Below are 42,943 nucleotides of genomic sequence, written 5' to 3'. Positions count from 1 at the left end.
TATAGCAAGCTTTTGACTTCATTCTCTACTTAAAATTGAGACTTTATCAACTAATTAACCTAAAAATACGCATTTTAAATTTGTTCTTTTTTCAAGGTCTAATTGATGATGAGCTTAAGTTGAATCCTAACAACACACTGTCGTTTTTGCTACAAGGCGATCACCCAGTCAAAACCCAGATTTTGTAAGGCTTCGGGGGTTGGTGATCGTACTTTTTGTGAGAAATGCGGGTTATTTTGTCGGTGTCAATATCTAATCTCAACTTTTTCGTTAAGAAATGTAGTCAATTCTCAGCTTTGTGCTTAAGAAATGCAGTCAATTCTCAGAAAAGGCGGGTCAAGGTCGTCGCTGGTACTCTGTTTTTCTGAGCAGAACTTCCGATTTGGACAGCAGGGCGAGCGCACCTAAAAACAATACAAATAAGTAAGCTATCAGGGTTCGGATTTGAGTTTTCCTGCTAAATCCGGTTATTAAAGACTGATTAACCTGAGTTCGGGATAAGCTAAAATCTTAATTTTCTCGTTCGCTGTAAACCCTATTCTTTTGTGGAATGAGCAAGAAAATAGCCTTAACCCGAACTGAGGTTACTTACAAGAACCTTGTAGGGATAACTGGACTTGCGCCCAAGAAAAATAATGAAACCCTTACCCCAAGATAGTCTTGGCGATTGTTCGACTGGCTTTGACCAGCTACAATCGACTCGGAAGGTTAACTGGAGCCTGTTTTGAGTGATCGCACCTATGCTCTTATTATCAAGCGATCGCTGACTCTAGCCAAGAGCTTACCCGGACACAGAACAAATAAACTAATAGTAAAAGCCTTGCTTTGCAAGGCTTTTATGTGTTGAGATTTCAGTTTTGACGATTGCTATCTTAGCCGTTATTTGTGGGGTTCAGGGGTGGACAGACTGGACACTCTTGCCATCACACAGCTTCCCTTTGTGATGGGAGATTCTCGCCTCACAGAAACCTGCTTTTTAGGTGGATTGACTGGCCAGAAATTGTCTTTGATAGTCTAAAAACTCGCCGTGCCATTCCGCAAAACGCCGCTCCCCATCTTTGACTAAAAATTGCCGGTAGGCTTCCGAGGAAATCCAAGGCTTTGTTGGACGTTGTTGGTTTGTTGGGCGTTGTTGGGCCGAACGAGCTTGGTATTCAGCCGTTGATTGACGGCATTGGTTGTGATAATTTTGGTGCCATTCCTGATAGCGCCGTTCTCCATCCCGCACGAGGGCTTGGCGATAGGCTTCTGAAGATAGACTCATGGTGTTACTCCTTTTCAAATCCCTTGATGGCCTGGCCAGAATTATAACACAATCCCTGAACCACCCATTGCTGACCTCTGGTCAAGGTGCGATATACGTCCTTGCCGTCAGTGACAAGGTTTCTTGGCTATCTTAACTGCTGGATTTTGTCCCGCTTTGCGTTGCTACCCTTTAACCAAATTTTGTAGGACCAGCAAAGAAATTAGTAAAAGCTACAGGTGTCTTAAACCTTGTGGCAAAGGGCCACAGCTAACCCTATTCAAGAAGTCTAGTTCTTCTTGTTTTTTCTCCTCGGTTAACATTGATCGTAACCTATTGTAGGTAGAATATACACTTTAGTCATCAATAGGGTAATTTTTTGGCTCTCTTAGGTTTGGTGGGTAAAATGTATTCTAAGATACAGTCCTGCTGGCGAGTGAGTGGAACGAACCACAGAGGCACAAAGGACACAGAGATCGATCACTACTATATAAGTTAAACTTATGACACAAGGAATAAGAAAGCCATTTTGGTGACCTTGGCCGTCTGATATGGCCAAGAAATGCCATATTTCTATTAGCACTGTTGCCAAAATCTCTGGAGAGTTGGGTTACTAATATGGTTAAAATTATCGTTCGTCAATCCCTGGGAAGGAAACCAGTTTATGATATTGGGGTGGAGAAAGATCATAATTTTTTGCTGGGCAACGGGTTAATTGCCTCCAATTGTTTTAATAAATCTCACTCTACCGCTTATGCTTACGTCACCTATCAAACCGCTTATTTAAAAGCTAATTATCCTGTGGAATATATGACAGCGTTACTAACTGCTAGTAGCGATAATCAGGATAAGGTGGAAAAGTATCGAGAAAACTGTCAGAAAATGAATATCGATGTCGAACCTCCCGACATCAATCGATCGCAAAAACATTTTACACCGATTGGACGCAAAATTCTCTTTGGTTTGTCCGCAGTTAGAAATCTGGGCGAAAATGCGATCGAGGCTATTTTAAAAGCCCGGGAAGCTGCGGGAGGAAAGTTTTCTTCCTTAGGAGATTTTTGCGAGCGTGTTGATTTACGAGTGGTCAACAAAAGAGCTTTAGAAACGCTAATTTATTGTGGTGCTTTTGATAAAATTCAACCCAATCGCCATCAATTAATTGAAGATTTAGAATTAGTAGTTGCTTGGGCGCAAAAACGCACCAAAGAGAAAGAAAGTGGTCAAATGAATATTTTTGATATGCTAGGATGTAGTCCAGAAAATAAACAAGAGTCAGAGTTTGAACAGTCTCCCAGTGCGCGAGCAGTAGAAGATTTTTCCCTACAGGAAAAGTTAAGACTGGAAAAAGAACATTTAGGTTTTTATGTTTCCGAACATCCTTTAAAAGCTTTACAAAGAGCCGCTCAAGTCCTATCTCCTATCAATTTAGCTGACTTAGAAGAACACAAAACCAGAAAAAAAGTCAGTGCCATTGTCTTATTAAATGCCGTCAAGAAAATTATGACTAAAAAAGGGACTCCCATGGCTTTTTTAACCCTAGAAGATGCCTCGGGACAATCGGAAGCAGTGGTTTTTTCCGATAGCTACGAACGTCTGCAAAAATTATTAGTGGAGGAAGCAACTTTAATGGTGTGGGGAAAAGTTGATCGCCGAGATGATCGGGTACAATTAATTGTCGAAGATGCGGAACCGATCGAAACCATTAAAATGGTGATGGTTAATTTATCCCTGCAAGATGTCGTCAACCAAAATCGTCAAAATCTTCTTAAAAGTATTCTGCAATCGGGAGACAAACAAAAGGCAAAAGTTCCCGTTATTGCCACCATTGGTGCGGGAACTCAGCGTCAATTTGTGCGTTTAGGACAAAACTATTGGGTAGAGGATGACAATTCGGTGCTAGAGTCTCTAAAAGTTGCCGGTTTTCTGGCTAATTCTGCACCTCTGATTAATCATTAAATGGTAACTAGCAATTATTGTTACTGTAAAACCTTCTCGACTTCCAGTTTCGATAATAATTCTCTTTCGACCCACAAATCAAGACAAATATGGATTTTGATCACCTCTTTGACACTATTGCCACTCTTGTCCTCCATCATTCTCCTAGTGGGATGGAAACGGAAATCGATCGCTTTTTACTAGAACGCTTTCAAGAGTTAGGATTAGAAACATGGCAAGATCAAGCGGGAAATGTCATCGGCAAAATTAGAGGACGAGATTCGACCCAAAAAATTGCTATTACTGGTCATAAAGACGAAATTGGTGCTATTATCAAAGCAATTAATCCCGATGGTACTCTGCAAATTCGCCAACTTGGGGGAGCTTTTCCTTGGATTTACGGAGAGGGAGTGGTGGATATTATCGGTGATAGGGAAACCAGATCGGGGATTCTCTCCTTTGGTTCCCGTCATATTTCCCATCAATCCCCGCAAAAAGTGCAGCAGGAAAACACTCCCGTCACCTGGGAATCCGCATGGATAGAGACGAAATTGACTCCGGAAGAATTAGACGCTTGTGGGGTGCGCGTCGGTAGTCGAGTCGTGGTGGGAAAACACCGAAAACAACCCTTTCGACTAAAAGACTACATTGCCAGTTATACCCTTGATAATAAAGCTTCCGTGGCGATTCTTTTAGAATTAGCGGCCAGAGTAATTAACCCCGCAGTGGATATATATCTGGTTGCCTCAGCTAAGGAGGAGGTAGGAGCCTTAGGGGCATTATTTTTTACCGCAAATAACCGCTTAGATGCTTTAATTGCCCTAGAAATCTGTCCCCTCGCGCCTGAATATCCGATTAAGGATGGCAGCAGTCCTGTTTTATTGTCTCAGGATGGTTACGGTATCTATGATGAGCAATTAAATCAAGAATTGAGAATAGCGGCCGAAAAGGCGGGAATACCCCTACAATTAGCTATTATTAGTGGTTTTGGTAGCGATGCCTCCATTGCCATGAAATTCGGTCATATAGCTAAGGCCGCTTGCTTAGGTTTTCCCACCCAAAACACCCACGGTTATGAAATCGCCCATTTAGGAGCCATAGCCAACTGCCTTAGCATATTAGAAGTTTATTGTCAAGTAATTTAGCCATTTTTAGCAAAAAACCAGAGCATTAATAGAATAACAGCGATCGCCAGTCCGATAAAAACAGTATTTTTATGCTGCTCTAACTGCATGGGTGCGGGGGGTTCTTCTTTTTTCTGTTTATTTGTTCCCTTTTTAAATTGCGCTGTGCTATCGGGAAGTTTCTCTAAATCGGGAATCTTCGTCATCCACTCATCCGGGCGTTTGAGACGGGGAGCTTCGATAATATAAAGTAGACGCTTGGCCTGTTCGCGAATTTGATAGATAGGATGGGTAATAAGTTGCTTACAGATTTCACTGGCTTTCTCCCCCTCTCCTAACCCCTGATGGGCAGAAATTAACCAAATTTGGATCTCACCCCCTGCTCGGGATCCTAAGGAAATTAAGGCTAAAGCCGCATTTAATTGCTCGATACTAAGACGATATTGTCCACGCTCAAAGGCACTGATGCCAGCTTGATAAAGGTCTTGAAAAGAAAGATTTTCGGCCACGGAGTCAAGATCGAGATCAATAAAACTTTACATAAGTATAGCAAAAGTTAAGAAGCAAGGGGAAACTTTCGGCTATCAGCCTTTTAGCTATCAGCTATCAGCCATCAGGCACCAGCTTTTTTCTCCCTGCTCCCAGCCTCCACGATTTAGGACTCATCGTTCGCCCATTTTTGGGGGCAAGATGGGGTCATCCGTTGCTTCTTTTTCTGCTATTGACCATCCCGTTATTCCTTCTAGGCTTCTTTGATGTTCACAGACCCATTTTTCTAGACAACAGATTTTATGATCTTCTTCACTTACTATAGCGGTAAGCGCTTGAGTGAGATACAGACCAAGCTTTGCTTAGCATGGTTTATAGCTCGTGACACTGTACCTCATACGACTGCACACCGCTATATATAAGTCAATAATAATACCCCTAGTTCCCCATAACTTAATCCTTGACGATTTCCATGAGGGGATGCTAGATTATTGTCTATGATTGACGCAATCCTCATTTGTTTTAGCCAATATATAATTACAGGGATATCATCTATTCTTTCTGACTGTGTTTGTGACGTAATTGAGCGACTCTTTGTTCGCCAACACTTGACTAGACAAAGATTTTAGCCTTTTTTGCACACCTTACCTCTTCAATTTAAGCGAACAGTGAGTTGAGAATCTCGGCAAAAATCTGCTACACTTTCCTTTGAATATTTCCAAGCTGCACGATATGAAAGAGAGGAACTATCTCTTACTAAATATACTAGCGATCTCTACCATAATAATTAGTCTAGTTTTAGGGATTTTACTTGACAAAAAAGCCGCCTTGTTAGGAATTTTGGCGGTTCCCGCCATGGTCGCTTCTTTTATCCATCCCCGTCTGGGATTATTAGCCCTAATCATCTATCTTCCCCTGAGTAGTACCGTCACTTTTGCTGTGGCGAGAGTTTTTCAGGTAAAGGGCAACTTCATTGGTGAAGAGCCATCCTATGCTCTCTACAAAATGGCCAAGGATGCCTTTTATTTCCCAGCTTTAGCGGCAATTTTAATTAAAACCAAAACTTTTAAGCAATTAATCCCGCAAATCAAGCCTTTTCTCCTCACGGCTTCAATTTTACTTGCCACCAGCTTGATAACTTTTCTTTTTGTCAATCTACCCCAAGGAGCAATTGCTGTGGGAGTTGTAGGATTAAAAACCATCCTCGGTTATATTCCCCTAGTTCTCTGTGGCTACTATTTAATCAAGGAAAAACGGGATTTATTCGTGGTTAATCGGCTTTTCATCGTGATGATCTTAGTCTGTTGCGTTTTAGCTCTAATTCAATACTTCTTACTCCTCCAAGGCATCTGTCCCGATAGTGACTTCCTCAATCAACTGGAAGTTATTGCCCCGAAATCTGATACCGAATTTTATCCAGATATTAGCGAAAAAGCCAGCTTGAAAGCTCAATGTTTTGTCGGGGGTTCGGTGTTGTATAATCCCGATCGAGGCTTAATTCGTCTCCCCGGCACATTTTCCGATCCTTGGCAATGGGGTTGGTTTTTAGTATCTAGTAGCGTCATCAGTTACGCGGCCAGTTTTAGTGATCCACAAAAAAGATGGCGTCTCGCTGGTTGGGTAGCAATGGTTTTAGTCTTCCTTGCGACTCTGGTTTCTGGACAAAGATTACCTTTATTGCTAGTACCTTTCTTTTACTTGGTTCTTTTTATTGCTACTAGCAAAAACAAACGAAAGTTACCATTAAAATTCGGAATTGTGGCGATGCTTTCCCTGCTTGCAGTGACGTTAATTCCCTTTATTCGGGAAAGAGGGCTAAATTTTATTGATCGCTGGCTATATTCGTCTCCCATTGACTTTGTAGTCGATCAAATGCAGTGGGTCTTCAAACATTTACAGCTTTTTGGTCTTGGTTTAGGCACAGCCAGCACTGGCGCTCGTCATATAGTGGGGGAAGAGGGAATAAGACTAATTGAAACCTACTACGCTAAACTGATCTACGAAATCGGTATCGTCGGTTTTATCGCTTTTATGGCACTGGTGACAATTCTCTGTATTCTCACCTTTAAAGCCTATTTAAAAGTAAAAAATCCTGCTTTAAAGCATTGGGGTCTCTGTATCTTGATTTTTATACTTTTTATTAGCTATAACCCCTACTATTATCCTCTCTCCGTCGAGCCTGTTTCTGTTTACTATTGGTTATTCGCTGGAATATTGCTAAAACTGCCAGAAATCAGCGATAAATTGGAATATGAAGCGAGATTTCCCGAAAAAAATGAAGTGGAGAATAAAGGAGATTTTTATCGATAATTACATTATCTCTCCACTGATAGGAGTTAACCGTAATGACAGCAGAAGCCGTTACCTATTCCCTCGAATCTGTCCTCAAGGAAATTAAAGATAGTATTCAAAGTGTTGATCGAAAGCTAGAAACCTTAGATAAAGATGTCACCGATGTGAAGATAGGACTAGCAACTTTAACAGAGAAAGTCGATAGTATGGATAATCGACTAATAAAGGTGGAAGGAACCCAAAGCAACCAAATTTGGACATTAATAACTCTTTTGAGTGGTTCCTTGATTGCTGTGGGATTCCGGGCTTTTTTTATGGGCAACAATCCCTAGGCGATCGCTGGAGAGTAACGAGACTTTCTCACTTTCCCCACAGGCGACCTTTTTCCGTTAGATTATAAATGGATACAAAACTTAACATTTTATCCAAAATCTACCGAGAGGGCAGACCGTGCGGCCAGATACCCTAGAAAATAACCAGCATTCAGCCGATAATTCGCTAGTTCCCGAAATTATCGCACTTAAACCCGAAATTGAGCCAGAGGAAACCGAATACTCGCCAAAACCGACAAAAACCAACTCGTGGCTATCGGGAGGAAGGGGTTTATTTATCGGTGTGGGATTGGGGGTTTTATTGACCCTAGGGGCGACTCGTTTCGCTAATCGACCCCAAACAGCCCAAAACCCCAATACTCAGCCCGTAGCAGCAAAAAATGAAGCACCGGCACAAACAGTAACTACCACTAGGGTAGAATCTACTCCTGTGGCCCGCACCCTGAAAGCGACTGGAAGCGTGGCAGCCGATGAATTAATCCCGATTCTTTCCCAAGCGACAGGACTACAAATCAAAGAAATCTTTGTCGATGAGGGTGATATCGTTAGCCAAGGTCAAATTTTGGCTCGTCTCGATGATACCGTCCTACAAGCGCAATTAACCCAAGCACAGGCCAATGTCGCCCAATCCCGGGCGCGTTTGGCAGAATTGCAAGCGGGTAGCCGTAAAGAGGAGATCGCTGGAGCTAAACAAACGATTCAACGCATAAAAGCCGAAATTAGTCAAGCTCGATCGGATTGGGATTTGGCCAAAAAACGCGTCCAGAGAAACCAAAGTTTAGAAGCGGAAGGAGCGATCGCCCGGGATCGTCTCGATGAAGTCCTCAATGAAGAAAGAAAGCAAGCGGCGATCGTACAACAGACCCAATCTCGTTTAGGAGAAGCAGAGCAGCAACTGGCACAATTGCAAGCCGGCAATCGTCCCGAAGTGATCGCCCAAGCTACAGCGCAATTAGCGGAAGCTCAAAGCCGTTTAGCCATTGTTAACGCCCAATTAAACGAGACTCGCCTGATTTCCCCGGTCAGTGGCAAAATTGCCGAAAGAAATGGCCGCATCGGGGACACCACCAACGGTCAAAATGCTCTCTTTAAAATCATCGAAAATGGGCGTTTAGAGCTAAGATTGCGGGTTCCTGAGAATCAATTGCCCTTAATCCGCGTCGGAGCGCCCGTTACTATCACTTCCGATGCTAATACCAGTTTAAAATTATCGGGACAGGTGCGCGAAATTAATCCCATCGTCGATGAGGCATCCCGTCAAGCAACGGTTAAAGTCGATTTAACCGACAATACAGGATTAAAACCGGGGATGTTTTTACGAGGTGCGATCGTAACGAATACTAGCAATAGTTTAACCGTCCCCATGACCGCGGTTTTACCCCAAAAAGATAATCAAGCTCTAGTTTATTTAGTTGAACCTGATAACACTGTCACCGCCAAAACTGTGCAATTAGGTCAAATTATGCCCAATAACCGCGTGGAAATTCTCACCGGTTTACAAGCCGGCGATCGCATTGTGGTCAAAGGGGCAGCCTATCTCGGTGATGGCGACAAAATTACAGCAATCAGTGATAACTGAAATTATGGCTTTTAATATTTCTAATTGGTCTATCAAAAATCCCATTCCGACGATCCTGATCTCCCTGGTTATGGCCCTAATGGGATACATTGCCTTTCTAGGATTAGGGATCGATCGCTCTCCTAATATTGACATTCCGGCCGTGATTATCACCGTTAATCAACCCGGTGCAGGTCCAGAGGAATTGGAAACCCAAGTCACCAAAAAAGTCGAGGATGCGGTGGCTGCTTTGGGTAATATCGATCAAATTACTTCTACCGTTAACGAAGGCAGCAGCACCACCACCGTTAACTTTATCCTCGGCACTAACAGCGATCGCGCTACAAATGATGTACGTAATGCCATAGCGCAAATTCGGCAGGATTTACCCCAAGATACTAATGATCCCATTGTCCAACGTTTAGAATTTGCCGGGGGTGCGGTGATGAACTATACCATCTCCTCCCCGAAAAGATCGATCGCCGAATTAAGTGATCTAGTTGATCGTCAAATTGGCCGCGCTTTAACGGGAGTGCCGGGGGTAGCACGAGTCGATCGCGTTGGGGGAGTCGATCGAGAAGTGCGTGTAGATTTAGATCCCGGTCGTCTGATCGCCTACGGTATCACGGCCACGGCAGTTAATGACCAAATTCGCAGTTTTAATATTAATTTACCCGGAGGGCGATCGGAAATCGCCGGCAGTGAACAAACTGTCCGCACCCTCGGCAGCGCTGAAACGATCGAAGATTTAAGAAATTATCAAATCTCTTTACCTAACGGTGATAGCGTCCCCTTAAGCAATTTAGGGACAGTTAGCGATAGTTCCAGTGATCCTCGACAAATGGCCCTCTTAGATGGGCAGCCAGTGGTGGGTTTTTCGATTCTACGGGGGACTGGCAGCACCTTGGTGACGGTAGAAACAGCAGTGCGCCAAGAAATCGAGAATTTAAAGAAAAAACTCCCCGAAGATATTAAATTTCAATTAATTTTTACCCGTGCTGACTCAATTCGTGCTAGTTACGAAAGCCTTCTTAGCGATCTCCTGATTGGTTGTATGATGACGGTGATCACGGTAGGTCTATTTTTAGGCAATTGGCGCGCCACGATTATCACGGGTTTAGCCCTGCCTTTGTCCATTTTCCCGACTTTTTGGGTGATGCAGTCCCTGAATTATACCCTTAACGGCATGACTCTACTGGCGTTAGCTTTAGCTTTGGGTAATCTGGTGGATGATGCGGTGTGTATGGTGGAGGACATCGATCAACATTTAGCTATGGGTAAAAAACCCCTGCAAGCGGCCTTTGATGCCTCAAAAGAGATTGGATTAGCCGTTTTAGCCAGTGCAGCGGCAATTATGGCGGTATTCCTGCCGGTTGCTTTTATGGGCGGTGTGCCGGGGCAATTCTTTCAACCTTTCGGCGTTACGGTGGCGGTTTCTACCCTATTCTCCAGTTTGATCGCTGTCACCGTCACCCCGATGTTAAGTGCCTATATTTTACAGCCGAAAAAGCTGAAAACCGGTGATAGTAATCCCTCCTCGCGCCCCCGTTTTCGTCCCTACAAAAGTTTGTTAACTTGGGCTTTACGTCATCGAATCCTGACTTTATTGGCGGCTTTGGCCTTTTTTATCGGTAGTTTACAGTTAGTTCCCTTGATTCCAAAAGGGTTATTTAGTTCCGGGGATACTGGATTAAGTACAATCAGCCTAGAATTGCCTCCCGGTGCGACTTTGAATGATACTGTTGCCGTGGCTAATCAGGTGAATAGTTTACTGCAAAAAAATCCCGCCGTCGCTAATGTTTTGGCTATTCCGGGAGATTCGGGACGGGTAAATACGGGGTTAATATATGTTAATTTAGTTCCTAAGGAACAGCGCTCGCTAACTCAACGGCAATTTGAGGAACAAACCCGCCGGGATTTCCAGAAGATACCGGGAGCAAGAGTGACTTTTCGGGCGCAGGGGGGAGCAGGAAGCACTAAGGATGTCGCTATTATTTTAAAAAGTGAAAATGGCGATATTTTAACCCAAACTGCCCAAAAATTAGAGCGAGAAATGCGGGCTTTACCCGGTTTTGTCGAGGTAAGTTCCGGGGTAAGTTTAGTTAAACCGGAGATTATTATTCAACCAGATCCAGTCCGGGCTGCTGATCAGGGAGTCTCGGTCAGAGCGATCGCCCGTACTGCATCTTTAGCTTTAATCGGCGATAATGAGTTTAATTTAGCTAAATTTAACCTTGCTGACCGACAAATTCCCATCCGGGTAAAAATTGCCAATGATGGACGCAGCGAGATAGAAACTCTGCAAAATTTGCGCGTTCCTAGCAGTAATGGGACGTTAGTTCCGCTTAACTCGGTGGCGACAATTAGCTTAGGTAGTGGACCTGCGGAAATTCAACGCTTTAACCGTCAACGTCAGGTTAATATTGGAGCTAATTTAGAGGGAGTTTCTTTGGGAAGTGCGGTGACACAAATTCGCGCTTTACCAATCATGAAAAACTTACCCCCAGAGGTGACAGAAGAACCCTTTGGTGATGCTCGTATTATGCGCGATATCTTTGCTCGTTTTTTGGGGGCGTTAAGTTTAGCAATTATTTCTATCTATGGGATTCTGGTATTGTTGTATAACAATTTTCTCTATCCCCTAGCGATTCTAACTTCCCTTCCTTTATCGATTGGTGGTACTTTAATCGCTCTTTTAATTACCCAAAAAGAGTTAGGTTTATACGCTTTAATTGGCATAGTTTTACTGATGGGGTTAGTCACTAAAAATGCGATTCTGTTAGTAGATTTTGCCCTGAGTGGTATTGAGTCAGGGAAACCGCAATTTAAGGCGATGATTGATTCGGGAGTCTCTCGTTTACGACCAATTATTATGACCTCCGTTTCTACAATTGCCGGGATGTTACCGATTGCTTTAGCTTTGGGTGCAGATGGGGAAATTCGCGCACCGATGGCGATTGCTGTTATTGGTGGTTTTACCACTTCCACCCTATTAACTTTGGTGGTTGTGCCAGTAATCTTTACTTATATCGATAGTTTTTACTATTGGTTGCGGGGATTATTTGTTAAACAAAAACCCAAGTCGATTTAGTAGTAAAATATCTCTCTGAAAGCTTGAGAAAAAACCCAGAGAAACTAACCCATGAATCCCTTGACAGTCACACATCAAACTCTATCCCTTCCCCCCATGGGCTGCGGTACTTGGGCCTGGGGAAATCGTCTTCTCTGGGGTTACGATGAGAGTATGGATAGCCAGTTACAAGCGGTTTTTAATCTCTGCGTCGAGCGGGGTGTCACCCTATTTGATACGGGAGACTCCTACGGCACAGGCAAACTCAACGGACAGAGTGAGAAGCTATTAGGACGCTTTACGGGGGAATATAGCGGTTATAACGCTGATCATATCCGTATTGCTACCAAACTCGCCCCTTATCCTTGGCGTTTAACCCGTCATGCCATGGTGAAAGCTTGTCAAGCTTCGGCAACCAGACTAGGCCGCCCGGTGGATTTAGTGCAAATGCACTGGTCAACGGGCAATTATGCGCCATGGCAGGAGGGAGGATTATTAGACGGATTGGGGGATTGTCTGGAAAAGGGGTTAGTTAAAGGGGTTGGTTTATCTAATTTTGGACCGAAACGATTGAAGTCTGCCTATCAAAAGTTTGCCAGTCGCGGCATTCCTATTACCAGTTTACAGGTACAGTATTCTCTCCTTTCTACCTATCCTCTCACTGACTTAGGATTAAAGGAACTATGTGATCAATTGGGTATTCAAATTATTGCCTATAGTCCCTTAGCTTTGGGGTTATTAACGGGGAAATATCGAGATAATAAAAACTTACCCCCAGGATTACGTCGCTTCCTTTTTGGTCAATTAATTCCCGCTATTTCTCCTCTGATTAGTTGCCTAGAAGTTATCGCCCAAGCTAAAAATAAAACCATTAGCCAAGTTGCCTTAAATTGGTGTATCTGTAAGGGAACAATTCCCATCCCCGGAGCTAAAAATGTTCGACAAGCTGAGGATAATTTAGGGGCTTTAGGATGGAGTTTAGACAGTGGGGAAATAGCAGAATTAGATAAAATTGCCGCAGGTTTGGATAAAAAAATGGTACAAAATATCTTTCAAACTAAGTAGGCTGTTGCAACGTGTTAAGTATTTAAATTGCCTCTTGCCAGCTCTTCTCGACTTTGTGTGATAAGTTTAACTTATATAGTAGTGATCGCTCTCTGTGTCCTTTGTGTCTCTGTGGTTCTTTCCACTCCCTCACCCGCAAGACTGTATCTTAGAATACATTTTACCCACCAAACCGGGGAGAGCCTCTTGCCTATCCTAACCAAGAAGTTAATTTTGCACGACTACTTATCTTGAGAGACCAATTTTAAGCTAGGACGGGGTTGGATTGTTCCCCCGTAAGCGACGGCAGTGTGAGGAGATAGGACAAGATGAGGAGATATACCCAGAGCAATTCGATAGATTTCCTCAGCTTTATCAATTAATTGCTGTTTAATTGGCTCTTTAGGCAAATTTTGCCGCCAAGCTAGGGGAATCCCCTCGATACCGTTGTATAATCCCGCCCAAATTCCCGCTAAAGTGCTGGTTAATTGCCGTTGATAGGGACTAGAATTAGCGCGACGCACGCTCACGGCGAAATCCTCGCTCGTTTGCAGAAAGGTATAGAGAGAAGCTGCAATCGCAATTCCTAAAGGTGAGCTATCTTGCACCCAAGTCGATAAAGTGGACTCTAGGGGACGATTTTGCCCTAAAGCTGACTGAATCTGCTCTAATAGCTTATTCTTGGGGTTAATAGTTAGTAATTGCCCCATTAACTGATTTAAAGGCCTTTTTCCCTGTAATAACAGACCTACCGCCTCTCCCCAAATTATCGCTTCTTGTCGGGTTAACTCGGAAATTAAGCCCTTTTTCAGCCAAAAATTTAATCTAGCTTGCCAACGTTTCCCATGGTCAGGCCAGGTTAAAATCTCCGGCAACAGCACAAATAATAACGCCGATTCCGACTGCCGCCTAGCTGCGATCGCAAGGGAAAAATCCTCCTGAGATTGCAGAGCTTGCAAAAGCAGGGTCGTCCTCGGTGTAGCCTCATAGTTAAAGGCTGGTATTAGGGGTTGATTATGCAAGGATTCCCCGATATATGCCCCTATTAACCCTCCCTGAAGGCGATCGAGGGGTGAAAAGACCTTTTGCATAAATTAGCTCAATTTGCCCGGTAGGTGACTTCCCCGACTTTGCCCGGTTGCCCCAGTTGTTTAGAATTGGCATTATTAACAGCAACGTAAACCCCGCCGGCATTACCCGCTCTCACGGTTAATTCTCGGTTTGCTTGCCAAGTGCGATGGCTTCCCTGGGGCAGTACACCCTCAAATTCTGTCTTGCCATCCACCACCACCCGCAGCCAGCAGTCATCTTCCAGTTTTACCTCCACCACCAGCTGCTGATTATTACTGGTTTTGTTGGCTACCGGTTGAAGGGGGTTGCTTTTCGGTTGGACAATTTGCTGTTGTGGCAAGGAAGGCGGCGGTAAGCGATTCGATTGCAGTACCGATTTTTGCAGGACGTGGGAGAGGGTTTGTACGGAACCAATAACTAAGATTAAATAGAGAAAATAGAGATGAATCGGGCGAATTTGAAGACTCGGCAGCGATAAAGACGGTTTTATTCCCCTAAAAAAGTTATTTACCTTGGTGGGAAAACGCCGGCTAACCGTCTCACCATCCAGGGACAGACTATCGGCAAATTGTTTGATTAACCAACGAATATAAATCGGTTCGGGCAATGACTCCAAATCCCCCGCTTCCAAGGCTTCTAGGCGATGGCGCGGGATCAAGGTTTTCTGGGTAATTTCCTCGAGAGAAAGGGACTGTTCTAGGCGATTTTTTTGCAAATAAACGCCGATTTCCAGTAATTTGGTGCGCTGTTTATGCTGGGGGTCGAGTTGTGATTGGAGAAGGCGAAACATATCGCTATTAGGGGCTGACTTTCAGCTTAGTTAATCGGGTTTTTTAAATATTTCAGTTCATCAAGGGTTAAAAAACGGTAATGACCCAAGGGTAAGGGGGAATTATTACCAGAGTTTAGTTGAATAGGACCGATGGCACTGCGATGAAGTTTCAGGACGTGATAACCTAATTCTTCAGCTACACAGCGAATCTGCCGATTTCTTCCCTCCACTAAAATAACTTCTAATAGGGTTTTTTGGTCGGTTTGCTTGAGAATCTCAACCTGTGCGGGTAAGGTTTTTTTTCCCTCTAAGAGGATACCTTCTCGCCAGCGCTGGAGAGCAAGTCTATCAATCGCACCATCTAGCCAAACCCGATAGGTTTTGGGCAAATGATAACGGGGATGGGTGAGGGTGAGGGTGAGTTGACCGTCGTTGGTGAGGAGTAAAGCCCCACTGGTGTTAATGTCCAACCTGCCTACGGGATGTAACCCAGTCCCGCCAGCGAGGGAGTCGGGCAAAAGGTCAATTACCGTCGGCCGGTTTTGTGGATCCTTACAGGTAGAAACCACGCCAATGGGTTTGTTGATCAGTATATACAATCTTTGGGGACGATTGGCCGGTTCAATTTTTTTTCCGTCTATCTCTAGGTGATCTTTTTCCGGGTCGGCTTTTTCTCCTAACTGCACGATTTTGCCATTGCGTCTCACCCGGCCGGCTACGATTATCTCCTCCGCCCTTCTTCGGGAGGCAATTCCCCACTGGGCAAGGATTTTCTGGACTCTCTCCGCCATTTTTTTTTAGTTTTTAACCCTTTCTATCTCCTATTATAGGCATCCTAAAAGGGTTTTTTCGCCCAAATAGTGAAGAAAAACAGAATATCTCCGGCTGCCTCTTTGATTTTTTTTCTTTGAAAACTTCTCAAAAAAAAGAGGAGTAATCCCTTGACTTGGGCGGCGGCTTCGGTTATACTTTTCTTATAATGGGAATCTGTGCGTTTTTTAGTGAACTCTAACACTCCATTATATATAAAGTCTTATAAAAATATTATGGCAAAAAGCCGTGAAAAAAGCAAGCAAAATTTTGCCGACAATTGTTAAAAAAGTCGGGCTAATTTTTTTTACGGGGGGATATGACTTTAAACGGGTTATTTCTCGGTTATCCAAGCGGTTGAGAGAAGAAAGAGATCGGCAATTGATGGAAGTGCGATCTCCAATCTTGTAGGGTGAGTGTTTGCGGCGATAATCTCTGACAAAAAAACAAATTAATAATCCGCCGTAACGCCCAAATTTATCATCAAATTGGTGCGTTACGTTGTCAAATATCATCTTCAGTTAATCCTGAATCTTTGAGAATACCTTTTAATGTTCCTATCGGTAAATCTCGATTTCCATGGGTTGGTATAACAATAATTGCAGAAACATTTTCTTTCGTATAGATATAATGACTTCCTTTAATTCTTGCCAATTTCCAGCCAAATCTTTCAACGACTTTACATAATTTTTTACCTGAGATTGACTTCATACAGAAATCTCCACTAATTGCTGATTCTCTTTTCGATCAAGTAATTTTTTTTCATGAGAAACTTCTAACCAGCCTTCTATTGCCTCTTTAACCATGACCATCAAATCATCATAATTTTCTGCCCAAGTATGACAACCAGACAAAGCTGGTACAGTTGCACACCAAACATCATCTTCTTGCCAGACAACCACTTTGATATTCATAATAAATATTTTTTATTGACTGAGATTTATTTTAATAATAACATAAACTTGTTTTTTTGTGTAAACCGATCTTTTAGGGTGGGTGTTTGCATCGATAATCTCTGACAAAAAAACAAATTAATAATCCGCAACCCACGCAGCAACTTAATTATTAAATTGCTGCGTTACGCTTTGGCTAACGCACCTACGATTTATGTTTATGTTTGTGGCTAAATTGACAAAAGTGGCTCAAAATATAACCTTAGCAAGATAAATCGGCCTATTCCTAGTTAAGCTGAGTTGAGGATAAGCCGAAACCCTAATTTTACCGTAGCTGGTTAGCTCTATTCTTTCGTGGAAGTCATGGCAAAATCTCCTTAGTCCGATAATTCTTTGTACCAATCCCATCACACAAATGCCTATCTTCCTCCCTGACATCAGAATTAGGATTGTGCAAATAAACCCGCACCCAATCGCAACTACGCCCCATTAAAGCATCTAAATTCAATAAATTCGAGTCTGTTTCTACCTTCCAGAGTTTGATAGTGTTGTCCCAACTACCGCTCACCAAAGTATTGCCGTCGGGACTAAAATTAACGCTTCTGACACGGCTATTATGCCCATGGAGGGTGCGGATTTCTTGGCCTGTTTTTACATCCCAGAGTTTGATAGTTTTGTCATCACTACCGCTCACCAAAGTATTGCCGTCGGGACTAAAATTAACGCTTCTGACAGGTCCATCATGCCCCTCGAAGGTGTGGATTTCTTGGCCTGTTTTTACATCCCAGAGTTTGATAGTTTTGTCATAACTACCGCTCACCAAAGTATTGCCGTCGGGACTAAAATTAACGCTTCTGACAGGGTCATTATGCCCCTTGAAGGTGTGGAGTTTTTGGCGTTTTTCTACATCCCAGAGTATGATAGTATTGTCATTACTACCGCTCACCAAAGTCTTGCCGTTGGGACTAAAATTAACGCTTCTTACACGGTCATTATGCCCCTGGAAGGTGTGGATTTTTTGGCCTGTTTTTACATTCCAGAGTTTGATAGTCCCGTCCCAACTACCGCTCACCAAAGTCTCGCCGTTGGGACTAAAATTAACGCTTCTGACAAGGCCATTATGCCCCTCGAAGGTGTGGAGTTTTTGGCCTGTTTTTACATCCCAGAGTATGATAGTTTTGTCATCACTACCGCTCACCAAAGTCTTGCCGTCGGGACTAAAATTAACGCTTCTGACAGGGTAATCATGCCCCTTGAGGGTGCGGATTTCTTCGCCTGTTTTTACATCCCAGAGCTTGATAGTCCCGTCATCACTACCGCTCACCAAAGTCTTGCCCTCGTCAGGACTAAACTCAACGCTATTGACAAGGTCATCATGCCCCTTGAGGGTTTGGACTATTTCTACATTCCAGAGTTTGATAGTCCCGTCATCACTACCGCTCACCAAAGTCTTGCCCTCGTCAGGACTAAAATTAACGCTCCAGACAGGGCCTTCATGCCCCTTGAGGGTGAGGATTTCTTGGCCTGTTGACTCATTCCAGAGTTTGATAGTGTTGTCCCAACTACCGCTCACAAAAGTCTTGCCGTTGGGACTAAAATTAACGCTTCTGACACGGCTATTATGCCCCTTGAGGGTGTGGATTTCTCGGCGTTTTTCTACATTCCAGAGTTTGATAGTCTTGTCACCACTACCGCTCACCAAAGTATTGCCGTCAGGACTAAAATTAACGCTATAGACAGGGCCATTATGCCCCTTGAGGGTGTGGATTTCTCGGCGTTTTTCTACATTCCAGAGTTTGATAGTCTTGTCACCACTACCGCTCACCAAAGTCTTACCGTCGTGACTAAAATTAACGCTATAGACAGGGCCATTATGCTCCTTGAGGGTGCGGATTTCTTGGCCTGTTTTTACATTCCAGAGCTTGATAGTCCCGTCATCACTACCGCTTACCAAAGTCTTGCCGTCGTGACTAAAATTAACGCTATAGACAGTGCCACCATGCCCCTTGAGGGTACGGATTTCTTGGCCTGTTTCTACATTCCAGATTTTGATAGTTTTGTCATCACTACCGCTCACCAAAGTCTTGCCCTCGTCAGGACTAAAATTAACGCTATAGACAGGGCCACCATGCCCCTCGAAGGTGTGGAGTTTTTGGCCTGTTTCTACATTCCAGAGTTTGATAGTTTTGTCATCACTACCGCTCACCAAAGTCTTGCCGTTAGGACTAAAATTAACGCTATGGACATATCTACCATGCCCTTCTAAGCGATTGCGTTCACTTTTGCGGTTGAGAAGTTCCTGTAAGGCATTCATCACCTTCGTGTCGGATGCCTGCTGCTTTTGTAGGGTTTTTCCTGCTTTAATCGCTTCAACAAAAGCCTCCAATTCTTTTCCTTTATCAAACAAAGACAAGGAAGAAAACCCGCGAGCATTTGCCAGATTGAGTTCCGCTTGTTGTGTTTTTTGCCAAGCCATCAAACCCAATCCCGTACTAATCACCACCGCTACCAACGAACCCGCCGCAATCCCCCAAGCAGTTCTAATTTCGCGCCGCCTGCGGGCTGCTTCGGCTTGTTTTATCCGTTCTCGCTCTTGGAGACTCTGCCTGATAAAATCCTGTTCACTTTGGCTGATATCTTCTGGGCGTTTCTTCAATTGTTCTTCCGCCTCCGCCAACGCCGCCCCGCGCAACAATGAGCCTTCATCCCCTTGCGTCTTTTGCCATTGCCCCATCGCTCCCCGCAAACGCTCTTGCCAAGCGCGAAAAACCCTGTCTGTGTCCATCCAGCCCCGCAATTCCCCCCAATTGCGAATCAGTGCTTCATGCACCACTTCCACCGTCTCCACCTGTGCCTCTTCACTGCGACTGGTGACAACTAAACGCGCATCCGCCAGTTGTTTCACCAGCGCCCAATTTACCGCCCCTAATTCCGCTTTTGTCGCCAGCCGCCGCGTATCTTCTGTGCCTTCTCCTGGGCGCACCAATTGGATGAAAATGCGCCGCACCTGTTCCCGTTGCGCCTCACTCAGCTTGTCATATTCTTCATTGGCATGGCGGGCCAAAGCACCCTGCACTTGGCCAATTTCTGTATATGCCAGATGGGTTAACTGTTGGCCCTGTCGCCGCTGCCACAATTCCGTTAAGGCAAACTCTAGTAATGGCAAATTCCCCGGCTCACTCTCCACATCATCGAGGATGCGCTCCACCAGTCCCGCTTCAAATGTCACCCCCAATTTTTGCGCCGGTTTTTCAATAACTTCTGTGAGTTCTTCTCGGTTCATCGGCCCCAATTTCAAGTCAGTATTTTGTAAGACATCGGCAAAGGTACGATAGGAAAGAGCATTCCCCAAGAAATCGGCCCGCATAGTTAATACCAACACCATTCCTCCCCTTTCAAAGGGGAATGTAGTTAATTTATCGAGAAAATTACGGCGGATTGTTTCATCAGGACAGAGGGTATAAAGTTCCTCAAATTGGTCGGCAATTAGCAGTACCCGTTCACTGGGATAATTGTGTTGGATTTGGGCAAAAACATCAGCTAAAGGAATGTCGCCATCACGCAAATAATTGGCTAACTGACGCGCTTGGGCGAGGCAGTCTGTCTCATTTAAATTAGTTGTATAAAGGGGAACTAATGCCAAAGCTAGGGCATGAAAAGGGTCAGAACCGGGACGAAAATGGGTAAACTGCCAGTGACCTTCTTGTTGCAATTTAGGGACTAATCCCGCAAAAACCACCGAGGATTTACCACTTCCCGACGCACCTAATAGGGGGATAAAATTACGGGTTTGGGTTGCCTGAAATAGGGTTTTAATAAAGCTTTTGCGCCCAAAAAAGTATTCTGCATCTCCTGGCCCAAAATGAAACAAGCCACGATAGGGACAGGGCAGTTTATCATCGGCAACATCGGCAGAATCAGCAGGGGCTATTCTTGCTTCTTCTCGATAATAGTAATTGGTAATCGTGATGGTTGCATTGCCAGTCCCAGAGGTAGCAGCATATTGAGCTTCTGTAATATTTTGTTGAATTTCGCTTGGTTCTGACATATCAACCATCCTGATTAATTAAAATACAGTCTCAGTCATCCTTAGATGTGCCATGCTCGGTGATGCCGCTAATACTAGCATTACCCGTGCCAGAGGTAGCAGCATATTTAACATTACTGATATTTTGGGTGATAATTTGTTGTCCACCGGGTTGTTCTTGGAGCTTGTCTAGTAAATCTTGGGCTAATTTAGTGATTTCATTATCTTTATCAACCCCGGCTTCGACAATTTTATCTTTTAACAAACCTTCAGCTTTCTTGATATCCTCTGGTTTTGCCTCTACCATGGCTTGTGCTAAAGCATCATTAGTAAACTTACGCTTAATCAAGGTTTTCAAACCTTGATATGTATCTTTAACGCCTTTTTCCGCCGTATCCTTAGCCGCAGCAACCGCACCGGCAGTCAAGGCGGTGACAATCAGAGAAATTGGTTCCATTGTTTGATGCTCCCAATAAAATATTGCTAACTCAATTTTAGATCAAATCAGTTTTTAATAGTAAGCCAAACCGCAATCAGCTAGAGAACTGGAATTTCACGGCCAAGGCACTAAACCTTAAAAGTATTGCTATATAAGAATCGTAGCTGAAAAAGCCAAACTACGGTTTTCCCTGTGGATGGGGTTTATCAGTTATCAGATTTGAGTTTTCAATTCACTGTTTACTGAACAATGAAAAAAGCTCCCTGATTATCGCCGATGATACCAACGGGTAAATAATTTTTCTAACTCCACCCAAACGAATAACAAGGTACTAAATCCCAAACAGATTAATAATTCTTCTTTAGTTAAAAATTGAGTGCCGAAAAAATCCCGCAGGGCAGGAACATAGATTAACATCAGTTGAAAAATTGTCGTCAGGGTTACTGCTACCCAGAGATAGGGATTAGTCAAAGGATTCATTTCTATGGTAAGATGATCGCTCGATCGCACAGAAATGGCATGACCCATCTGAGCTAAACAGAGAGTAGTAAAAACCATAGTTTTCCATGAACCGGTATTACCAAAAAGCGGATCCAAGCGCACAGCGATCAACATTTGAGTGATATTAATAATCGAAAAAATAATCCCAATTCTCACGATATAACTGCCCAAACCGCGAGCAAAAATACTTTCTTGGGGACTAAAAGGAGGGCGACGCATAATATTAGGAGAAGCCGGTTCCACTGCCAAAGCTAAAGCAGGTAAACCATCAGTAACTAAATTCATCCAGAGAATTTGTAGGGGAGTTAGGGGAGTAACTAAACCCAAAAGAGGCGAAGCAGCGATAGTAATCACTTCCCCGATATTACTGCCGAGAATATATTTAATAAAACTGCGAATATTGTTATAAACCACTCGCCCTTCTTCCGTGGCAGCGACGATGGTGGCAAAATTATCATCAAGGAGAATCATATCACTAGCCTCTTTGGTGACATCGGTGCCGGCGATTCCCATGGCAATGCCGATATCTGCTTGTTTCAGGGCCGGAGCATCATTCACCCCATCTCCGGTCATAGCAACAAATTTACCCTTTTTTTGCAAGGCGCGGACAATAGTTAATTTATGTTCGGGGGAGACACGGGCATAGATGTTAGTTTTGTCAATGAGGTTTTCTAGCTGAATTGGTGATAATTTATCTAATTCTCGCCCTGAGATGACTAAAGCTCCTGCTTGGACAATACCAAGACTTTTAGCCACCGCTAGAGCGGTTAATTGATGATCACCGGTGATCATAATCGGACGGATTCCCGCTTCTCGACACCTAGCCACGGCGATTTGTGCCTCTGGTCGCGGTGCATCGATCATACCGACCATTCCTAACCAAATTAGCTCATCTTCGCTGATTTCAGTTGATTCTGGCGGATAAATTAGTGTTTTATAGGCTAATCCTAAGACTCGCAAACCCCTGTTAGCCATAGCATTGTTAGCGACTAAGACTTTTTCTTTTTCCCTATCCCCAAAAGGAAGACTTTCTAATCCCGATTGATAGGAGAGACACTGTTCAAGAATTAATTCTGGGGAACCTTTGGTAAATAGTACGGGATTGACTCCTTGACAAATGACCGACATTCGCTTTCTTTGAGAAGAAAAGGGGATTTCAGCGATTCTAGGGAACTCTTGCTTGGTTAGGGATAAATTTAAGCCCGCTTTCGCCCCTAAAACTAATAAGGCTCCTTCCGTGGGATCGCCTAAAATGCTATCGTGACCGTTATCGAGGTCTAAACTGGCATCGTTGCAGAGGATACTGGCAATTAAAAGATGATGTAATTCTAGATCGGTTTTGGGATCGATCGCCCGTTGCTCGGTGTCTAAAAATTGTCCTTTTGGGCTATATCCTTCCCCAGTAACTAAAAAACTGCGATTAACTGTCTCTATCTCCCGTACAATCATTTTATTTTCCGTTAGCGTCCCAGTTTTGTCAGAACAGATCACATTAACAGAACCAAGGGTTTCTACTGCCGGCAGTTTACGAATCAAGGCCTGACGTTTGACCATGCGTTGGGTACCTAGGGCGAGAGTTAGGGTGATAACTGCGGGTAATCCTTCGGGAACGACGGCTACTGCCATACTAAGGGAAACTTCGACTAATTCCTGTAGGGCCGACCAACCGGCATTGATCAGGCCGATGGTAATAGTCAGGGCCACTAGAATGAGAGAACCAGCAACAAGGACATTGCCCAAGTGAGTCATTCTTTTTTGGAGAGGAGTGGGTTCATTGCCGACTGTTGCTAACATTTGAGCGATTTTGCCTAATTCCGTTGTCATCCCCGTATTGGTAACGATGACCTTGGCCCGGCCTTGCAGTACCTCTGTTCCAGTAAAGACAAAATTTAAGCGATCGCCAAGGGGAGTATCCCTGTCTAAGGGGTCAATGGAGGCGGATTTATTAACACTATTTGCCTCTCCTGTCAAGGCCGATTCGCGAATTTGCAGGTTAAAAGCTTCGATAATTTGGCCGTCGGCGCTGATTTGGGTTCCCGCTTCAATCAGCATGATGTCCCCGGGGACGAGATTAACCGCGTCTATTTCCCCGCGTTGACCCTCGCGAATAACATTAACTTGGGGAGAGGAAAGTTTTTTTAAAGCGGCCAGAGCTTTTTCGGCGCGACTTTCTTGCAGATAGCCGAGGATACCATTGAGGATGACAATTGTTAAGATAGCGATCGTATCTTTGAAGGGAACACCAATTTTAGCCAGATGACCGCGCTGCAATTCCAGTAAATCCAGTCCTCCGGAAATTATGGCCACGGCAATTAAGAGGAGGAGCATAATATTGGTAAACTGATCTAGGAGAATTTGCCAATTACTGCGCCTTGGACGTTCTTGTAGTTCATTTTTGCCATAATATTTAATTCTTTGGGCGATTTGCTCCCTATTGAGGCCATTAACAGCCGAACTACCGAGGATAGATAGGGTGGTTTCCACCGGATAGGTATGCCAAGGTTGTTGCAAGTTAAGGCTAGAATGGGCAGAATAGTCAGCATTAGCGGCCATGGCAAGTGAAGATAGTTGATCTAAATAGATCTTAGCCCTTTCTTTCCAGGGTCACAGGAAAAAACAAATGCTCAAACTGCCTCTGCCCTGCTCATAGACAGTCTTAACGAGTAATGTAGATAAGTAGCTGGTTATAATTAAATTGAAGATAGATCCCCCCTGCCCCCCTTGATAAGGGGGGTGCCGATAGGCGGGGGGATCCCCCCTTGATAAGGGGGGTGTCTGAAAGTTTTTAACATCTACCTACTTAGTCAACAGCTTAGTAGGGCAAAGTAAACCAAAATTGTGAACCTTTTTCGTCATTATTCATAATGCCAATTTCCCCTCCGTGAGCATGGATAATTTGACGACATAGATATAAACCTAGTCCTAAACTAATCTGATTGTTATTGTTGCCTCGTTGATAGCGATCAAATAATTTTTTTCTCTGGTTTTCGCTAATTCCCACCCCATTATCGGCAATAGTACACCGGAGATAATTGCCCTCTAGTCTAGCGGATAAAGTGATAATTATTCCTTGGGGATTGTGTTTAAGAGCATTGGCTAATAAATTCTCAAAAACTCGCCAGAGATGGTGAGCATCGGCATTAACTAAGGGTAAATCGGGAGAAAAATCATTAATTAAAGTTGCTTGATTTTCCTTTAATCTTAACTCCCATTCCTGGCCGATCTGTTGACCGATTTCGTAGAGAGATAAAGGCTTTAGTTCTAGGGAAACTCCCCAAAGATCATTTTGTCGGGTTTCGACAAGAGAATCAATTAAAGTTAATTGTCGATCGCAACTGTTGGCCATCTGTTCTAAAATCTTCCGGGATACTTCTTTAGTTTCTCCCTGAGAATTTTTAATTAAATTATTTAAGATCATTAACATCCCGATCACGGGATTGCGGAGATCGTGAGAGACGGCATGAAGATAAATTTCTAAAGTTTCCTCAGTTTTTTGACGTTCTTTAATTTCGTTTTGTAGTTGTTTTTTTTGACGAGAAATAGTTAATTGATTTTCGATGCGTGCCATCACTTCTTCCCCTTGAAAAGGTTTAGAAATATAATCAACACCTCCCACTTGAAAAGCTTTGACTTTATCTAAGACATCATCAAGGGCGCTGATAAAAATCACGGGAATTTCTCTGGTTTTTTGATCAGCTTTTAACTGTTCACAAACTTGATAACCATTGAGATCGGGCATATTAATATCAAGGAGAATCAGATCGGGAATTAGCGATCGCACTGTATTCAGGGCCATCTGTCCATTAATCGCTTTGCGTACCTGATATCCCTTCTCGGTGAGCATAATCGACAATAGCCGCACATTATTGGGCAAATCATCGACAATTAAGACACTAGGGCGCGATGTGAGTTGAGTCATGCCGGTTATTTTATAACTCAAACTATTTAGTAAAAGTGTATAAAAAAACAGACGCGACACTCGCATCTGTTACAAAATTAACTATATTTTGAGGACAAGAACATCTAAGGATTTTCACCACCCACAGCGATACCAGTACCATAAATCTGAGCATTTGTCAAGTTAATTCTCTCCATCGATGCACCCGTCACATCGGCATCATAAATCACGGCACTGGTGAAATTGACTCCATCGAGATCAGCTTGATTCAAACTGGCATTAGTCAGAAAAGCTGCGGTTAAATTTGCGCCTTCTAGGTTAGCATCGGTCAAATCTGCGCCCTCTAAGTTAGCTTCCTCCAGATTAGCTCCCTGTAAATTCGCTTTTCTCAAATCGGCACCGATTAGATGCGCCCCTCTTAAATCTGCACCACGGAGATCACAGCCTGGACATTCCCGCGTATTCAATAACTCTTGTACCTGTTGGGGATTTTCCGCACCGACGGGGTTAATCAGCAGTAAGGAGGCTAGGGAACCTAGAACAATCATTAAAGTCCTTTTCATCTTTTTCGCCTCCTCTTTCGTTTTCCTCTCTACTTTTAGGATAGGAAAAAAGCTGCTAACCAACTTCCCCCGATCGGGCTAATTCTCCTGTTATCTCACTTTTGCTTGCTTTTGCTAGTCGATCTCTCCTTTCATTACCGTTGCGATCGCTACTCGGGCATTTTCCTTAAATTCCTTGACATCGACGCGACTTAATAACCAAACTGCTAGGATCATTCCCAGTGCTTGCACGAGGAAAACTAAGCCATAGGCTAAAACCGGGCTAGAAAAGACAACTTTACCGATATTTAAAATCGTACCGCCTAAAACCGTGGCTAATCCCCGTGCGATCGCTTGGGATAATCCCCAAGCGCCGATAAAAGTTCCTGCGGTTTCGGCGGCGGTTAAATCTAACATTAAACTGGTAGCGCCAGCGGTAATCATTCCCGAAGCTAAACCGAAAAAGAGCAAGCTTGATTTTAATAAACTTTGATTAGCAGAAAAGCCAGCAAAAATCAACAGAATAAAACAAATTGTTGCAAAAATACAGCCATATTTAGTGGTTTTTTGTTTACCGACGCGGGGAATGAGCATAAATCCCGTGGCAGCGATACCAAAAAGGGTTCCGGTTCCCCAAAAAGCGTTTAATTGGGTGGTTTGGGCGATACACATCCCAAAAACCTCGCCACCAAAAGGTTCCATAATTGCATCCTGCATAAATAAACTCAAAGTCATCATCAGCAGAAAGGTGAAAAATAAACCGGTTTGCCGACTAGCGGTGAGAACTTGTAACGCATCCTTGAAGGTAATTTGATCCTCTCTTTGCACAAGAGTGGACCGACTACTAAAACGAGAATATTTTTTTTCTACGCCAAAAGTCGCTAAAATACAGAGACCGAAAACGATAGCGGGCATAATCGCGAACACGGGGTTAATATTCGCCTGTAGCTGCGGAATATTGGCTATAGGGGCTGATTGAGTCGGATCATAGGTCAAAATATTTGTACCGCAGATATTGGGAGTATCCAGCAAACGAGAACTAACGATCGCCCCGACGACAATTCCCACCATCAGCATTGACCAAACTATAGCAACTAATTGCGATCGATTATCTTCATCGGACACATCCACCAAGAGGGCAGCAAAAGGGGTGGAACTGGCGCTTAAAGCGAGTCCGTAGAGGGCGAAAATTAAGGCTAAGAGGGCAATCCAAGCGTAGGAAATGGTATTCCATCCCGAAGTTTGAATACTAAGTCCCAATTGCCAAACTACCTGCAAAGCAATAAAAGCTAAAGCGGTAAAAACTGCCGCCCCAATCCAGACATAACCGCTGCGATGATGACCTAAAATAGTTTTACCGTCGGATCTTTGCCCAAACCAGATGCGTGCTGGACTAACAAACTGGTGCATAGCGATCGCAGCTGCGGCGAGAAAGGGTAAAACTTTTAACTCATCGATCATAATCCGATTGAGAACCCCCAAAGTCAGCAGAGACATAATACCTAGTCCCATCTGAAAGAGTCCTAAGCGAAACATGGTGAAAAGTCCTAGTTTTGGCAGGGGTTTTGGGGATGAGTGAGTAGAATTGGAGATATCGCTGGTAGCCATGGTTAAATCAATACAAAAAAGCCAGTATTTAAAAATTTAACGCAGGACGAGCAGACATCTTCTGGGTATTTAATTTTCTATCTCCAATAACCAAGTGGTCAGATCTGTCAAGCTGGTAAAATCGAGCAGCGCTTCTCCTAAAGTTTCTAATTGTTCTAGAGATAGTTCTTGGATTTGTTGGCCTAAAGTCGAGGATATTTCACCTAAACGACGGTTAAGTAGCCGTAGAATCAAAGAAACCGCTTCTTCTCGTCTTCCTTGTGCTTTTCCACTTTCCCGGATGTCCTGATAAATAACTGATTCGCGCATAATTTCTTCCCTTAATAAACTTCCGATGATTTCCTTACTTAATACTAACCCCGCCAGAATTGCTGTAGCGGCGGCTAAATTGCTTTTTTCAGTTCTACCCCCGATATTATCAATTTTTGCGGCTACTTGTCGTAGAATTTCGGGACGATTAGGGGTTTTTCCTAGATTGGCCAAGGGTAACAATCCTGATAATCCTAACATTTTCTCGGCTGGAATTTCCCAAAGACGAAGCACTTCGTATTCATGACGGGTATTGGGAAGGATAAAAGCGTTTTCCTGTACCAAAGGTGATGAGGTTTCTTTCAGGTAAATTACCACTTGTCGCATGGTTTTTTTGGGGAAGCGACGATAGACTCTAGTGCGATAATCTAACATCCGAAAGGACATTTTTGGGTCAGGATCGGTCTGGAATTCGAGATGAAGAATCATCTGATCTGATTCTAACAAAATCAGGGCATCAGCCCGAATCGGTTCTAGAGACAGTTCCGAGGGACTCAATTGGGTGAAGGAGAGAGGTTCTCCTAATAACCATTGGGCGAAGTCACGACTATAATTTTCGGCGAGAAATTTACAGACATTATCATACATTTCTTGATTCTAATCAATGAGATATTTATAGTGTTTCTCATCAAGATGAAGTCTAACCTAATTTGGTATCAACGAGCGACTCCCCAAAAGAAAAACTTTGTACCTCATCATTAAGATAACTGCTGTAAATTCGATCAAGGAAAGTGTAGATAACAATAAAACTGAGCCTCAAGGAGACTCAGTTTCTAGTTTTTTAAGGACGGGAAGTTAACGAATGTACTCTTTGAGGATACTATTACGGTTAGGGTGACGCAGTTTCCGCAGGGCCTTGGCTTCTATTTGACGAATGCGCTCGCGAGTGACGTTGAAAATCTGGCCGATTTCTTCGAGTGTTTTCATCCGGCCATCATCTAAACCGTAGCGCAGCCGCAGCACATCGCGTTCGCGAGGACTAAGGGTATCGAGGACATTTTCTAAATCCTCGCGTAATAAATTTTTAGAAACTTCATCTTCTGGGGTTTCCCCATCCGCTTCGATAAAGTCTCCTAAACGGGAATCTTCTTCTTTACCGATGGGAGTCTCTAGGGAAATCGGTAATTGAGCAGATTTGGCAATAAAACGCAGTTTTTCAATGGTCATCTCCATCTTGGTGGCGATTTCTTCCTCGGTGGGTTTGCGGCGCATTTCCTGAGAAAGAATCTTGGTGGTTTTTTTGATCCGGGAGATGGTTTCGTAGAGGTGGACGGGGAGACGAATGGTGCGGGATTGATCGGCGATCGCCCGGGTGATGGCTTGACGAATCCACCAAGTGGCATAGGTGGAGAATTTATAACCCTTTTCGTGGTCGAATTTTTCGGCGGCGCGGATCAAACCGAGGGAACCTTCTTGAATTAAATCTTGGAAGGAAAGACCGCGATTCATGTATTTCTTGGCGATCGAAACCACTAAACGCAGGTTCGATTGTACCATTTTTTCCTTAGCGCGACGACCATGGTACAAACGACGCTTAAAGGCCGATAAGTATTCCTTTGATTTCGCCAGCCATTCTTCCACTATGGGAGCCGTTAGCTCCGTCTTACCTAAATAAGCCTTAATATCCGACAATTTCGGCTCTTTTTCCGATTTTTCAACGATAATTTTTTCGATACGCTCGAACAGGAAAACCTGTTTTCCCCATTCAGCATCGCTATAGAGGCAAAAATCTTCGCGAATGCGTTCCAATTTCAGTAGATCGGCGATTTTTCTCGCTAATTCGATCTCCTCCTCCGCTCTCAATAACCGAATTCTGCCGATCTCTTGCAGATAAATCCGAATCGAATCTTCTGTGTAGGGTTTTTTTCTAGCGGCGTCGCGACGACGAGCGCTGGCAAGGCGGCGGGTTTTTTTGCCATCGTTGCTATCGCTGGTTTCTTCTAGCTCTAACTCGATATCCTCATCATCGAAGTCTTCGTCTAGGTCAATCAAATCTAAATCCAATGGCGGCTCGGTAAGGGTTAGTACATCGTGGGCCTGCATCATGCCGTTTTCCTCTTGCTCCTTCTGTGCAAAACTAGAAGATCGAATCTCAATCTAGGTGATACTGAACAAATTTGTGTCTCAAATCCGAGACGGGGAAAGACTTTCCCGATTGTAGCTTTAATTACAACAAATGGGAGAAGATTTTTGCTTAAATTCTCTTGTGTCGATGCGATTTTAGCGACACGGAATGCTATTCTGGCTCGGTCAACTCATAATCTGGCTCCTGCAAGAATTGGGTAAATGGCTGGAGGACTGGAATCCGATCGCCGGTTTGTCTGCGGTGTTGACCAGATAGCTAAGTATCAAGGGAATTATGGGGTGGGTTAACTGTTCCCACTGGCAAGGGGAACATAATCCCTATTGGCCCTTGGCTAATTCCTTTAGTCTTTAGCTATTGTATTTAATTTGATCGGATTCTTACGGATAAATTTCATCCCTCATTGCTTTTACGCGAATCCAATATCAATACAAGCGTACTAAGGTTGTTAGAGCGCAAGCTCATAATATTAACTTAGCAACATTTTAGAAATTTGCGAGACAAATTTAAGATTTTCTCCAATAGCGACGTGGGAATTATGAATTATGAATTATGAATTATGAAGTGGGGGGGTCACTGCGTGCGCGTTGCGGGGGGAAGTGGGGTAGTGGGGTGATGGGGTAGTGGGGTCAACTAAAACCCTAACACCCTAAAACCCTAACACCCTATCTAGACTTGTAGCATTTCGGGGGTTTTTTCCTTCTGCTGCAGTGCGACGTGGAGACGGTTTAAGGCGCTGACGTAGGCACGAGCGGAGGCGACAATAATATCGGTATCGGCTGCGCGAGCAGAATAGGTGCGTCCTTCGTAACGGAGACGGATAGTCACTTCTCCTAAAGCATCGATTCCCTCGGTAACTTCCCGCACCGAGAAAGAGATTAATTCGTTAGGAATCTTCACCACTCGATCGATCGCTTTGCAGAGAGCATCCACGGGACCTGTACCAATGGCCGCATCGGATAACTCGCTACCGTCGGGAGTGCGAATCGTTACCGTGGCCGTGGGTCTAGCGTTATCGCCACAGGATACTTGTACTAGCTCAAGGCGGAAGTGATCGGGAACCGTATCGATTTCATCGTTAACAATAGCTTCCAGATCGCGATCGGTGATTTCCTTTTTGCGATCGGCCATTTCTTTAAACTGGATGAAAGCGTTATTAAGTTCCGTTTCCGAAAGCTCAAAACCCAATTCCTGTAACCGAGAGCGAAAAGCGTTGCGGCCAGAGAGTTTACCGAGGACGATCTGATTATTAGTCAAACCGATCGATTCTGCATCCATAATCTCATAGGTGAGTTTATGTTTTAACACCCCGTCCTGATGGATTCCCGACTCGTGTGCGAAAGCGTTAGCACCGACGATCGCCTTATTCGGTTGCACAATCATGCCGGTAAGATTAGAAACTAGGCGAGAAGTGCGATAGATTTCCTTGGTGTTGATCTTGGTTAAAGGTTCTGTGGACTCTGGGGGACGACCGAGGAAAGGATTAAAATAGGAGCGCCGCACATGAAGGGCCATCACCAATTCTTCTAGGGAAGCGTTACCGGCACGCTCACCGATACCGTTAATGGTACATTCCAACTGTCGAGCGCCATTTTTAACTGCTTCGAGGAAATTAGCCACCGCTAACCCTAGATCATCGTGACCATGGACGGAGATAATCGCTTGGTCGATATTGGGGACATTTTCCTTAATTCCCCGGATTAAAGCCCCAAATTCGCTAGGGGTGGTATAACCGACGGTATCGGGAATATTAACGGTGGTGGCTCCTGCGGCGATCGCTCTTTCGAGGACTTGATAGAGGAATTCCGGATCGCTGCGGCCGGCATCTTCGGGGGAAAATTCCACATCATCAACGAAGGATTTGGCATAGGCCACCATTTCCGGCACAATCCCAAGAACTTCCTGACGAGTCTTCTTAAGTTTGTATTGGAGGTGGATATCAGATGTGGCTAGGAAGGTGTGAATTCTGGGCTTGGCGGCGGGTCTGAGCGCATCGGCTGCTGATTTGATATCTTTTTGAGTAGCCCGGGCTAATCCGCAAATAATCGGGCTATCAGCTTCGCCGCCGACGCTGCCGGCAATTTTCTGCACCGCATCAAAGTCCCCCGGACTAGCGTGGGGAAAACCTGCTTCAATGACATCAACTCCCAGTCGTGCCAGTGCGCGCGCTATGGTTAGCTTCTCATCCACATTTAAAGCGGCACCCGGGGACTGTTCCCCATCTCGAAGGGTGGTATCGAAGATAATCACACGGTCTGGACTGGTATTCATAGTTTTTTTGTACCGTTAACTAACTTGGGAGTTGTTCCTCTGATTATAGCAGCCGAGGCCGAGGGGGTTATAAGGAAAATTGCCCTGAGAATTTCCCAACTTGCTCGCGCTTTTCCGGCTTGCCCTTTTTTTGGCTACCATAGAGGGTATAGATAAATTGGCGAGGGATTTAACAATGTTTGGCAAACCAGGGAAGGAACCGAACCCACCGGAGGTAAAAGACCTACAGGAGGTGATGTTTTCAATTAAGCAAAATCTCGAACCAGATCAGGATAAAACCGATATTAATCTTGTTGATCCTCCCACTCCAGAGGTGGTTACTGTAGTTGAGAATATTAGTAAAATTCTCTCTCCCTATTTTATAGTTTTGGTGGGTTTATTTCTCTATGATCGGAATAGTTTTATCGGTTTTTTATTAGTCTTTACGGGAGTTTTAGCGATTTTCGGAGTTTCTCTCAAGGATATTAATAAACTCTTTGAAGAAGGGAAAAAGTTTTTCCAATCTAAATAGTTTTCTCCTCTGGATATGGTGATAACTGAAAACTGAAAACTGAAAACTGAAAACTGAAAACTGAAAACTCACATCTGATAACTGATAACTGATATAAGATTATGTCTTTAGTTGCATCTTTACTCGATCGAGTATCTTCTCAGAGTTTACAACAATTGCGAGCCAGCGATCGAGCTTGGCAAGCTTTGCGTTTAGAAAATCCAGTTATTCCTGCGGTAATTAATCAAAGTCAAGAATCTTTAGGAGAGACGGATTTTGATCTAGTTATTGCCGGGGGAACTTTGGGAATTTTCATCGGGGCCGCTTTGCAAACTAGGGGCTGGCGTGTGGCATTATTAGAAAGAGGTATTCTGCGCGGTCGTGAGCAGGAGTGGAATATTTCCCGTTTAGAATTAAGCAGTTTTTTAGAGTTAGATTTATTGACCGAAGCTGAATTAAATCAAGCAATATCGACGGAATATAATCCTGCTAGGGTGGGATTTTATCAAGGATATGAGCTTTGGGTTAGAGATATTTTAAATATTGGTGTTGATCCAGTTTATTTGCTAGAGACTTTAAAAAATAAGTTTTTGCAAGCGGGAGGAAAGTTATTAGAAAATTCGGGGTTTAGCGGGGCAATTATTCATCCCGATGGAGTAATGGTTAAAACGGGAGAAATGACTTTAAAAACCCGTTTATTAATCGATGCCATGGGTCATTTTTCGCCAATTGCAAAACAGGCAAGAAAAGGAGAAAAACCCGATGGAGTTTGTTTAGTGGTGGGTAGTTGCGGTCAGGGTTTTCCCAGTAATGAAACTGGTGATTTGATTTATTCTTTTACCCCAATCTTGCACCAATGTCAATACTTTTGGGAAGCATTTCCCGCTAGGGATGGTCGCACAACTTATTTATTTACCTATCTCGATACCCATCCCGATCGCTTTAGTTTAGAATTTTTGATGGAGGAGTATTTAAGATTACTGCCGGAGTATCAAAAGGTAGATTTAGAAGCGGTAAAATTTCAGCGTTTTCTAGCGGGTTTTTTCCCTGCCTATCGTCAAAGTCCTTTAAAAATGCCTTGGGCAAGAATTCTGGCAGTGGGAGATAGTAGCGGTAGTCAATCTCCGGTCAGTTTTGGTGGTTTTGGGGCAATGGTTAGGCATTTAAAAAGGCTAACTTTCGCCATCGAGGAAGCTTTACAAATCGATGCTTTAACTCGAGAAGATTTAGCAATTTTACAACCCTATCAACCGAATATATCGGTAACGTGGCTATTTCAAAAAACCATGAGTGTCCCGATGTCTGCTAACCCTAATCCCAATCAAATTAATGACTTAATGAGTGGAGTTTTTCGGGTAATGGATAAGTTGGGAGATGAGGTATTAAAACCGTTTTTACAGGATGTGGTGCAGTTTTCTTCCCTCTCAAAAACTTTGCCTTTGGTTAATCCTCAATTAGTTTTACCGATGATTCCGCAAGTGGGTATCAGTCCTTTTATCGATTGGACGGGACATTATTTTAATTTAGCTTTGTATAGTGGTTTATATCCCTTAGCAGCCAACTTAAAACCTGTTTTAGAAAAGTTACCCGACAAGCAAAAATATCTTTATCATCGTTATCTAGATAGTTGGAAATATGGCTCTGGGGGAGATTTTATCAGTAAATCCGTTGAGTAACGCACAGAAAACGGGTTTCTCCGAGAAACCCGTTTTCTGCTGATTTAGTATGATAACTGATAACTGATTTAATCTTTATCTTGAAAGAATTGTTGATCGAGATAATTGACTTTAGCATAGGGTTCTAGAGCGGAGAGAATTTGTCGGCCATAACTGCGAGCATTGACACGATTATCGAGGACAGCCACACAACCTTGACACTCCCGCAGAGACTGAACAGATTTCTGAATTTCCCTCACTGCTGTGGGTAAAAGATAGGCACGAAACCAGTCGAGATGTTGTCGTTTATAGTAAGCAATTTTGCCAGCAACAAGAGGATTTTCAGGGGAGGGTAAGGGTAAAGTAGCGATAATTAATAAACTGGGAGTTAGAAATTTTTCTTGATGGTTTTGCCAGAATTGCCAACCACAAACGAGAATAGTATTACTATTAATCTCAGTTTTTTCCACTTGCACTCGCGAACCGTAATCGGCTGCGATTTGGGTGGCAATTTGTGCCTTGAGGGGAACATCTTCAATCAGGATTACTATCGGTTGTTCACTGGTATGATTAGCACTAACTAATTCCCGCACTTGCTTTAATAACATCGGTTGAAATTCGGGGGTGTTGGGGGCGCTGATGCGATCGGGTAGATATAAATGAATATATTCACTTTCGCGATCAGCTGCAAACTTTAAAGTTAAAATTTCTCCGATACCCTGATTTTGACGGTATAAATTAGCGGATTTTTCGCTATCTAAAAAACTGCCGATTAAAACAAAGGGTTGCTGCTGCCAAATCGGTTTGAAAAAACTAGCCACCTCCAAAGGACTGATTTTTAGGGTAAATTCTTCTCGCTCTCGATCTACTGATGTCCAGAGGAGATAATTAAGCTCAGAGATTTTTGCCGCTAAAAGTTGCCAAACAGAGTCAGTGGCTAAATCTTGATGCAAGCGTTGCAGGAGCGCAATTATATATTCTTTTTCCTTGGCATCGATAAGATAGCAATTATAGGGATTTATTGGATGACCAAGAATACTTTGGCTAAGTTGTGCTTTAATTAAGTCTATAAACTCTCTATGCTGGGGATATGCTGACTCTAAAGCAGACCATTGTTCGGGAGTAATGGTGACGGTGAGATAATCTACTAGACAAGTTTCTAAATCTTCGGCTCGATCAATTATAGTGGCGATATTCTGGGGAAAATGACCGAGATTGCCCAATTTATCCTCTAACCATTGTTGGGGTGTGGTGAGGAGTAAACCGGTAAAATTAGCGGGAAAGCGATCGCTTTTGAGGATAGCTCGCTGAGTTTGTAACCATGTTTGCAGATGGGGGATTTCCACTTCTAACAGTAGATTTAATTCTGACTCGGGGGCAACAATCAGAACAGGTGTATCACCTAAAAGAGCCGGGGTGAGATAACTGAGACAATAACGGGTGAGAGTAGTTCCAGTTTGTATGAGAGAGGACCGTTTTAAGCGTAAGGCTCTAGCCACCAGTCGCCCCATAGTGAGATGATGAGACCAGTAAAAGCGTCCTTGTTCGCGTAAAAAAGCGCGTAGGGAAGAATGAACCGCTGCTTCTAATAAAACCATCTCATCTCAGTTATTGGTTATCAGTGGGAAGGGAGAGGTTTACAGGTGATCTTTCATCAGTCAACCCCCCCCGCGAGTTTACCGTGGATACTTTAAGTTTATGGTGTCCCATCTGCTTTTTACTTGCGACTTGGTGTGAGATGATCTAGAAATGTCTATTTTATGAGAAGGATAAAGAAAAGTAATGGCAGAAATTCAGTTTTCCAGGGGGTTAAAAGAACCGGTTGTTCCCGATATCCGCTTAAGTCGCACGAAAACGGGGGAGAAGGGATCGGCAAAATTTTATTTTGAGCAACCGACTATCCTCGGAGATCAACAAACCGAGGAAATCACCGGGATGTATCTCATCGATGAGGAAGGGGAAATCGTCACCAGGGAAGTAAAAGGCAAATTTATCAACGGTAAACCCATGGCGATCGAAGCTACGGTTACTTTTAATTCTCCCGCAGAGTGGGATCGTTTTATGCGTTTTATGGAACGTTACGGTAGCGAAAACGGTCTAGAATTTACTAAATCTTCCTGATTTTGCCCTTAGCTCCCAGCAATCTGTCAAAAAACCCGCATTCAGGATCGATGCGGGTAGAGGTGAAAAATCAGAGGAAAAAGCTATTTAACTCCCAACAATTCCACATCGAAAAGTAAAGTCGCGTTGGGAGGAATCACCCCACCGGCACCCCGCGCACCATAACCCAATTCTGGGGGGATAATTAAGGTACGCTGCCCACCGACTTTCATCGATGCGACTCCCTCATCCCATCCTTTGATCACTTGACCCACTCCAATGGTAAAGGTAAAAGGTTGATTGCGATCCTTAGAACTATCGAATTTTTTGCCGTCTGTTAGGGTTCCCGTGTAGTGAACAGTCACTTTTTGACCTTTTTGGGGAGTTTCTCCAGTTCCTTCCACGATATCGATGTATTTTAGTCCCGAATCGGTAGTAACTGCTTGATCTAAATCCATGGAGATGATTTCCTTATTAATAGTTTGAGTGATAGCGGGTGGATCGATTTCTGCGGCGATCGCATTGGTTTTTTCCCCTCCACCAAAGAGGGAAGCAACGATTAAAAATAGGCCACAAACCGCAATAATAGCAAAACTGAGCAAGATTTCGCGCATTGATTTCATAGTTCCCTAACGCCAGAGTTTATTCTCTAAGTCTCTCACCTGCCGTTCTAATCTATCAATCCTTCCCCGCAGTTCGTCCATTTCCGATTGTCGGGGAACCCCTAAATCCCGCAAGATCTGGCGAATATAGCGTTCTAAGTTGTTCTCGAAGCTCCCCTGTTCAGACTTCATCTGTGTCATCAGATCATCAACAAAGTTTTTAGCCTGATCAGAATTGATTTTACCGTCTTTGACTAATTCGTCGCTCACTTCTTTGATCTTTTCTGCCACCATGGAAGTAGTGCCAATACCCATCAGCAGCAATTGTTTAATCCAGTCGCTATTATCCATTGTTTTCACACTTTTCAAGGAGACGGGGATAAAAATATCCCTATTCCATTATGGACTTTTGCGGCGGTAACGGCAGAGCGATCGAGCAGATAACCCCCTAAGGTTATTCCAGTGGAACTACCCCCATCTAGGTTTAAACCGTCTGTTGCCGCCATTAACAGCAAAATTCGAGCTAATTCGCCTAAAGTTGCCCCCTTTCCCCCGACGCGATTATGGATAGCAACTAGCAAAATTTTTCCTTCTTGACTAACTGCGATCGCACTGCGGGAAGCTTGTTGATTTTGGAATGCAGGACTAAATTTTTCGGCATTTCCATCCAAAACTATGCGTCCATTCTGCAATAATAGGGGACCTGCACCTAAAATCTGGGGATAATCAGCAAAATCTCCCGGTAGGGTGACGCTATCGAGGTTGACTGTCTCACCAATATTTAAATTAATATCTGTCTTTCGGCAGATGACTAAATAGCCATTTTCTGGTACTTCTATACTATCCTGTGGGGAAAGATTATTTAATTTCTCCGTTACGCGATCGCCTTGGACGACTAACCCGGTTTCGCGCTCGGTGAGGGGATGATAATTACTTCCCCAATCGCGAGTATAACGACTGCAGCCGGCTGTTAGGAAGGCACTATTTAACTGGGTTAGGGGAAAACGTTGTCCGGTGGCAGTAATCAGGGTTTCCTCTAAACTGAGGCGATCGATCCTGATTTTACCACGATTATCCCATGCGATCGCTCCTCGGTTTAAAATTGGCCCAGATAACCATTTGCCATCCACACGAATTGCCCCCAAAGGTAACTGATTATTACGATTAAAAAAGCCGCCATTAATCATCGCTACCGCGTTACTTTCGCTATTAATCGTGATCAGGGGATTAGTGCCGCGCATCGAGGTGGAATTAGCGGTAATTGGTTTAATAGTTATCTGAGGATTTCTGGGATCGATTTCTAACCAAGTCACGGGAAACCAATCTTGATCTAACTGGATATATTTTTGATTCCAGATTAACCCTGGCTGCCAAACAATGCGCTTTTCATCCATAGCATCGGGACGAGAATCAATGATAATTCGGGGAGGATTAGCCACACTGCTGATCTGTAATCCGTAGGCAGTGGGAAGGTTAATTTTTAAACGACTGATCACCCCATTATTTTCTAAGGAAGTGATCTGAGTGGCTAAGTTATTATTGGAGTTACCTAGATCATCTTCATCGTTATTTTGATTACTGTTGCTGATAGTTTGGGGTTGAAACCTAGAGACGAGCGATTGCTGGGCATTTCCTTCTAGGGTAATCACTGCTTGATTTTTTGCCTGACTGACTTGCCAAAAGGTCGGGCGATCGAGTTGAATAATAATCCTTTGTACTGCTCCATAATTTTCTAGCTGAATATCTTGAATCTGGGGAGCAGCAAAGTTAATAGTTAAACTATCGCCATTAATAGTGGTTGTTGCCCCCATGGTTAGTAAAATATCCGTAACGTCCAGCCAGCGATCGGAATCGACTAAATTAGCCGATAAAGTTTGTAAATTAAACCAGCTTATCGGTTGCTTTTTCGGATCATTTGTGCTAAGAAAATCCATGCCGAATAATTGTCTTGCTCCCGTGTCACCCATGGCGATTATGGTACTATTTTCTGCTGTCCACTGTCGCCAAGAAACGGGCAAAGAACGACCATTAAGAATAATTTTTTTTCCCTGTTGCTGGTTTGATAAATCCCTAGAAGATAAAGTTATTGGTGATCTATGATCGGCTAAAGATATAGCTGGACTGCCAAGAATTATCAAGGAAATTACCGTTAAACAGATAGATGATAAAGTCAGGTAATTTAACTGCATAATTATCTCCCTAAATCCCCTTGGTTAAGATGATAAAGAGCAATGATTTTTTCCGTGACTTCTGTAATAGTGAGATGATCGGTATTAACTTCGATCGCATCTGCGGCTTTTCGCAGGGGTGCTAGGGAGCGATTACTATCCAAATAATCCCTTTTTTCAATCTCTTGGGTTAATTCTGCGAGACTAATCCCCCCATTTCCCTGCGCTTCTAAGTCTTTTAATCTCCTTCTCGCTCTTTCTTCGGGTGTTGCTGTCAAAAAAATCTTTAATTCCGCTTCTGGGAAAACATTAGTACCAATATCCCGACCTTCGACAACTATTCCCCCCGACACTCCCATCTGTCTTTGCAGGGTGACTAACTGCTGTCTCACCGCTTTTTGAGCGGCAATTCTGGACACTTGCGAGGTAATTGCGGGAGAGCGAATCTCTAAAGTCACATCTTGCCCGTTAATCTTCACTATAGTCACATTTTCGGGACTATCGGCTGGGATTATTTCTATCTTCGCTAAAGATAATAACTCGGCGATGGCCGCTTCTGCGGACAAATCCAGACCGGAATTCACCACCAACCATGTCACCGCGCGATACATCGCACCGGTATCGAGATAGGTTAACCCCAATTTTTCCGCTACTAAGCGCGTTACCGTCGATTTTCCTGCTCCAGCAGGTCCATCAATAGCGATAACTGCCCGACGTTGACGCAAGATAATATTATCAATTAAACGGGTTTGACCGATCGATCCTGCGATCGCTAACAGTCCCCCTGTCTCGATCTGCTCGATCGGTTGTAAACTCTGGGGATGGACTAAATCCAGATACTGACAGCGAAATTCTGGCACTCTGTCGAGATTTTTTTGGACAATAGCCAGTAGTTTTTCCCTTTGTCTTTCCCCTAAACGAAAACTTTCGAGGGCTAATTGCAAACTTTGGGCGATAATTGTCGCTTTTTCCCTTTCTGTGGCCGATAGATACTGATTGCGAGAACTAACTGCTAATCCCGATGTTTCTCGCACTGTAGCACAAGCGCGAATCTCGATCGCTAAATTTAAATCCCTGACTAATTGTCGGATAATCGCTAACTGTTGGGCATCCTTTTCGCCAAAATAGGCGATCGTCGGTGCAATTATATTAAATAACCTGGTGACAATTGTGGCTACTCCCTGAAAATGCCCCGGACGAAAAGCACCACATAACCCGCTAGTCAGAGAAATCGGGGGAACAACTGCGGTTATCTCCTCAGAATTACCAATTCCTAAAGTTTCCGCACTGGGAGCAAAAATAGCAGCAACTCCCAAGGATTCACACAATTGGCGATCGCTGTCAAGGCTGCGGGGATAGCGAGAAAAATCCTCTGTGGGGCTAAATTGTAGAGGATTAACAAAAATACTAACCACAGTCACCTCCGCTTCCGTCACTGCGCGTCGAATTAGACTAGCATGACCTTTATGGAGAGCGCCCATGGTTGGCACGAGGGCAATACTGTGATCATGGCGATAATCAGCCAAAAAAGTGCGTAAACCGGGGATTGTTGTGAATATTTGCACAGGGTTCACTCCTTTAATAGCCTATTCCACTACTATTCGCCAGGGGATGCTGCCCGATGATCGATTCGGCTGCTTCCGGGGAATCGGCTTTAAATAATAACATCCCATCGCCTCTTTCTGTCCAATAACTCGTTTTTGTCTCCCGTCCTGACTTGAAAGAGGGTGTAGGGTGTAGGGTGTGGGGTGTAGGGAAAGAAACCTCTTTCATCTGTGGGGGTGAAAATTTTTTCATCGGGACTGACTTGATTAAACGCTGCACACAAGTAGGGAGGCACAATTATTTGTAGGATGGGTTAGCGGTAGCGTAACCCATGCGGGTGTTGGGTTTCATGCTTCAACCCAACCTACGTTCATCTTATATTTAATTCCACCCACCTACTTAGGACTGTTTGACAAACCGGGGCATAATTTTTTTCAGGACAATGAATGGTGAGCAGCCCGACAATTATATAGATTAATGGCAAAAAAAACTTGACAAAATCTCTCGATTTGACTTATACTTTCTAGTATAATGGGAATCCGTGCCGAAATATATATAAGCCTTTTTAGTCCGGACTATTTCAAAAAACTTTCTGCAATTACAACCCCAAAAAAACCTTGAAACAATATCAATTAATACACTTGATCGGTGAATCGAATACGGAACCTTCTATAGAGTCGAGGGGGAATTAATCAGCAGTAATCAAGTTCCCCTATCCGTTGTCACGATTTGGCTAAAACGAAACCTAGATCATCAATTTCAATTTATCACCCTCAAACCCCGAAAGGAAAAATAAACCATGGCGCAACTATACGAAGAAGTGACCCTAGCCCGCGACGTTCCCGAATACAATCTTAAGCAGGGTGATTCGGCGATTCTTGTTGATATAGTTGCCCATCCGAAGGGGGGTGAGGAAGGATATGTTTTAGAACTATTCAACGAAGTAGAAGAATCGGTTAACGTCGTCATTGTCCCGAAATCGGCGATTCAAGAAGAGGAAAAAGAAGGTTCTTCGTTACTTGGTATGGTTCGATATAGGGGCATAAATTGACTAAATTTTTATATGGCAAGAGACTTAATTGATTAGTTTGTTCTAGAGCGAAAACAATTGACAAAAATCGCAGCAATGTCTGTCTCTATCGGGGTTTCATTCCTTATAACCCCCTCCATTGGATAAAACAAATAGAAGAACCTAATTTTTTTCAGGACAATGACTGGTAAGCAACCCGACAATTATATAGATTAATGCTAAAAAAGACTTGACAAAATCCCTCGATTTGACCTATACTTTTTATTATAATGGGAATCCGTGCCTAAATATATATAAGCCTTTTTTAGTTCCGATAATTAAGTGGTTCTGATTAAATAGAAGATAGATTTTGTCTTTGATCCCCTTGCCCCCTAGGGTTGATTCATAGTAGGGTTGATTCATGAATCAACCCTACCTTGAGGGGGTTTGATCCCCCCTGCCCCCCTTGATAAGGGGGGTTTGATCCCCCCTTAATCCCCCCTTGATAAGGGGGGTGTTTGACAGTTAACACCTAACTACTTAATAAACCATCACCGGGTAAATAGCCAGAGATAGAAATTATGAAGGAAAGCACCGTCCCCACCATTAATCTCGCCCCTAAACTCAGACGCGATTTATCTTTATGGAATCCCTTTGATTATCTTTTGCTGTTGTACTGGGTGTTTTATTTTCCCCAAGCAGTGCGCTGGTATGTGGAAACGAGAGGCGGCGGCGATAAATTAAAAGAACAGAAAACATGGCGCAATAAAATACAATTTCTCCGCGACCATCCCGTACAATTGCGTCTAAGGATTCAGTATCTTCTCTTAACTGTAATCATCGTTCTAATTATCTGTAGCATAGCAGCAAATTTAGGACTTTCTGTTAATTGGGGGGACGTGCTGTCGGGTGCGATGTTGGGCGTGGTGTCAGGCGCGGTGTCGGGCGTGGTGTCAGGCGCGCTGTCAGGGGCGCTGTTTGGCGCGCTGTTGGGCGGGGGGCAGGCCAGGGGGCAGGCCAGGGTGTGGGGTGTGTTGCTGGGCGGGGTGCTGGGCGCGCTGTT

34 protein-coding genes and 2 pseudogenes are annotated in these 42,943 nt (G+C 43.8%); 12 read left to right on the top strand and 24 right to left on the bottom strand.

Annotated elements, in window-relative coordinates:
- Positions 1 to 976: 976 nt before the first annotated feature.
- A complete protein-coding gene (locus N0824_RS06310; protein ID WP_108936132.1) occupies positions 977 to 1,264 on the bottom strand; it encodes a hypothetical protein in 288 nt (95 codons plus the stop codon).
- A gap of 177 nt (positions 1,265 to 1,441) precedes the next feature.
- A pseudogene (locus N0824_RS06305) lies at positions 1,442 to 1,584 on the bottom strand (RNA-guided endonuclease TnpB family protein); the annotation flags it as partial.
- A 277-nt stretch (positions 1,585 to 1,861) separates the two neighbouring features.
- Here N0824_RS06305 and N0824_RS06300 point away from each other — a divergent pair.
- Both N0824_RS06300 and N0824_RS06295 read left to right on the top strand, forming a co-directional pair.
- Positions 1,862 to 3,199, top strand: a complete 1,338-nt coding sequence (locus tag N0824_RS06300) for an OB-fold nucleic acid binding domain-containing protein (protein WP_108936131.1) — start codon at positions 1,862 to 1,864, stop codon at positions 3,197 to 3,199.
- Positions 3,200 to 3,288: 89 nt separating this feature from the next.
- Positions 3,289 to 4,323, top strand: a complete 1,035-nt coding sequence (locus N0824_RS06295) for a M42 family metallopeptidase (protein WP_108936130.1) — start codon at positions 3,289 to 3,291, stop codon at positions 4,321 to 4,323.
- Here N0824_RS06295 and N0824_RS06290 read toward each other — a convergent pair.
- On the bottom strand, positions 4,320 to 4,811 hold the full coding sequence (locus tag N0824_RS06290; RefSeq protein ID WP_108936129.1) for a hypothetical protein: 492 nt from the start codon (positions 4,809 to 4,811) through the stop codon (positions 4,320 to 4,322). The two genes, N0824_RS06295 and N0824_RS06290, sit on opposite strands and share 4 nt — an antisense overlap.
- 712 nt (positions 4,812 to 5,523) lie before the next feature.
- On the opposite strand from N0824_RS06290, the gene N0824_RS06280 reads away from it, so the two are divergent.
- The 5 genes from N0824_RS06280 (at position 5,524) to N0824_RS06260 (ending at position 13,108) form a co-directional block, all read left to right on the top strand.
- Positions 5,524 to 7,101 carry a hypothetical protein gene (locus tag N0824_RS06280; RefSeq protein WP_108936128.1) on the top strand — a complete coding sequence of 526 codons (1,578 nt, stop codon included), beginning with the start codon at positions 5,524 to 5,526 and terminating at the stop codon, positions 7,099 to 7,101.
- A 35-nt stretch (positions 7,102 to 7,136) separates the two neighbouring features.
- Positions 7,137 to 7,415, top strand: coding sequence for a hypothetical protein (locus N0824_RS06275; protein ID WP_108936127.1), 279 nt, complete (start codon positions 7,137 to 7,139; stop codon positions 7,413 to 7,415).
- 118 nt (positions 7,416 to 7,533) lie between these two features.
- Positions 7,534 to 8,994, top strand: coding sequence for an efflux RND transporter periplasmic adaptor subunit (locus tag N0824_RS06270; RefSeq protein ID WP_108936126.1), 1,461 nt, complete (start codon positions 7,534 to 7,536; stop codon positions 8,992 to 8,994).
- Positions 8,995 to 8,998: 4 nt separating this feature from the next.
- Positions 8,999 to 12,064 (top strand): efflux RND transporter permease subunit, encoded by a 3,066-nt coding sequence (locus N0824_RS06265; RefSeq protein WP_108936134.1) that lies wholly within the window; start codon positions 8,999 to 9,001, stop codon positions 12,062 to 12,064.
- A gap of 51 nt (positions 12,065 to 12,115) precedes the next feature.
- A complete protein-coding gene (locus N0824_RS06260) occupies positions 12,116 to 13,108 on the top strand; it encodes an aldo/keto reductase (RefSeq protein ID WP_108936125.1) in 993 nt (330 codons plus the stop codon).
- Between the two features lie 221 nt (positions 13,109 to 13,329).
- Here N0824_RS06260 and N0824_RS06255 read toward each other — a convergent pair whose 3' ends face one another.
- The 15 genes from N0824_RS06255 to N0824_RS06185 all read right to left on the bottom strand — a co-directional run bounded on the left by N0824_RS06255 (position 13,330) and on the right by N0824_RS06185 (position 32,311).
- Complete coding sequence (locus N0824_RS06255) at positions 13,330 to 14,178, bottom strand: ADP-ribosylglycohydrolase family protein (RefSeq protein ID WP_108936124.1); 849 nt, start codon at positions 14,176 to 14,178, stop codon at positions 13,330 to 13,332.
- A gap of 8 nt (positions 14,179 to 14,186) precedes the next feature.
- Complete coding sequence (locus N0824_RS06250) at positions 14,187 to 14,948, bottom strand: RodZ domain-containing protein (RefSeq protein WP_108936123.1); 762 nt, start codon at positions 14,946 to 14,948, stop codon at positions 14,187 to 14,189.
- Positions 14,949 to 14,974: 26 nt separating this feature from the next.
- Entirely contained in the window at positions 14,975 to 15,721 is a 747-nt protein-coding gene (locus tag N0824_RS06245) for a pseudouridine synthase (protein ID WP_108936122.1), read from the bottom strand.
- A gap of 44 nt (positions 15,722 to 15,765) precedes the next feature.
- Positions 15,766 to 15,945 carry a hypothetical protein gene (locus tag N0824_RS21270; protein WP_108936121.1) on the bottom strand — a complete coding sequence of 60 codons (180 nt, stop codon included), beginning with the start codon at positions 15,943 to 15,945 and terminating at the stop codon, positions 15,766 to 15,768.
- A gap of 299 nt (positions 15,946 to 16,244) precedes the next feature.
- A complete protein-coding gene (locus N0824_RS06235) occupies positions 16,245 to 16,451 on the bottom strand; it encodes a type II toxin-antitoxin system HicA family toxin (RefSeq protein ID WP_108936120.1) in 207 nt (68 codons plus the stop codon).
- On the bottom strand, positions 16,448 to 16,654 hold the full coding sequence (locus N0824_RS06230) for a type II toxin-antitoxin system HicB family antitoxin (protein ID WP_046662329.1): 207 nt from the start codon (positions 16,652 to 16,654) through the stop codon (positions 16,448 to 16,450). The genes N0824_RS06235 and N0824_RS06230 overlap by 4 nt, the downstream gene beginning before the upstream one ends.
- 340 nt (positions 16,655 to 16,994) lie before the next feature.
- Positions 16,995 to 20,681, bottom strand: coding sequence for a WD40 repeat domain-containing protein (locus N0824_RS06225; protein WP_108936133.1), 3,687 nt, complete (start codon positions 20,679 to 20,681; stop codon positions 16,995 to 16,997).
- A gap of 31 nt (positions 20,682 to 20,712) precedes the next feature.
- The gene (locus N0824_RS06220) at positions 20,713 to 21,117 is read right to left on the bottom strand and encodes a hypothetical protein (RefSeq protein ID WP_108936119.1); all 405 of its coding nucleotides are present in this window, start codon (positions 21,115 to 21,117) and stop codon (positions 20,713 to 20,715) included.
- A gap of 249 nt (positions 21,118 to 21,366) precedes the next feature.
- Entirely contained in the window at positions 21,367 to 24,153 is a 2,787-nt protein-coding gene (locus tag N0824_RS06215; protein ID WP_108936118.1) for a cation-translocating P-type ATPase, read from the bottom strand.
- Positions 24,154 to 24,412: 259 nt separating this feature from the next.
- Positions 24,413 to 25,519, bottom strand: a complete 1,107-nt coding sequence (locus N0824_RS06210; protein ID WP_108936117.1) for a hybrid sensor histidine kinase/response regulator — start codon at positions 25,517 to 25,519, stop codon at positions 24,413 to 24,415.
- A 104-nt stretch (positions 25,520 to 25,623) separates the two neighbouring features.
- Positions 25,624 to 26,061, bottom strand: a complete 438-nt coding sequence (locus tag N0824_RS06205; RefSeq protein ID WP_108936116.1) for a pentapeptide repeat-containing protein — start codon at positions 26,059 to 26,061, stop codon at positions 25,624 to 25,626.
- A gap of 114 nt (positions 26,062 to 26,175) precedes the next feature.
- Positions 26,176 to 27,648 carry a BCD family MFS transporter gene (locus N0824_RS06200; RefSeq protein ID WP_108936115.1) on the bottom strand — a complete coding sequence of 491 codons (1,473 nt, stop codon included), beginning with the start codon at positions 27,646 to 27,648 and terminating at the stop codon, positions 26,176 to 26,178.
- Positions 27,649 to 27,717: 69 nt separating this feature from the next.
- On the bottom strand, positions 27,718 to 28,545 hold the full coding sequence (locus tag N0824_RS06195) for an Rpn family recombination-promoting nuclease/putative transposase (protein ID WP_108936114.1): 828 nt from the start codon (positions 28,543 to 28,545) through the stop codon (positions 27,718 to 27,720).
- A gap of 207 nt (positions 28,546 to 28,752) precedes the next feature.
- On the bottom strand, positions 28,753 to 30,003 hold the full coding sequence (gene rpoD / locus N0824_RS06190) for an RNA polymerase sigma factor RpoD (protein WP_108936113.1): 1,251 nt from the start codon (positions 30,001 to 30,003) through the stop codon (positions 28,753 to 28,755).
- 706 nt (positions 30,004 to 30,709) lie between these two features.
- The gene (locus N0824_RS06185; RefSeq protein ID WP_108936112.1) at positions 30,710 to 32,311 is read right to left on the bottom strand and encodes a 2-isopropylmalate synthase; all 1,602 of its coding nucleotides are present in this window, start codon (positions 32,309 to 32,311) and stop codon (positions 30,710 to 30,712) included.
- 175 nt (positions 32,312 to 32,486) lie between these two features.
- On the opposite strand from N0824_RS06185, the gene N0824_RS06180 reads away from it, so the two are divergent.
- Positions 32,487 to 32,822: a hypothetical protein gene (locus tag N0824_RS06180; protein ID WP_108936111.1), complete on the top strand. Its 336-nt coding sequence runs from the start codon at positions 32,487 to 32,489 to the stop codon at positions 32,820 to 32,822.
- A gap of 101 nt (positions 32,823 to 32,923) precedes the next feature.
- The gene (locus N0824_RS06175) at positions 32,924 to 34,477 is read left to right on the top strand and encodes an FAD-dependent oxidoreductase (protein ID WP_108936110.1); all 1,554 of its coding nucleotides are present in this window, start codon (positions 32,924 to 32,926) and stop codon (positions 34,475 to 34,477) included.
- Positions 34,478 to 34,545: 68 nt separating this feature from the next.
- Here N0824_RS06175 and N0824_RS06170 read toward each other — a convergent pair whose 3' ends face one another.
- Positions 34,546 to 36,054 (bottom strand): helicase C-terminal domain-containing protein, encoded by a 1,509-nt coding sequence (locus N0824_RS06170; RefSeq protein WP_108936109.1) that lies wholly within the window; start codon positions 36,052 to 36,054, stop codon positions 34,546 to 34,548.
- Positions 36,055 to 36,238: 184 nt separating this feature from the next.
- Between N0824_RS06170 and psb28 the strand changes: the two genes are divergently transcribed.
- A complete protein-coding gene (psb28, locus tag N0824_RS06165) occupies positions 36,239 to 36,577 on the top strand; it encodes a photosystem II reaction center protein Psb28 (protein ID WP_108936108.1) in 339 nt (112 codons plus the stop codon).
- 83 nt (positions 36,578 to 36,660) lie between these two features.
- Here psb28 and N0824_RS06160 read toward each other — a convergent pair whose 3' ends face one another.
- From N0824_RS06160 to N0824_RS06140, 5 genes are read right to left on the bottom strand one after another with little or no spacing between them, the layout of a single operon-like run.
- Complete coding sequence (locus tag N0824_RS06160) at positions 36,661 to 37,179, bottom strand: FKBP-type peptidyl-prolyl cis-trans isomerase (RefSeq protein ID WP_046662341.1); 519 nt, start codon at positions 37,177 to 37,179, stop codon at positions 36,661 to 36,663.
- 6 nt (positions 37,180 to 37,185) lie between these two features.
- Positions 37,186 to 37,509 (bottom strand): phasin family protein, encoded by a 324-nt coding sequence (locus N0824_RS06155; protein WP_108936107.1) that lies wholly within the window; start codon positions 37,507 to 37,509, stop codon positions 37,186 to 37,188.
- Between the two features lie 14 nt (positions 37,510 to 37,523).
- The gene (locus N0824_RS06150; RefSeq protein WP_108936106.1) at positions 37,524 to 39,347 is read right to left on the bottom strand and encodes a phosphodiester glycosidase family protein; all 1,824 of its coding nucleotides are present in this window, start codon (positions 39,345 to 39,347) and stop codon (positions 37,524 to 37,526) included.
- Positions 39,348 to 39,349: 2 nt separating this feature from the next.
- Positions 39,350 to 40,891 carry a bifunctional pantoate--beta-alanine ligase/(d)CMP kinase gene (locus N0824_RS06145; RefSeq protein ID WP_108936105.1) on the bottom strand — a complete coding sequence of 514 codons (1,542 nt, stop codon included), beginning with the start codon at positions 40,889 to 40,891 and terminating at the stop codon, positions 39,350 to 39,352.
- A gap of 13 nt (positions 40,892 to 40,904) precedes the next feature.
- Complete coding sequence (locus tag N0824_RS06140; RefSeq protein ID WP_002737142.1) at positions 40,905 to 41,123, bottom strand: hypothetical protein; 219 nt, start codon at positions 41,121 to 41,123, stop codon at positions 40,905 to 40,907.
- Positions 41,124 to 41,670: 547 nt separating this feature from the next.
- On the opposite strand from N0824_RS06140, the gene N0824_RS06135 reads away from it, so the two are divergent.
- Both N0824_RS06135 and N0824_RS06130 read left to right on the top strand, forming a co-directional pair.
- The gene (locus tag N0824_RS06135) at positions 41,671 to 41,922 is read left to right on the top strand and encodes a DUF4926 domain-containing protein (protein WP_002755998.1); all 252 of its coding nucleotides are present in this window, start codon (positions 41,671 to 41,673) and stop codon (positions 41,920 to 41,922) included.
- A gap of 539 nt (positions 41,923 to 42,461) precedes the next feature.
- Positions 42,462 to 42,943 (top strand): annotated as a pseudogene (locus N0824_RS06130) (ATP-binding protein); the annotation flags it as partial.

Origin of the sequence: Microcystis sp. 0824 (assembly GCF_003112475.1) — a bacterium.
Taxonomy (GTDB): Bacteria; Cyanobacteriota; Cyanobacteriia; order Cyanobacteriales; family Microcystaceae; genus Microcystis; species Microcystis aeruginosa_C.
Note: the sequence above shows the minus strand (reverse complement) of the source record. Positions and strands in the feature narration are given on the sequence as shown.

Bases quoted from the DNA above. Each gene is read 5' to 3' on its own strand.
- N0824_RS06310 (WP_108936132.1), bottom strand. From the start codon at position 1,264: ATGAGTCTATCTTCAGAAGCCTATCGCCAAGCCCTCGTGCGGGATGGA.
- N0824_RS06300 (WP_108936131.1), top strand. From the start codon at position 1,862: ATGGTTAAAATTATCGTTCGTCAATCCCTGGGAAGGAAACCAGTTTAT.
- N0824_RS06295 (WP_108936130.1), top strand. From the start codon at position 3,289: ATGGATTTTGATCACCTCTTTGACACTATTGCCACTCTTGTCCTCCAT.
- N0824_RS06280 (WP_108936128.1), top strand. From the start codon at position 5,524: ATGAAAGAGAGGAACTATCTCTTACTAAATATACTAGCGATCTCTACC.
- N0824_RS06275 (WP_108936127.1), top strand. From the start codon at position 7,137: ATGACAGCAGAAGCCGTTACCTATTCCCTCGAATCTGTCCTCAAGGAA.
- N0824_RS06265 (WP_108936134.1), top strand. From the start codon at position 8,999: ATGGCTTTTAATATTTCTAATTGGTCTATCAAAAATCCCATTCCGACG.
- N0824_RS06260 (WP_108936125.1), top strand. From the start codon at position 12,116: ATGAATCCCTTGACAGTCACACATCAAACTCTATCCCTTCCCCCCATG.
- N0824_RS06255 (WP_108936124.1), bottom strand. From the start codon at position 14,178: ATGCAAAAGGTCTTTTCACCCCTCGATCGCCTTCAGGGAGGGTTAATA.
- N0824_RS06250 (WP_108936123.1), bottom strand. From the start codon at position 14,948: ATGTTTCGCCTTCTCCAATCACAACTCGACCCCCAGCATAAACAGCGC.
- N0824_RS06245 (WP_108936122.1), bottom strand. From the start codon at position 15,721: ATGGCGGAGAGAGTCCAGAAAATCCTTGCCCAGTGGGGAATTGCCTCC.
- N0824_RS06235 (WP_108936120.1), bottom strand. From the start codon at position 16,451: ATGAAGTCAATCTCAGGTAAAAAATTATGTAAAGTCGTTGAAAGATTT.
- N0824_RS06230 (WP_046662329.1), bottom strand. From the start codon at position 16,654: ATGAATATCAAAGTGGTTGTCTGGCAAGAAGATGATGTTTGGTGTGCA.
- N0824_RS06225 (WP_108936133.1), bottom strand. From the start codon at position 20,681: ATGTCAGAACCAAGCGAAATTCAACAAAATATTACAGAAGCTCAATAT.
- N0824_RS06220 (WP_108936119.1), bottom strand. From the start codon at position 21,117: ATGGAACCAATTTCTCTGATTGTCACCGCCTTGACTGCCGGTGCGGTT.
- N0824_RS06215 (WP_108936118.1), bottom strand. From the start codon at position 24,153: ATGGCCGCTAATGCTGACTATTCTGCCCATTCTAGCCTTAACTTGCAA.
- N0824_RS06210 (WP_108936117.1), bottom strand. From the start codon at position 25,519: ATGACTCAACTCACATCGCGCCCTAGTGTCTTAATTGTCGATGATTTG.
- N0824_RS06205 (WP_108936116.1), bottom strand. From the start codon at position 26,061: ATGAAAAGGACTTTAATGATTGTTCTAGGTTCCCTAGCCTCCTTACTG.
- N0824_RS06200 (WP_108936115.1), bottom strand. From the start codon at position 27,648: ATGGCTACCAGCGATATCTCCAATTCTACTCACTCATCCCCAAAACCC.
- N0824_RS06195 (WP_108936114.1), bottom strand. From the start codon at position 28,545: ATGTATGATAATGTCTGTAAATTTCTCGCCGAAAATTATAGTCGTGAC.
- rpoD (WP_108936113.1), bottom strand. From the start codon at position 30,003: ATGATGCAGGCCCACGATGTACTAACCCTTACCGAGCCGCCATTGGAT.
- N0824_RS06185 (WP_108936112.1), bottom strand. From the start codon at position 32,311: ATGAATACCAGTCCAGACCGTGTGATTATCTTCGATACCACCCTTCGA.
- N0824_RS06180 (WP_108936111.1), top strand. From the start codon at position 32,487: ATGTTTGGCAAACCAGGGAAGGAACCGAACCCACCGGAGGTAAAAGAC.
- N0824_RS06175 (WP_108936110.1), top strand. From the start codon at position 32,924: ATGTCTTTAGTTGCATCTTTACTCGATCGAGTATCTTCTCAGAGTTTA.
- N0824_RS06170 (WP_108936109.1), bottom strand. From the start codon at position 36,054: ATGGTTTTATTAGAAGCAGCGGTTCATTCTTCCCTACGCGCTTTTTTA.
- psb28 (WP_108936108.1), top strand. From the start codon at position 36,239: ATGGCAGAAATTCAGTTTTCCAGGGGGTTAAAAGAACCGGTTGTTCCC.
- N0824_RS06160 (WP_046662341.1), bottom strand. From the start codon at position 37,179: ATGAAATCAATGCGCGAAATCTTGCTCAGTTTTGCTATTATTGCGGTT.
- N0824_RS06155 (WP_108936107.1), bottom strand. From the start codon at position 37,509: ATGGATAATAGCGACTGGATTAAACAATTGCTGCTGATGGGTATTGGC.
- N0824_RS06150 (WP_108936106.1), bottom strand. From the start codon at position 39,347: ATGCAGTTAAATTACCTGACTTTATCATCTATCTGTTTAACGGTAATT.
- N0824_RS06140 (WP_002737142.1), bottom strand. From the start codon at position 41,123: ATGAAAAAATTTTCACCCCCACAGATGAAAGAGGTTTCTTTCCCTACA.
- N0824_RS06135 (WP_002755998.1), top strand. From the start codon at position 41,671: ATGGCGCAACTATACGAAGAAGTGACCCTAGCCCGCGACGTTCCCGAA.